At 68.6% G+C, this 55181-nt stretch carries 56 protein-coding genes (2 of these 56 only partly in view); 23 read left to right on the top strand and 33 right to left on the bottom strand.

From position 1 onward, the window contains the following. Positions 1-853, top strand: the 3' portion of a protein-coding gene (locus ASF27_RS02400) for an S-(hydroxymethyl)glutathione dehydrogenase/class III alcohol dehydrogenase (RefSeq protein ID WP_056166932.1). It extends 284 nt beyond the left edge of the window; only the last 853 of its 1137 coding nucleotides appear in the window; its start codon lies beyond the left edge, outside the window; its stop codon occupies positions 851-853. A 76-nt stretch (positions 854-929) separates the two neighbouring features. Then, a complete protein-coding gene (fghA, locus tag ASF27_RS02405; RefSeq protein WP_056357449.1) occupies positions 930-1763 on the top strand; it encodes an S-formylglutathione hydrolase in 834 nt (277 codons plus the stop codon). Positions 1764-1805: 42 nt separating this feature from the next. Here fghA and ASF27_RS02410 read toward each other — a convergent pair whose 3' ends face one another. The 6 genes from ASF27_RS02410 to flhA all read right to left on the bottom strand — a co-directional run bounded on the left by ASF27_RS02410 (position 1806) and on the right by flhA (position 6502). Next, a complete protein-coding gene (locus ASF27_RS02410) occupies positions 1806-2252 on the bottom strand; it encodes a hypothetical protein (protein WP_056303012.1) in 447 nt (148 codons plus the stop codon). Positions 2253-2279: 27 nt separating this feature from the next. Further along, positions 2280-2609, bottom strand: a complete 330-nt coding sequence (locus tag ASF27_RS02415; protein ID WP_056166399.1) for a hypothetical protein — start codon at positions 2607-2609, stop codon at positions 2280-2282. Between the two features lie 11 nt (positions 2610-2620). Next, the gene (locus ASF27_RS02420; RefSeq protein WP_082478754.1) at positions 2621-3127 is read right to left on the bottom strand and encodes a rod-binding protein; all 507 of its coding nucleotides are present in this window, start codon (positions 3125-3127) and stop codon (positions 2621-2623) included. 115 nt (positions 3128-3242) lie between these two features. Beyond that, positions 3243-3644, bottom strand: a complete 402-nt coding sequence (locus ASF27_RS02425) for a hypothetical protein (RefSeq protein ID WP_056357451.1) — start codon at positions 3642-3644, stop codon at positions 3243-3245. Between the two features lie 3 nt (positions 3645-3647). Continuing rightward, on the bottom strand, positions 3648-4403 hold the full coding sequence (gene fliR / locus ASF27_RS02430; protein ID WP_056166392.1) for a flagellar biosynthesis protein FliR: 756 nt from the start codon (positions 4401-4403) through the stop codon (positions 3648-3650). 11 nt (positions 4404-4414) lie between these two features. Next, a complete protein-coding gene (flhA, locus tag ASF27_RS02435; RefSeq protein ID WP_056166391.1) occupies positions 4415-6502 on the bottom strand; it encodes a flagellar biosynthesis protein FlhA in 2088 nt (695 codons plus the stop codon). A 162-nt stretch (positions 6503-6664) separates the two neighbouring features. Between flhA and ASF27_RS02440 the strand changes: the two genes are divergently transcribed. Together ASF27_RS02440 and ASF27_RS02445 are read left to right on the top strand one after the other, a co-directional pair. Further along, a complete protein-coding gene (locus ASF27_RS02440) occupies positions 6665-6952 on the top strand; it encodes an MTH1187 family thiamine-binding protein (protein ID WP_056166388.1) in 288 nt (95 codons plus the stop codon). Between the two features lie 174 nt (positions 6953-7126). After that, on the top strand, positions 7127-7426 hold the full coding sequence (locus ASF27_RS02445; protein ID WP_056263352.1) for a hypothetical protein: 300 nt from the start codon (positions 7127-7129) through the stop codon (positions 7424-7426). A gap of 61 nt (positions 7427-7487) precedes the next feature. Here the strand turns inward: ASF27_RS02445 and ASF27_RS02450 are convergent, their stop codons facing one another. The 11 genes from ASF27_RS02450 to ASF27_RS02500 all read right to left on the bottom strand — a co-directional run bounded on the left by ASF27_RS02450 (position 7488) and on the right by ASF27_RS02500 (position 17072). After that, complete coding sequence (locus ASF27_RS02450) at positions 7488-7754, bottom strand: flagellar biosynthetic protein FliQ (RefSeq protein ID WP_056166382.1); 267 nt, start codon at positions 7752-7754, stop codon at positions 7488-7490. A gap of 97 nt (positions 7755-7851) precedes the next feature. Then, positions 7852-8271: a flagellar hook assembly protein FlgD gene (gene flgD, locus ASF27_RS02455; protein WP_056166380.1), complete on the bottom strand. Its 420-nt coding sequence runs from the start codon at positions 8269-8271 to the stop codon at positions 7852-7854. 28 nt (positions 8272-8299) lie between these two features. Next, on the bottom strand, positions 8300-8761 hold the full coding sequence (gene flbT / locus ASF27_RS02460; RefSeq protein ID WP_056263347.1) for a flagellar biosynthesis repressor FlbT: 462 nt from the start codon (positions 8759-8761) through the stop codon (positions 8300-8302). Between the two features lie 8 nt (positions 8762-8769). Continuing rightward, positions 8770-9117 (bottom strand): flagellar biosynthesis regulator FlaF, encoded by a 348-nt coding sequence (flaF, locus tag ASF27_RS02465; protein WP_056166375.1) that lies wholly within the window; start codon positions 9115-9117, stop codon positions 8770-8772. Positions 9118-9220: 103 nt separating this feature from the next. Continuing rightward, positions 9221-10243 carry a flagellar hook-associated family protein gene (locus tag ASF27_RS02470; RefSeq protein ID WP_056357453.1) on the bottom strand — a complete coding sequence of 341 codons (1023 nt, stop codon included), beginning with the start codon at positions 10241-10243 and terminating at the stop codon, positions 9221-9223. Positions 10244-10248: 5 nt separating this feature from the next. Beyond that, positions 10249-11709: a flagellar hook-associated protein FlgK gene (gene flgK / locus ASF27_RS02475; RefSeq protein ID WP_056357457.1), complete on the bottom strand. Its 1461-nt coding sequence runs from the start codon at positions 11707-11709 to the stop codon at positions 10249-10251. Between the two features lie 108 nt (positions 11710-11817). Continuing rightward, the gene (locus ASF27_RS02480; RefSeq protein ID WP_056357459.1) at positions 11818-13044 is read right to left on the bottom strand and encodes a flagellar hook protein FlgE; all 1227 of its coding nucleotides are present in this window, start codon (positions 13042-13044) and stop codon (positions 11818-11820) included. Positions 13045-13129: 85 nt separating this feature from the next. Further along, the gene (gene fliI / locus ASF27_RS02485) at positions 13130-14485 is read right to left on the bottom strand and encodes a flagellar protein export ATPase FliI (RefSeq protein ID WP_056357859.1); all 1356 of its coding nucleotides are present in this window, start codon (positions 14483-14485) and stop codon (positions 13130-13132) included. A 4-nt stretch (positions 14486-14489) separates the two neighbouring features. Further along, a complete protein-coding gene (gene flgF / locus ASF27_RS02490; protein WP_056166361.1) occupies positions 14490-15215 on the bottom strand; it encodes a flagellar basal-body rod protein FlgF in 726 nt (241 codons plus the stop codon). Between the two features lie 3 nt (positions 15216-15218). Next, complete coding sequence (locus ASF27_RS02495; protein WP_056166358.1) at positions 15219-16433, bottom strand: DUF1217 domain-containing protein; 1215 nt, start codon at positions 16431-16433, stop codon at positions 15219-15221. A 96-nt stretch (positions 16434-16529) separates the two neighbouring features. Further along, complete coding sequence (locus ASF27_RS02500; protein WP_244480904.1) at positions 16530-17072, bottom strand: hypothetical protein; 543 nt, start codon at positions 17070-17072, stop codon at positions 16530-16532. Between the two features lie 151 nt (positions 17073-17223). Here ASF27_RS02500 and ASF27_RS02505 point away from each other — a divergent pair, with 151 nt between their 5' ends. Further along, the gene (locus ASF27_RS02505; RefSeq protein WP_056263332.1) at positions 17224-17529 is read left to right on the top strand and encodes a PilZ domain-containing protein; all 306 of its coding nucleotides are present in this window, start codon (positions 17224-17226) and stop codon (positions 17527-17529) included. 413 nt (positions 17530-17942) lie between these two features. After that, positions 17943-19262: a flagellin gene (locus tag ASF27_RS02510; RefSeq protein ID WP_056357462.1), complete on the top strand. Its 1320-nt coding sequence runs from the start codon at positions 17943-17945 to the stop codon at positions 19260-19262. A 109-nt stretch (positions 19263-19371) separates the two neighbouring features. On the opposite strand, the gene ASF27_RS02515 is transcribed toward ASF27_RS02510, so the two are convergent. Beyond that, complete coding sequence (locus tag ASF27_RS02515) at positions 19372-20052, bottom strand: response regulator transcription factor (protein ID WP_056166348.1); 681 nt, start codon at positions 20050-20052, stop codon at positions 19372-19374. Between the two features lie 337 nt (positions 20053-20389). Between ASF27_RS02515 and ASF27_RS02520 the strand changes: the two genes are divergently transcribed. The 4 genes from ASF27_RS02520 to ASF27_RS02540 all read left to right on the top strand — a co-directional run bounded on the left by ASF27_RS02520 (position 20390) and on the right by ASF27_RS02540 (position 26747). Then, the gene (locus tag ASF27_RS02520; protein ID WP_056357465.1) at positions 20390-20839 is read left to right on the top strand and encodes a tellurite resistance TerB family protein; all 450 of its coding nucleotides are present in this window, start codon (positions 20390-20392) and stop codon (positions 20837-20839) included. A gap of 293 nt (positions 20840-21132) precedes the next feature. Beyond that, positions 21133-23109 carry a CoA-transferase gene (locus ASF27_RS02525; RefSeq protein ID WP_056166344.1) on the top strand — a complete coding sequence of 659 codons (1977 nt, stop codon included), beginning with the start codon at positions 21133-21135 and terminating at the stop codon, positions 23107-23109. A 189-nt stretch (positions 23110-23298) separates the two neighbouring features. Then, positions 23299-24219: a bestrophin family protein gene (locus ASF27_RS02530; protein ID WP_056357468.1), complete on the top strand. Its 921-nt coding sequence runs from the start codon at positions 23299-23301 to the stop codon at positions 24217-24219. 1061 nt (positions 24220-25280) lie between these two features. Next, positions 25281-26747 (top strand): methyl-accepting chemotaxis protein, encoded by a 1467-nt coding sequence (locus ASF27_RS02540; protein ID WP_056357471.1) that lies wholly within the window; start codon positions 25281-25283, stop codon positions 26745-26747. A 511-nt stretch (positions 26748-27258) separates the two neighbouring features. Here the strand turns inward: ASF27_RS02540 and ASF27_RS02545 are convergent. Together ASF27_RS02545 and ASF27_RS02550 are read right to left on the bottom strand one after the other, a co-directional pair. Beyond that, positions 27259-28368, bottom strand: a complete 1110-nt coding sequence (locus tag ASF27_RS02545) for an asparaginase (protein ID WP_056357475.1) — start codon at positions 28366-28368, stop codon at positions 27259-27261. Between the two features lie 186 nt (positions 28369-28554). Next, complete coding sequence (locus ASF27_RS02550) at positions 28555-28914, bottom strand: hypothetical protein (protein WP_056166328.1); 360 nt, start codon at positions 28912-28914, stop codon at positions 28555-28557. Positions 28915-29013: 99 nt separating this feature from the next. Between ASF27_RS02550 and ASF27_RS02555 the strand changes: the two genes are divergently transcribed. The 3 genes from ASF27_RS02555 to ASF27_RS02565 all read left to right on the top strand — a co-directional run bounded on the left by ASF27_RS02555 (position 29014) and on the right by ASF27_RS02565 (position 31957). Next, complete coding sequence (locus tag ASF27_RS02555) at positions 29014-29964, top strand: LysR family transcriptional regulator (protein WP_056166326.1); 951 nt, start codon at positions 29014-29016, stop codon at positions 29962-29964. A gap of 24 nt (positions 29965-29988) precedes the next feature. Next, positions 29989-30177 (top strand): hypothetical protein, encoded by a 189-nt coding sequence (locus tag ASF27_RS02560; protein WP_056166324.1) that lies wholly within the window; start codon positions 29989-29991, stop codon positions 30175-30177. A gap of 124 nt (positions 30178-30301) precedes the next feature. Further along, the gene (locus tag ASF27_RS02565; RefSeq protein ID WP_056357478.1) at positions 30302-31957 is read left to right on the top strand and encodes an acyl-CoA synthetase; all 1656 of its coding nucleotides are present in this window, start codon (positions 30302-30304) and stop codon (positions 31955-31957) included. Between the two features lie 103 nt (positions 31958-32060). On the opposite strand, the gene ASF27_RS02570 is transcribed toward ASF27_RS02565, so the two are convergent. The 7 genes from ASF27_RS02570 to ASF27_RS02600 form a co-directional block, all read right to left on the bottom strand. Then, a complete protein-coding gene (locus ASF27_RS02570) occupies positions 32061-32330 on the bottom strand; it encodes a hypothetical protein (protein ID WP_056303039.1) in 270 nt (89 codons plus the stop codon). A gap of 133 nt (positions 32331-32463) precedes the next feature. After that, positions 32464-34284 carry a translational GTPase TypA gene (typA, locus tag ASF27_RS02575; RefSeq protein ID WP_056166316.1) on the bottom strand — a complete coding sequence of 607 codons (1821 nt, stop codon included), beginning with the start codon at positions 34282-34284 and terminating at the stop codon, positions 32464-32466. A gap of 186 nt (positions 34285-34470) precedes the next feature. Next, on the bottom strand, positions 34471-35862 hold the full coding sequence (locus ASF27_RS02580) for a hypothetical protein (protein WP_056357482.1): 1392 nt from the start codon (positions 35860-35862) through the stop codon (positions 34471-34473). Positions 35863-36024: 162 nt separating this feature from the next. Further along, on the bottom strand, positions 36025-37317 hold the full coding sequence (locus ASF27_RS02585; RefSeq protein ID WP_056357485.1) for an ArgE/DapE family deacylase: 1293 nt from the start codon (positions 37315-37317) through the stop codon (positions 36025-36027). Between the two features lie 82 nt (positions 37318-37399). Then, positions 37400-37738 (bottom strand): DUF3325 domain-containing protein, encoded by a 339-nt coding sequence (locus ASF27_RS02590; RefSeq protein WP_056166302.1) that lies wholly within the window; start codon positions 37736-37738, stop codon positions 37400-37402. Beyond that, positions 37735-39255 carry a PepSY-associated TM helix domain-containing protein gene (locus ASF27_RS02595; protein WP_056357488.1) on the bottom strand — a complete coding sequence of 507 codons (1521 nt, stop codon included), beginning with the start codon at positions 39253-39255 and terminating at the stop codon, positions 37735-37737. Before ASF27_RS02595 ends, ASF27_RS02590 begins: the two co-directional genes overlap by 4 nt. Beyond that, entirely contained in the window at positions 39252-39587 is a 336-nt protein-coding gene (locus tag ASF27_RS02600) for a hypothetical protein (protein WP_056166297.1), read from the bottom strand. The genes ASF27_RS02595 and ASF27_RS02600 overlap by 4 nt, the downstream gene beginning before the upstream one ends. Before the next feature lie 454 nt (positions 39588-40041). On the opposite strand from ASF27_RS02600, the gene minC (ASF27_RS02605) reads away from it, so the two are divergent. The 4 genes from minC (ASF27_RS02605) to minE all read left to right on the top strand — a co-directional run bounded on the left by minC (ASF27_RS02605) (position 40042) and on the right by minE (position 42676). Then, complete coding sequence (gene minC / locus ASF27_RS02605) at positions 40042-40701, top strand: septum site-determining protein MinC (protein WP_056166294.1); 660 nt, start codon at positions 40042-40044, stop codon at positions 40699-40701. Between the two features lie 180 nt (positions 40702-40881). Then, positions 40882-41583 carry a septum site-determining protein MinC gene (gene minC, locus ASF27_RS02610; protein ID WP_056263311.1) on the top strand — a complete coding sequence of 234 codons (702 nt, stop codon included), beginning with the start codon at positions 40882-40884 and terminating at the stop codon, positions 41581-41583. Positions 41584-41597: 14 nt separating this feature from the next. After that, complete coding sequence (gene minD / locus ASF27_RS02615; RefSeq protein WP_056166289.1) at positions 41598-42413, top strand: septum site-determining protein MinD; 816 nt, start codon at positions 41598-41600, stop codon at positions 42411-42413. Then, positions 42410-42676 (top strand): cell division topological specificity factor MinE, encoded by a 267-nt coding sequence (gene minE / locus ASF27_RS02620; RefSeq protein WP_056087796.1) that lies wholly within the window; start codon positions 42410-42412, stop codon positions 42674-42676. The genes minD and minE overlap by 4 nt, the downstream gene beginning before the upstream one ends. A 79-nt stretch (positions 42677-42755) precedes the next feature. Here the strand turns inward: minE and ASF27_RS02625 are convergent, their stop codons facing one another. Continuing rightward, positions 42756-44006, bottom strand: a complete 1251-nt coding sequence (locus ASF27_RS02625) for a nucleoside transporter C-terminal domain-containing protein (RefSeq protein ID WP_056263309.1) — start codon at positions 44004-44006, stop codon at positions 42756-42758. A gap of 144 nt (positions 44007-44150) precedes the next feature. On the opposite strand from ASF27_RS02625, the gene ASF27_RS02630 reads away from it, so the two are divergent. Further along, positions 44151-44279: a hypothetical protein gene (locus ASF27_RS02630; protein ID WP_056087800.1), complete on the top strand. Its 129-nt coding sequence runs from the start codon at positions 44151-44153 to the stop codon at positions 44277-44279. A 194-nt stretch (positions 44280-44473) separates the two neighbouring features. On the opposite strand, the gene ASF27_RS02635 is transcribed toward ASF27_RS02630, so the two are convergent. Both ASF27_RS02635 and ASF27_RS02640 read right to left on the bottom strand, forming a co-directional pair. Continuing rightward, a complete protein-coding gene (locus tag ASF27_RS02635; RefSeq protein ID WP_056166280.1) occupies positions 44474-46099 on the bottom strand; it encodes an ABC-F family ATP-binding cassette domain-containing protein in 1626 nt (541 codons plus the stop codon). 176 nt (positions 46100-46275) lie between these two features. After that, entirely contained in the window at positions 46276-47460 is a 1185-nt protein-coding gene (locus ASF27_RS02640) for a patatin-like phospholipase family protein (RefSeq protein ID WP_056263307.1), read from the bottom strand. A 413-nt stretch (positions 47461-47873) separates the two neighbouring features. Here ASF27_RS02640 and ASF27_RS02645 point away from each other — a divergent pair, with 413 nt between their 5' ends. Continuing rightward, positions 47874-49007, top strand: a complete 1134-nt coding sequence (locus ASF27_RS02645) for a histidine kinase dimerization/phosphoacceptor domain -containing protein (protein ID WP_056166277.1) — start codon at positions 47874-47876, stop codon at positions 49005-49007. Further along, entirely contained in the window at positions 49004-49453 is a 450-nt protein-coding gene (locus ASF27_RS02650) for a response regulator (protein WP_056166270.1), read from the top strand. Before ASF27_RS02645 ends, ASF27_RS02650 begins: the two co-directional genes overlap by 4 nt. Before the next feature lie 18 nt (positions 49454-49471). Here ASF27_RS02650 and ASF27_RS02655 read toward each other — a convergent pair whose 3' ends face one another. Beyond that, a complete protein-coding gene (locus ASF27_RS02655; protein ID WP_056357864.1) occupies positions 49472-51352 on the bottom strand; it encodes an ABC transporter ATP-binding protein in 1881 nt (626 codons plus the stop codon). Positions 51353-51587: 235 nt separating this feature from the next. On the opposite strand from ASF27_RS02655, the gene ASF27_RS02660 reads away from it, so the two are divergent. The 3 genes from ASF27_RS02660 to ASF27_RS02670 all read left to right on the top strand — a co-directional run bounded on the left by ASF27_RS02660 (position 51588) and on the right by ASF27_RS02670 (position 53281). Next, positions 51588-52157: a helix-hairpin-helix domain-containing protein gene (locus ASF27_RS02660; protein WP_056357490.1), complete on the top strand. Its 570-nt coding sequence runs from the start codon at positions 51588-51590 to the stop codon at positions 52155-52157. Positions 52158-52242: 85 nt separating this feature from the next. Then, a complete protein-coding gene (locus ASF27_RS02665; protein WP_056166264.1) occupies positions 52243-52458 on the top strand; it encodes a hypothetical protein in 216 nt (71 codons plus the stop codon). Between the two features lie 7 nt (positions 52459-52465). Further along, on the top strand, positions 52466-53281 hold the full coding sequence (locus ASF27_RS02670; RefSeq protein ID WP_056263302.1) for a metallophosphoesterase: 816 nt from the start codon (positions 52466-52468) through the stop codon (positions 53279-53281). 16 nt (positions 53282-53297) lie between these two features. On the opposite strand, the gene ASF27_RS02675 is transcribed toward ASF27_RS02670, so the two are convergent. Further along, a complete protein-coding gene (locus ASF27_RS02675; RefSeq protein ID WP_056166260.1) occupies positions 53298-53903 on the bottom strand; it encodes a GNAT family N-acetyltransferase in 606 nt (201 codons plus the stop codon). Then, positions 53903-55181, bottom strand: partial view of an Orn/Lys/Arg decarboxylase N-terminal domain-containing protein gene (locus tag ASF27_RS02680; RefSeq protein WP_056357494.1) — the 3' portion only. 1064 nt of this gene lie beyond the right edge of the window; the window shows 1279 of its 2343 coding nt (coding positions 1065-2343); the start codon falls outside the window, past its right edge — the gene reads right to left on this strand; it ends in the stop codon at positions 53903-53905. The genes ASF27_RS02675 and ASF27_RS02680 overlap by 1 nt, the downstream gene beginning before the upstream one ends.

Raw genomic sequence — 55181 nt, forward strand, 5'->3', positions numbered from 1 at the left:
TAAGTCCTGCCTGTCGCAGCGCACCAACCTCTGCACCGCGATCCGCGCGACGCAGGGCCAGGGCGTGATGCCGGACGGCACCTCGCGCTTCTCCTGCGTCTCCACCGGCGGCAGCCCGGGCGGCTCGAACTCCGTGTTCCACTACATGGGCTGCTCGACCTTCTCGAACTTCACGGTCCTCCCCGCCATCGCCCTGGCGAAGATCCGCGAAGACGCCCCCTTCGACAAGATCTGCTACATCGGCTGCGGCGTCACCACCGGCATCGGCGCGGTGATCTACACCGCCAAGGTCTGGCCCGGCGCCAACGTGGTGGTGTTCGGCCTCGGCGGCATCGGCCTCAACGTACTCCAGGCCGCCCGGATGGTCGGTGCCGACAAGATTATCGGCGTCGACATCAATCCGGACAAGCAGGAGATGGCCCGCAAGTTCGGCATGACCCACTTCATCAATCCGAAGGAGGTCGGCAACGATCACGTCGTCGCGGCGATCCTCGACGCCACGGGCGGCGGCGCCGATTTCTCGTTCGACTGCACCGGCAACGTCAACGTCATGCGCCAGGCCCTCGAATGCTGCCACCGCGGCTGGGGCGAGTCGATCGTCATCGGCGTGGCGGAGGCCGGCAAGGAGATCTCGACCCGTCCGTTCCAGCTCGTCACCGGCCGCGTCTGGAAGGGCTCGGCCTTCGGCGGCGCGCGCGGCCGCACCGATGTGCCGAAGATCGTCGACTGGTACATGGAGGGCAAGATCAACATCGACGATCTGATCACCCACACCATGCCGCTCGAAGACATCAACCACGGCTTCGACCTCATGCACGAGGGCAAGTCGATCCGGTCGGTGGTGGTATACTAAGACGGATCTTGGCTGACACTGCCTCCCTCCCCCTTTGTGGGGAGGGAAAATCCATGCCCCCAGCAGGAGAGCACACATGGAAACCATCTCGAAGGCCCGCGCCCACGGCGGCACGCAGGGCGTCTACAAGCACGATGCGACGACCACCGGCTGTCCGATGACCTTCGCGGTGTTCGTGCCGCCCCAGGCCGAGAACGGTCCGGTGCCGGTGCTGTGGTACCTGTCGGGCCTCACCTGCACCCACGCCAACGTCATGGACAAGGGCGAGTACCGCAAGGCGGCGGCCGAGCACGGCGTGATCATCGTGGCGCCCGACACCAGCCCGCGCGGGCCCGGCATCCCCGACGAGGACGGCAACTGGCAGTTCGGCTCCGGCGCCGGGTTCTACGTTGACGCCACCGAGGCGCCCTACGCCACGAACTACCGGATGTGGAGCTACGTCACCGAGGAGCTGCCCGCCCTCATCGCCAAGGAATTCCCCGCCGACATGACCCGCCAGGGCATCTTCGGCCACTCCATGGGCGGCCACGGGGCGCTGACCATCGCGTTGACCTATCCCGACCGCTTCAAGTCCTGCTCGGCTTTCGCCCCGATCGCCCAGCCCTCCACGGCCGGATGGTCGAAGCCGGCCTTCGAGAAGTACCTCGGAACCGACACCGCCGCATGGCGCGCCCACGACGCCACGGCACTGATCGAGGACGGCCACCGCTTCCCGGAGTTCCTGGTCGATCAGGGTACGGCCGACAGCTTCCTCGACGACGGCCTTCGCCCCTGGCTGCTCGACGAGGCCTGCAAGACGGCCGGGATCGCCCTGACCCTCAACATGCGCGAGGGCTACGATCACTCGTACTACTTCATCTCGACCTTCATGGCCGATCACATCGCCTGGGCCGCCGCCCGCCTGAAGTAGTTTTTGGTCTCTCCGGCCTCCAGGGCCGGGGAGACCTTCGCGTCACGAGCGGACTTCGCGCTTGGCGACGAAGTTGAACTCCTCGACGAGAACATCCTTCACCACGTCGGCGCCGAGTCGCGCGTTGACCGCCTTGCGGACCTCCGCGAGGCGCTGGGTGACGTTGTAACGCGACAGGCGTTTGAAATCGATCTGCGGGTCGGCGTAGATCTGCCGGAAGGTCTCGTCGACCACGAAGGCGTTGGGTGGCACCGGAAGAGTGTGCATCAACCGCGCATCGGCAGTGAAGACAAGAACCGCGACGATGTAACCCTGCACCTTGCCGTCCGCCACCATGGGAACATTGATCGGCGGCAGCTTCTGGTACTGTAGACCCTCGAGATACGGCTCCTCCTTCTTGGCGAACAGACCGCTGCCCCAGGTCACCGCCCCGTAGCAGGACAGGATGGTGACGGCGCAGATCCACAGGCCGGTGAAGAGGATTTTCATGCGCTCACACCTGGTGCCGATAGGGGATCAACGGCGCAGGTGGCCGGAATAGGTGCCGTCGGATTCCGAATCCCGGATCGCCTGGGTGACGATCTCCGAGATCTCCTCGACGGCGCGCAGGTGCTGGCCGACGACGCCCTGGTTGCGGTTCAACGCCCGGCTCAGGCGCGCGAGCTGGTCGGCGACCTCGGGCGCGATTTGGTCCGGGTCGAGGCCCCGGGTCAGGCGGGTGAGTTCGAGGAGGCTCTGACTCTTGCGCAGGTTCACCGCTTCCTGATCGAACGGACGGTGGGTCAGGAGCGCTTCCGTCTCGGCCGCGACGACGGCTTCGAGCCGCTTCAGGGATGCGATCAGCATGGTCGGTCCTTTCACGCGCCCGTCGCTTGATCGACCGAGCCGGCCGGGCGGATCTTGTCCGGGGCGGTCTTGTCCAGCGACGTCTTCTCCAGGGGACGCGCGGCCTCCAGCATCTTGGCGATGCCGAGGCCGCCGGCCTTGGCGACCTGGGTGCCGATCTGATCGGCGAGCATCGACTTCCAGATGCCGCCGGCATTGCCCTTGCCGAACACCGAAGCGGCCTTCGACGGCATCATGGTCTCGACGAACTGGCGCAGGACGAAGGCCTCGAACTGCTTGTAGGGATCGCCGATCTTGCCCGCGCCCGAGATCACGTTGTCGGTCTGGAGTGCCGTGAGGGTCGAGCGCGCGTCGAGGGGCATGTGCACGGACGTGCCGGCCATGCGGTACGCGTCGTTGAAGGCGGCCGGATCGGTGGCGCCCGGCGCAGACAGCTTGGCCGTCGCCTCCTGGTAGCGCGCCGGATCGGCGGCCCGGGCCACGTCGAGAACGATATCGGTGGGAGTGGAGATGCTCATGGCTGCCGCGACGCTTCGAAGGGAATGGCCCGTCGGCGATAGGGGATAGGCCCCGTGGCTTTCGGGAGGCTTGCGTGGGAAAGGCTTGCGTCGGAAAGATGTGCGTCGGGAATGCTCACGAGGCGCCGCCACGGGCGGCCAGCAGGTCGAGCTGTTCCAGCATGTCGGCCCGTTCGCGCTCGCGGGCGCGGGTTTCGGCCAGCGCCTCGACCTGGCGCCCGACGCGCTTCTCGGCGAGGCCCCGCTCCCGCACGAGCCCGGCCCGATGGGTGGCGGTGGCGTCGAGTTGCGTCGCCTCCCCGGCCAGGGCCCTGAGCCGGCGCGCGGCGGCATCGAGGAACAGGCCGTGCATGGTCTCGCCGGCAAGCGTCGTGAGCATCGCCGCGCGGTCGGCCTCGACGCGGGCGAGGTCGCGCCGGGTCGCGGCGAGGTCGCGCTCGGCGATCCCCCGCATCTGCTCCTGCACGGTGAGGAGCCGGCGCGCGCGCTCCAGGCGCTGGCGGGTGGTGACGGCCATGCCCTAACCCCGTCGCAGGTAGTCGACGTAACCCATGAGGAACTGCGTCATGAACTCGTTCGAGAGGTAGTAGAGCAGCAGCAATCCGCCGAACATGATGAACGGCGTCGCGATGAAGTAGACCGGGATCTGCGGCACCAGCTTGTTGATGAAGCCGGCGGTCAGGTTCACCGCCACGGCGTAGACGATGAACGGCGCGGTGATGCGCAACGCCAGCACGAAGGCGGTGCCGATCTGATCGACGATCCGCACCAGGGCGGCCTGGGTGCCGATGCCCTCGCCCGGCGGGATGCGAGCGTAGGAATCGACCAATCCGCGAAACAGCTCCCAATGCAGGTCTGCGGCGAACAGCAGGGCGGTGGCCGCCATCATGATCAGGGCCTCGACCGCCGGTACCGGATCGGTCCCCTCGGCCACGGAGCCCGGCATGCCGCCGAACCCCACCATGGTGGCGGCGGCATTCATCGCCGTTTCCAGCACCGTGAAGAAGATCCGTCCGAGAAAGCCGATCACGAGCCCCGTCATGGTCTCGCTGGCGATCCAGGCCAGGGTGGTGGCCGGGTCCTGTGCCGCCAGCCGGCCCTGGAACAGCGGCTGGATCAGGGGCGTCATGGCCAGCGACGCCGTGAGGGCGATGAGCAGGCGGACCTGCCCGGGCACGCGCGGGCTGGAGAAGCCCGGCACCACGAGGAGGCACCCGCCGACCCGGCAGAAGATCAGGAAGGCGGCCAGAATGCCCTCGGGTGCCCCGGCGACCACGCGCAGTGGCCTTACGAGATCGTCCCGAGGGACCGGATCTCCACCCCCCGGGCGATCTCGAGGTGCGAGAGCACGGCGAGCGTCGGGTAGAGCCGCTCGATGATCATCCGCACGTAGGGGCGGGCATCCGGCGCGGTGACGAGGGCGAAGCTGCGGGTCTCGCGCATGTGCTTGCGGATCGCCTCACCGGCTTCCGTGCCGAACTGCTCGACGAGGCGCGGATCGATGTCGAACTCGACGACCTCGCCCTTGGCGTCGCGCTTGAGGCTCTGGTGGAACGAGAGGTCCCAGGCGCTGCCGAGCCGCAGCACCGCGAGCGTCCCGTTCTCGGCGAGATCGCCGCAGATCTGCTGGGCGATGCGCATGCGCACGTGCTCGGCGATCTGTTCGGCGCGGCGGGCGTGCGGCGTGATCTCGGCGACCGCCTCGAGAATGAGGTGGAGGTTGCGGATCGAGACCCGCTCGGAGAGCAGGAGCTTCAGCACCGCCTGGAGGCCCGAATACGAGATCTGCGACGGGCAGATCTCGTCGAGGAGACGCTTGTACTCGGGGTCGAGGCGGTCGAGGAGGCCGCGCATGTCCTTGTAGGACAGGAGCTGGGGCAGATTGTTGCGGATGACCTCGGACAGGTGGGTGAGGAGCACGGACGCGCCGTCGATGGGCTCGAAGCCGCCGCGCCGTACTTCGGCCCCGTAGGAATCGAGCACCCAGCGGGCCTTCATGCCGAAGGCCGGCTCACGGACTTCGTCGCTCGGCACATCCGGGACGGGTCCGTCGCCGACGACGACGAGGAGTTGGCCTGGGCGGATCTCCTGGGTCGCCGCCACGGTGCCGTGGATGAGGATCTGGTAGGATTTCGGAGCCAGCGCGATGCTGTCCGTGAGCTTGATGTCGGGGACGACGAAGCCGTACTGGCGGGCGAACTTGCGGCGCATCTTCGCGACCCGATGCGACAGCTCGGATTGCGAGGTGGCGAACTGGGCCGAGATCTGGCGCCCGAGGCAGAGCTCGATCTCGGGGGTCTTGAGCGATTCCTTGACGGACAGGGATTCCCGGGCGGCGAGCTGCTTCTGGTCCTCGACGGCGAGTGTCCGGGCATCGACCACGGCCTTCTGCGCGGCGATCTTCTTCGGGATGGCGTAGGCGGTGAACGCCATCAGCCCCGACAGGACCATGAACGGCAGGAAGGGCAGGCCCGGCACCAGGGCGAACAGGAACATCAGGGCGGCGGCGACGGCGAGCGCGCGCGGATAGGCGCCGAGCTGGCCCATCACCGCCTGCTCGGCGGTGCCCCGGGTCCCGCCCTTCGAGACGAGGAGGCCCGCCGCCAGCGAGACGATCAGGGCCGGGATCTGCGAGACGAGCCCGTCGCCGACCGAGAGCTTGGTGAACACGTCGGCCGCCTGGCCCAGCGGCATGCCGTGGCGGGTGGTGCCGATGATGATGCCGCCGAAGACGTTGACCGCGATGGTGATGAGCGAGGCGATGGCCTCGCCGCGCACGAACTTCGACGCGCCGTCCATGGAGCCGAAGAACGCGCTCTCCTCCTCGAGTTCGCGGCGGCGCCCCTGCGCCTCCTTGTCGTCGATGAGGCCGGCGTTGAGATCGGCGTCGATGGCCATCTGCTTGCCGGGGATGGCGTCGAGGGTGAAGCGCGCCCCGACCTCGGCGATGCGGGTGGCACCCTTGGTGATGACGAGGAAGTTCACCGTGATCAGGATGAGGAACACCACGATGCCGATGACGAAGTCGCCGCTCATCACGAACTGCGAGAAGCCCTGGATGACGTGACCGGCGGCCGAGACCCCGTGCTGGCCGTTGGCCAGGATCAGTCGCGTGGTGGCGATGCCGAGCGCGAGGCGCAGCAGGGTCGCGATGAGCAGCACCGTGGGGAAGGCCGAGAATTCGAGCGGCTTCTTGATCCAGAGGGCCACCATCAGGATCAGCACCGACAGGGCGATGGAGAAGGCGAGCCCGATGTCGAGGAGGATCGCCGGCACCGGCAGGAACAGGATCGCCAGGATGGCGATGATCCCGGCGGCAAAGCCGATATCCCGCTGGGACTTGCGCTCGATGACGATCGCGTCGCTTGCCGCCATGGCGGATGCCTACCCCGTGAATGAACGGGGCCTTGTCGCGGTTCAAGCTTGCGTGGGGATGGGGGCGTGCCGCTTCATCGCCCCGGGCACGGCCGGCCGTGATAGAAGAGCGCCTCGCCCGAAGGTCGGGCGCACGGGAGACAAGCCCATGAAAGTCGTCACATGAAGGTCGTGGCGGATCTGTGCATCGTTCCCATGGGGGTCGGCCCGTCGGTCTCGCCCTACGTGCGGGAAATCAAGGCGATCATCGACGCCAGCCCGCTCACCGCCGAGATGCATGCCAACGGCACCAACATCGAGGGCGAACTGAGCGAGATCTGCGCACTCGCCGAAGCCTGCGAGGCCCGCCTCGCCGAACTCGGTGTCGACCGCGTGTTCTTCACGATGACGTTCTCGTCGCGCCGGGACAAGGTGCAGGCCATGGCCGACAAGCTGAAGGCCGTGTCGTAGGAACGCCGTGCCGCAGGAAAGCGAAGCACGCGTTCCGCCTCCTCCCGAGCGCTTTGTGCTGGGGCTTCCCCCACTCGGCGCGGCCGGATGGCTCTCCGATCAATTGAGGCCTCGCGCTTGCAGCGGGCGCTCCGTGGCACCACCTCGGCCGCAGGGTCACAATTGAGGATTGGAATGGCGCGCTTCATCGCGATCGAAAAGGCGACGGGACAGGTCTACGGCGACACGGCTCGGTTTGGTCAGGCCGGCGATGTCGATTCGCCCGTCGACGCGGTCTGTCTGTTCGACCGCCAATTCCGGCGGGCTCCCCGCGGCTTCGGTCACGTCGGTCCCGCGAGCAAGTCCGCGAGCTACGACGTCTACAAGATCGAGAAGTCCGATCCGGATCGCGCCACGGCGAACGACACCGAGGCCCATACCCTCGTGCATGAACACGGGTCGTGGGTGGTCGCCCTGGTGACCTACAATTCCTGACGCCGGACCGGCATTCGCCCAGCGGCCCGCGAAGACCGCCGGGGGGCACCGGCGACGCCCGTCAGAACCCCGTGACGATGCGCCCGTAGGTGGCCTCGGCGAAGGTCGAGATCTGGCCGCCGATGAACGACGAGGTGATGAGGAGCACGAGCAGGATCACCACGATCTTCGGCACGAAGGTCAGGGTGACCTCCTGGATCTGTGTGAGCGCCTGCAGTAGCGCGATGGCGATGCCGATGAGCATCGCCGCGCCGATCGCCGGGCCGGCGCCGACGATCACCGTCCAGATCGCGGCGCGCACGAGTTCGAGGGCATCGACCTCGTTCATCCGCTGACCTTTCTCGCGTGGTAATCCCTGATGGGTCGCTGCCGCGTCCCGCCCGTTGTCGGTCCTACACGGATTTCACCCGTGGGGTGAGTGGACCTCACTGCGAGAGCGAGATGCCCTCGGCGAGCAGGACGTCCTTGCCGTTGGTGAGGCGGGCGAGCGCGCCTTCGCTCGTGATCTTCACGGACTGGACCTCGCCGGTGGTGTTGCCGTCGGCGGACGTGATGGTGCGGCCGATGATCTGGTCCGCCTGCGAGAGGAAGCTCGAGGACAGCAGGGAATCGAGCTTGGAGTTGGTCTTCGTCGCCTGCTCGACCTGCGAGAACGTGGCGAGCTCACCGACATAGGCGGTGGAATCCATCGGCTTCGTCGGATCCTGGTTCTTGAGCTGCGCCATGAGCAGGGTCAGGAACGTGTCCGCGTTCATCGAGGCAGCGACGCCGCTCGCGGATTTGGCCGCGGTGGCGGCCGTGGCCGTCTGTGTGGGGGGGGTGCTGGTGCTGCTTCCGACGGCCATGACGAGCGGGTCTCCGGGGTGAGGGCCTTCAGGCCGTGCGGGGAAGAGATGGCGCGCGGCCGGGGCCGCGCGCGGGTGGGGCGGAGAGCTCAGGCCCGGCGATGCCGGTGGCTTCGGCGAGCAGGGCCGCCTCCGCCCTGTACAGGCCGCGGATCAGCTTGAGCGCCTCGATGAGACGGTCGGCCTCGACGCAGGCGCCCGCCGCCGCGAGACCGTCGCGGATGTCCGGCTCGGTCACGGCCGCGAGGATGCCGGCCTGGAGCGTCCGGTAGAGGTCGCGTGCGCGCGCGGCGTTGGCGGGCTCCATCACCATGGTCTGGGCCGCGAAGTAGAGCTGGCGCAGGGGCGTCGTCGCCTCTTCGGGCTGGAGCACGTGGGTCTCCAGCAGGAACGTCGCATCGTTGAGAAGTTCGAGGGAGACCTTGCGGTCAACGCGCAGGACGGCGCCGTTGATGAAGACCCGCTCGCCGGCGCGCAGGGACAGGCGCATGCCGGATCTCACCGCAGGCCGTTGCGGATCGAGGCGTTGACCTCGATCAGCGCGGAGAAGCCATGGGTGGGCGTGCTGAGGACGGCATTGGACTCGCGCATGCTCCACAGGCCGAGGGACACGAGGTCGGCGCGCAGGGCCTCGGGCAGGGCGTTCTCGGGGCTGGTGAGGTCGTCGATGAGGACCGCCCAGAGTTTCTGGATGAACTCGGCCGCCGCCGTCCGGTCGGCCACGGCCGCCGCCGGATGATCGGCGATGCGCATGAGATCGAGCGCCCGGTCGAAGGCGGCGCGCTCGCGTTCGCGGCCGATCTCGGGGGCGTCTTCCAGAATCTCGGCGTAGGAAAACTGGTACATGGCAATCCGCCTCGTTGTGTCCGGGCCCGCCGCGCCGCTGTCGCGTTTCGGGGCTGTCGTGTCCCGCGCACCGGCCAGGCCGCCGCGCCGGGAAAGGGTCGCCTCAGAGGTAGGAGACCAGGCTCAGCTGACGCAGCTGGGCGGTTAGGGAGTAGGAAATCTGCATCTGGGTCGTCAGCTGGTCGATCCGCGTCTTGGTCTCGGCGGTATCGATCCCCTCCATCGCCTGCACCTGTTTGTCGAGGAGCGCCTTCTGCGCATCGAGACGGGTGTTCGCATCGGAGATCCGCGCCTGCGCGCGACCGAGATTGGCCTGGATCGACACCAGCCCCTTGCTCGCCTCGCCGAGTAGGCCCGCGACCCGATCGGTCGCGACGGCCTGCACGTCGGCCGGCAGGCGCGACAGGTCGAGGCCCGACGCGACGACGTAGGCCATGGCGAGCCGGCGGATGGCGGGCGCATTGGCCGTCGCGGACGTCTCCACGGTCTCGCTGAGGGAGATGCGGCTGTCGAGGGTGGTATCCGACGCCTTCGACCAGTTGGCCTTCCAGGCGCCGTTGCCGAACAGGGTGTCGAGGGGGCCGCCCTCCGCGAGGAAGGCCTCCATCCCTGCGGCACTCATGGACGTGCCGCCCGCAAGGGTGAAGGCCGCATCGACGGCCGACTTCGCCGCCGATCCGGCTCCGTAGGCAGTCATGGGCGACGCCCCCGTGTTGGTCCCCCCGAAGACGGATTGGCCGTCGGCGGCGGTGTTCAGCACGGCGGTCAGCGCCGCGAGCTGGCTCGCGGCCATGTCCTTCACCACGGCCGCGCGGTCCGCCACCGGTACGCCGATGAGGGTCTTGAGGGTCGAATCCGCGGCCGCCTGGATCTGCTGGAGCGCCGCCTGGGTCGTGCTCAGGCGCAGGGTCGCCCCGGCATTGCCGTCCTGCAGCGCCTGAAGCTCCGATTTCTGCTGGCGCAGTCCGAGGGCCAGGCCGGTCCGGCTGCCGAGTTCGAGGCCGACATCGGCGTAACGGCCCGTGGCGAGCTCCTTGGTGCCCTGTGCGATCTCCGTCTGCATTCGCTGGGCGCCGGTGCGCGGTGCGTTCCAGAGACTCAAGGTCGAGGTGGCATTCATCCGCATGGCGATTATCGCACCGCATCCATCAGGGTCTTGAGAAGGTCGTTCACCAGGGTCAGCAGTTTGGCCGAGGCGGTGTAGGACCGTTCGAGTTCGAGCGCCCTCGCCGTCTCGTCTTCGGTGTTCACCCCCACCGCGTTGGACAGGGCGTCGCTCGTGCGCGCCAGCAGGGTCGATTCGTAATCGGCCACGGACGCGGCCGACTTGCGCTGGCCTTCGAGCCAACCGGCCGACCCCGTGGCGAAGGACAGCAGGCTGTCGCTGGTGCGCAGGCCGGTGGCGGCATCGAAGGTGCGGTCGGCGCCGAGCGCGGACACCAGGCCGCGCAGGCGGTCGGCATAAGCGGCGGCACCGGTGTTGCTGCGGTAGTCGGCCCCGTTCATCCCGCCGTCGCGGAGGGTGTCGAGGGCGCTGCCGGCCATGCGGGGATCGACGGCGGCATTGATGCGGATCTTGGCGGCGAGCCCCGTCTCGGCGACGGGCAACCGGGCCGGGACCCCCGCGGATCCGTCCGTGAACAGGCCCATCAGGGCGGCCGGTCCCGTGCCGTTCGTGCGGGGTTCGGCGAAGGCGGTGACGAGCCCGCCCGCGAGGGCGTCGAGCTGAGTCTCGTAACGCACGGCGACGTCGTCGCGCAGGGTGGCGAGGCCGACGATCCGGCCCGAGCGGGCGGGCATCGGCGAGGCGGCCCCGGTGACGGGTACGCCATCGATCATGACGGCCTTGCCCGTCGAACCGGCACTGAACGCAGCGGTCGGTTCGAAGGTCACCTTGCGTGCGCCGCGCTCGAACAGGGGCACGCCGCTGTCGGTGTAGATCGCCACGTCGTTGCCCGCGCGGACGGCCGTGGTGATGCCGATCTCCTCGGAGAGCTGGGTGAGGATGCGGTCGCGGTCGTCGAGGGCATCGGTGACGTCGGCGCCGATGGCGGTGCCGCGGGTGACGGTCTGATTCGCCGCCTCGTAGGAGACGAGCAGATCGTTGATCCGCACCACGGAGGTCGCCATGGCCGTATCGGCCTGCTGGCGCACGGTCTGGACGGCCGCGGCGGCCGTGTTGAGGCTCCCGGCGAGATCGCGGGCGGCCTCGACGGCGTTGCGTGCCAACTCGACGGAATCAGGCTTGTTGGCCGCCGCCTGCAGGGCGGCGTTGAGAGCACCGAGGCGGGCGGCCGGCGACGTTGTCGAATCGGTGTCGCCGATGGTCTGGCTCAGGGTCTGGAGACCATCGAGCACGGCTTGGCTGCCGGCGGCCTCGGAGGTCGCGAGCATCTTGCGGCCGAACAGGGCCGCGTCGGCGGCCCGCAGGACGTTGACGGCGCTTCCGCCCCCCGCCGTGACAACCGTCGCGATCCGGCGCGCATAGTACGGATCGTTCGCCCCGGCGGTGTTGCGCGCGGTGACGGCGATCTGCGCGGCGGAGGCCGCCAGGGAAGTGCGGGCGCTGTTGAGCGCCAGGGAGAGGCCCATCGTGGGGTTCCTGAGGGAGCGGGCGTGTCGGAGGCGATGCGGACGGAGAGGCCGGGACGTCCAGGGATCGGCGCGGGGCCGGCCGCCGCGATGGTGCCGGCCGACGCGTCAGCGCTTGAGGTTCATCAAGGTCTCGAGGAGCTCGTTGCCGGTCATGAACACCTTCGAGTTCGCCGTGTAGACGCTCTGGGATTCGATCATGGCCGTGAGTTCGGACGAGACGTCGACGTTGGACTGCTCCAGGGCGCTCGACTTGATGGAACCGAGCCCGGAAAGGCCGGCGAAGCCGATCTGGAGGTCGCCGGAGGTGCTGGTGGGCAGGTAGATGTTGCCGGCGCGGGGCTCGAGGTTGTCGGGGCTCGCGACGTTGGCCAGCGGCACCTTGAAGGCGAGCATGCGGCTGCCGTCCTCGTAGAGGGCATAGACGGAGCCGTCCGAGGCGAGGTCCGAGCCGGTCACCGCCGAGGGCGCCTTACCGTCGGCCGTGCCCTTGAGGTCGTAGCTGCCCGCGAGCTGCGTGATGCTGCTCATGTCGAGGGCGATCTTGCGCCCGTCGGCGAAGGTGAGGTCGGTCTTGGCGGCGGCCGCCGAAGCCGTCGCGATCTTGCCGGTGTCGGGATCGAAGGTCAGGGTCGTGGTGCCGATGGCGGTGGTGGAACCGGGGGCGTAGATCTCCGCCTTCCACTCGTTGGCCGTGGCGGTCTTGCCGAGCGCGATATCGACCGTGACCTTGTTGCCGAGCTGGTCGTAGGTCACCATCGAGGTCTTCTTGGTGTAGACCGTCGAGGACAGGGTGCCGGTGAGCGCGTCCGTGCCGGCCGGCAGGTTGCCGCCGATGGAGGCCGTCTTCGAGGCGGTCGCCTTCATCCCGAGGGTCGAGACGTTCACCGGGACCATGCCGGCGGTGCTGTTGAGGGCCGGCGTCGCCTCGCCGTTCTCGCCCACCGCGTAACCCATGAGGGTGAAGCCGCCGGAATTGACGAGGTTTCCCGTCGGTCCGTCCTCGACGAAGTTGCCCGAGCGGGTCAGCGACGTGGCGTTGTTGCTGTCGCGAACCACGAAGAAGCCGTTGCCCTGGATGGCGAGATCGGTCTTCGAGGTGGTGAAGGAGACGGGGCCCTGCGCCGAGACCGAGCGGCGGATCACCGTCTCGACGGCGCCGGAATTGTAATCGCCGGTGCTGCTGGAATCGAGGATGAGGGACGAGAACTCGGTGCCGGTGCGCTTGTAGCCCGTGGTGCCGGCGTTCTGGATGTTCTCGGCCACCGTCGAGATGCGGCTCGACTGCGCGTTCATGCCGGAGACGCCGGTGCGCAGGACGCTGATGAGACTCATGGGATGACCTCGGTGAAACGGCGGGCCGTGCTGGACGGCACTAAAGGCAGGATGGCTTGCGCGGGGCTGGTCGCGTCCTTGGGCGTCAGCTCCGCAGGGATTGGGCGAGTTCGAGGAAGGCGTCCGCGCTCGGGGCCATGCCGGGCTCCTGGCGCAGGGCCTCGTAGATGCGCGGCACGAGGAGGATGGCCTGATCGAGTTCGGCGTCCTCGCCGGCGCGGTAGCCGCCCATGAGCCTGAGGTCGCGGGTCTCCTCGAACCGCGCCATCATCGCCTTGAGGCGACGCACGAGTTCGCGTTGCTCGGGCGTCCACACGGCGGTGGCGAGGCGCGAGATCGAGCCGAGGAGATCGACGGCCGGGTAGCGGCCCTGCTCGGCGATGGCCCGGTCGAGGACCACGTGACCGTCGAGGGTGCCGCGGATCGAGTCGGCGACGGGGTCGTTGTGGTCGTCGCCGTCCACCAGCACGGAGAAGATGCCGGTGATGGAGCCGGAACCGTCGCGGCCGGGGCCGGCCCGTTCGAGGAGGCGCGGCAAGTCCGAGAAGACGCTCGGCGGGTAGCCCCGGGCCACCGCCGGCTCGCCCGCCGCCAGGGCGACGTCGCGGGCCGCATGGGCGTAGCGGGTCACGGAATCGACGATGAGCAGCACGGAGTCGCCGGCATCGCGAAATGCCTCGGCGATGGCCATGGCGACCTTGGGCGCCTGGCGCCGCATCATCGGGCTCTCGTCGCCGGTGGAGACGACCACCACGGCCTTGTCGAGGTTGCCTGCCATCGGGCCTTCGAGGAACTCGCGCACCTCGCGGCCGCGCTCGCCCACCAGGGCGACGACGACGCTGTCGAAGCCGGTGGCGCCGGCGAGCATCGCGAGCAGCGTGGATTTGCCGACGCCCGAGCCCGCGAAGATGCCGATGCGCTGCCCGAGGCACAGGGGGGTGAACAGATCGAGGGCCCGCACGCCGGTGCGAAGCGGCGCCTCGACCCGGCCGCGCGCCATGGCGGGCGGCGGAGCAGCGTCGATGGGCACCGCGCGCGGTCCCGGCACGAGCGTGCCACGCCCGTCGATGGGGCGCCCCAGCGCGTCGACGACCCGGCCCTTCCAGCCCGCATGGGGCCGCAGGGTCGGATCGCCGAGGCGATAGGCCGGCGTGCCGATCCCCGCCTCGATGCGCGCCTCGAACGGCTTCAGGGTGACGCCGCCGGCATCGATGCGGACCACCTCGCCGACCTGCTCGCGGCCGCCGACCCGGAAACCCATCCGGTCGCCGAGCTTGAGGAAGGGGGCGACGCCGCCGACCCGGGCGGCAGTCGCGGTGACTTCCTGGATCGGACCGGCGACCCGGACCAGGGGCAGGGCCTCGCGCCCGGAGGCGAGGGCGGCGGCAAGCCGGTCGATGACGTCCGGACCGGCAGCGGCTTCGGTGGGTTCGCCCTGCATCACCTCAGCCCTGCGGGCTCAGGGAACGGATGGAACCCTGGAACGAGGATTCGGTCTCGGCGGTGAGGTTGGCCGCGCTCTCGAAGGCGCGCTGGATGGTGATGAGCTTCGTCATCTCGAGGATCGGGTTGACGTTCGAACCCTCGACGAAGCCCTGGACCATGCCGGTGCGGGTAAAATCCTGGACGGGCCGGGCCGGAAGGCTCGAAGCCACGCCGTTCGATTCCGCCCGCCGCAGGGTGCCCTTGGGGTCGAGGGTGAACAGGCCGATGGAGCCGACCTGGTTCACGCCCTGCGAGACGCTGCCGTCGCGGCCGATGGTCGGCGGTCCCTGCTGGGGATCGAGGAGGATCGGGCCGCCGCCCGCGTCGAGGACCGGCAGGCCGCTGACGTTGCGCAGGCGCCCCGTGGCGTCCATCGTCAGGCGGCCATCGCGGGTATAGACCGGCCCGCTCGCGCCGCCGACGCTGAGCCAGGCATCGCCCTGGATCGCCACGTCGAGGGGGGAATCGGTCTTGGTCACCGGGCCGGACTTGGTCTGGAGGTAGGTGTCGCCCGAGGAGGCGAAGGCGATCGCGCCCTTGCTCGCCTGGGCGAGGAGGGCCGAGAACTTGGTGTCCTCGGCGCGGTAGCCGGAGGTCGCGAGGTTGGCCACGTTGTTGGCCACCGCATTCATGCGCTTCTCGACGGCGATCTGGCCCGAGAGCGCGACGTAGAGGGCGTTCTGCATGGCTCAGGCGTTCCCGAACAGCGCGAGGATCGGATCGGAAGCGGTGTTGTTCTGCGCATCCCAGATCGCGGTGAAGCGCTTGATGAACTGATCGAGCTTCTGTGGGTCCCGGAAGCTCGCGAGATCGACCTTGCTCTCGATGAGTTCGGCCTGCCGGGCGAGGGCCTCGGACGAGGTTCCGCCGGCGGGCAGGCCGAGCACGGTCTTGACCACCTGAGACAGGGCCGAGTCGCCGAGGATCGCGTAGCCGCTGGTGGCGCCCCCCGCCATGCGGGCGAAGTAGAGGGCGAGGCGCACGCCGGTGTCCTCGGCGCCGGCATCGCTCTCAAGGGTCTGGCGCAGGTAGGCCTCGGTGACACTCTTGGCTTTCGCGTCCATGGGCAGATCGGTGCCGAAGCCGATGTCCAGAGGGGTCTGCCCGGCCCCCGACGGGGCGACGTTGCGGATCGCGAGCGTCCGGTTGGTGCCGCCGGCCTCGTAGAGGGTGTCGGCCGCGAGGCCGGTGCCGCCCGCGACGCCATCCGCGCCCAGGTTGGCGTAGGCCGTGGTCTCGAAGAACAGGTTCCTGCGGACACCGATGCCCGCCTGAACCTTGCCCGCGAGGTTGCCGTCCCCCGAGGCGGCGATCTGCCCGTTGATGGCGGCGGCGATCTCCTCGGCCGTGACCTGGGACAGGTTCTGGACGACGGACGCCAGGGTCTTGTTCGACAGGACGATGGTGGCCGACTTCGTCGTCGCGGCATCGACACGGGTGGAGAGCTGGAACGAGACCGCGTTGGTGCCGGAAAAGTCGAAGGTTCCGGACAGGTCGAGGGCACCGTTCAGCTGTGCGGTGCCGGCGGCGGTTGGGCCCGCTTCGGTGATCGTACCCGCGCGGCCGGTGGCGGAGGCCCCTTGTGCGAAGTCGAAGGCGCGCGCGAAGGCGACGTAGCGGTCGTCGGCGAGGCGGTTGGCGAAGCTCGCCCGCGTGTCCGTTCCCTCGGTGAGGACCTTGCGCATGAACGCCTTGGCGTAGGTCATGTCCTCGAGGCCGAACGCCTTCATGGCGTAGGAGTAGAGGCGGCGGTCGCCGAGAAAGGCGTCGATGGAGGTCACGCTGCCGATGTTGGCCTGGAAATACGCCGTCTCGCGCGCGACCTCGGGCGCTGCGGCCTTGCGGGCCAGGGAGGCCGTCAGGTCCTTGGTGATCAGGGTGTAGTTGGTGAAGGTGCTCAGCACGCGAAGGTCTCCCGGTCGGCGGCCCGGGGCGCGCGCACGAGGATAGGGGCGGCGCGGGCGATCATCGTTTGATCCGGCCTGGATGAGGGGCGGGGGTCAGAGCCGTGTCGGCCCGATGATGGTCTCGGAGGTGACGACGACCCAGCCGGCCCCCGTCGGCTGGATCGAGATGACCCGGCCGGCGCCGGGCAGGACAGCGCCCGGCACGATCTGTCTCAGGCCGTTCGGACCTTCGACCCAGGCCCCGTCGCCGGAGACCCGGCGCAGGACGTAGCCGCGCGCCGCGGCGCCGGGGCCGGCCCGGTCCGCGGGGTCGGAACGGCCGAGTTCGGGGCCGGCGGCCCGGTCGGGCAGCGCGCCGGTGGTGGTCGGGTCGAGATCGAGGACGGCGGTCCGCACGGGGGCGACGGGCTTCTTCCAGGCGAAGGTGCCGATGGAGGCCGGGAGGAAGCGTTGCACGGCGTAGTCGTGGGTGCCGCTGGTGATGGTGTAGACGGCGAACCCGCTCGACGCCGCGGCGAGCACGAGGCAGACCCCGATGGCCGCCCGCTCGAACGCCGCGTCGCGGGCGCGCCGCAGGGCCTGGGCCCCGGCGAGCGGACGGCGATGGGCGGGCACGGGTGTGAGGCGAACGGGCATGGCGCCTGGAGCGAAGGAGTTCCTGAGCCCCGAACGTTGCGGGGATATGGTTTACGAAAGGTTAATCCGGCTGGCCTCCCCGGGCGCATGCGGCCGAGTCGTTAACGATGATGGGTGATAGCCGCAGCGAGCGGCGTGGGGGTCAGGGCGAATGACGGACGGACAGCGCGAGGCGGAGGGTCGGGCCGGGACCGTACGGCCGCGCTCGCCCCGACGCCACCGGGTGATGCAGCAGGGCCGGATCGTCCTCGGGCCGGACACGCTCCTGCCCTGCGTGGTGCGCGATCTTTCACCGGCGGGCGCCAAGATCGTGCTGTCGCGACCCATCCCCCTGCCGGACAGTTTCGATCTCGTCATCGCCGCCCACGACCTCAGGACGGTGTCGGTCCGCCTGCGCTGGCAGCGGGGCGAGGTCGCGGGCGTGCGGTTCGCACCGGCAGGCGATCCCGCCCCCTGAGACTGTTTTCCGGACGATCCATTCGGGGACCGTCTCAGGCAGCCCGCGCGGCGCCTGAGCGAAGCCCAAATCCGCATCGCGAAGCGATCGACCGGATTTGGTGTGAGACGGTGCATTCGGGCACAGGGCCGGGCCGGTGCGCTTAAGCGCTTGCTAACGCGCTCGCCTCACAATGCACCCATCGACAAACGGTTCTCCCCACGGAACCGGCACGAGTTCGATGCGAGTGCAGTGGATGAACCGACTTGGTTCATAGACATGATGTCGCCCCACTGGTCCGGCGAAAACCCGGAATGTAATGAATCGTGACTTGAGAACGAAGACCTTTATCTTCGGGCGCTTTTCACGACAGGTCGGCCGACTGCCGAATTACAGAAACTCCCGTAGAATTTCAGTCCCGGATCACACCCGCCATGACCAGCCTGCTGACCAACAACGCCGCGATGACGGCGCTGACGACCCTGAAGAGCATCAATTCGCAGCTCGACGTGACCAGCAACCGGGTTTCGACCGGTCAGCGCGTCTCCAACGCCGCCGACAACGCTGCCTATTGGTCGATCGCCACCACGGTCCGCACCGACAACCTCGCCCTCGGCGCTGTCAAGGATTCGCTGGGCCTCGGCTCCGCAGCGGTCGACACGGCCTATAACGGCCTTACCACCGTCCTGACCAATCTGCAGAACATCCGCACCAAGCTGCAGACCGCCCTCCAGCCCGGCGTCGATCGCTCCAAGGTACAGACCGAAATCGCCTCGCTCCAGAGCAACATGAAGGCGACGGCCGATTCCTCGACCCAGAGCGGCCAAAACTGGCTTTCGGTGAATTCTACGGGCCCCGGCTACAATGCGGGCACGCAGAAAGTGATCGCCGGCTTCTCGCGCGACACCACCGGCAACATCAATTTCTCGACCGTCAACATCGATGTTGCGAGCATTCAGCTCTACGATAAGGCCTTGGCCGGCTCGGCCGCGACCTCGGCACAGGTCACAGCCAGCACGGCAATTATCGGCACGCTGGACTTTAGCGGTGCCAACCAGAGCACCTTAACCGTTGATATCAACGGTGCCACCGCCGGCAGTGAAACGATTACCCTAAATGCGGCAAGCCTGACGGCGAGCGTCGCTGATCTGACCAAGGTTACGAAGGGAGAACTCCTCGACGCGATCAATAACTCGATCGCAGCAAATGCAGCCCTCAAGGCCGACGGAGTAAAGGCTTCGCTCGATCCGGAAGGGCGCCTTGTATTTACGAAGACAGCGGGTGCAGGCACCATTGATGTCAACATTGCTAACGCAACAAGCGCCCGAGACATCGGATTCGGCACCGCTATTACGAAGGTTTATAGCGGTGTTGGAACGGCGGCTGGCGCTGCGACCGGCGGCGGCATCTTGGACAAGGGCGGCACGGGCTCCTCGGTAGCGACGCTATCGATCGATGCCGCGACGAACGATGCCACCCTCCAAACCTACATCAACACTGTCGACAAGGCGATCGCCGCTATTACCACGGCAGGCACCAAGCTCGGTGCCAACAAGACGCAGCTCGACGGTCAGAAAAGCTTCATCGACAGCCTGATGAAGTCCAACGACCGCGCGATCGGCACCCTGGTCGATGCCGACATCGAGGAGGAGTCGACGAAGCTCAAGGCGCTTCAGACCCAGCAGCAGCTCGGTGTCCAGGCCCTCAGCATCGCCAACAGCGCCAGCCAGAACGTGCTCTCCCTGTTCCGGTAAGACCGGCCCCCGTCCCCGGACTCTGGTCCGGGGACGGCATCGCTCGAACGAAAAGCCGCGCTCCAGGATGGGAGCGCGGTTTTTTCGTTGCAATGTAAGGAGACGCGCCTCAGCCGACGAAGGTGTACCCCGCCAGGCGCTTGGCCTCGATGGGATCGTAGCCCAGGCGCATGCGCAGCTTCTTGCGCAGCTTGCTGATGTGGCCCTCGACGACGCTCTCCTCCACGTCGCTGCCGTGGTCGGCGTAGACGGCGTTGAAGATCTGGGCGCGGGTGAGCTGGCGGCCGCGGTTGCGCGCGAAATATTCGAGGATGTGCCGCTCGCGCCGGGGCAGCGTCAGGCTGGTGCCGTCGATCTCGGGATCGCGGCCGTCGGTGTGGATCTTGAGGCGGCCGGCCTTGTCCTGGGCCGCGCCCTGCCCCTCGCCCCGGCCCATCCGGCGGCGGATGGCTTCGGCACGGGCGAGGATCTCGCGGACATGGACCGGACGGCGCACCACGTCGTCGATGCCGGCGGTGAACAGGTCGAGGGTCTGCTCCAGGGAGCGGGTCTCGTTGAGGGCGATGATCGGGGCGTGCGACAGGCTGCGGATCGCCGCGGTGCTGCGGGTCCGGTTCGCGGATTCGCCGAGCACGAAACCCTGCACGGCGGCGAGGTCTCCGGCCGGGGCGGTGTCGAGCCAGGCCTGGAACGCGTCCGCCGCGAGGCTGTGGGCGGTGACGCCCTGGGCGCCGAAGCCCGCAACGGTCTCGCTCGCCACGCAGCTACGCTCATCGACCACGATGTACATGACGCCGTCTCGCTCCACGCATGCGGGTTCGCCCGGCCAAGCACAGCCGTGCACCCAATCTGCTTCGATTTCGGTTTGATCTTGAATCGCACTTCGCACGGCGTCGACGGACACTTGGATAACCCGGACGAAACCTGGACTATCCTCGACACATCCGCCGCGACGCGGCGCCGTTTGGTGGTATCGTTTTGTTAAGAAAATGGTTAATTTTTTGTTAAGTGGGGTGGCGCCCCGTCACCGTCCGGTCGTCTGTTGCGGTCGCGCCGCACCCGGTACCGCCAAGGCGTGACGCCAAGTCGAAACCAAGTCGAAACGCCAAACCGAAACAGGGAGCATCATGGGACTGATCCAGGACCTCGTCGGACGCTTGACGCAGAACGTCGCCGCCTATGTCGGCGACCGAGTGCTGATGGAGGCGGCGGTCTCGGCCGCCGCCAACGTCATCCTGGCCGACAGCGAGATCGACGAAGAGGAGGTCGAGACGGCACTCGCGGGCATGCGGGCCAACCCGATCCTCGAGAAGGGCTACGACACGCTGAAGCTCGAAGCCGAACTGTTCGAGGCCCTGGAGCGAGCGCGCACCCGGGCGGGCCGCGCGGAGAACCTCCAGCACGTCGCGGGGCTCGTCGGGCGCGAGGCGGGCCAGCGCGAGGCGGTGTTCCTCATTGCCGCCGATGTCGCCGATCAGGCCGGCATCAGCGCCGTCGAGCATCGAGCCCTGGCCGAGATCGCCGCGGCCCTGAGCGTGGACAAGGACCGGCTTCTCGGAGGCCAATCCGGCGCGTAATAATGTATAATCTTGGGACGACCAGCGACTTCGCCAGTCATGGCCAGCCGCGATACCCGTCCCGAGCCCCTCCAGGGCCTGGAAACAGGTCCCGGGGATAGTTCGGGCACAATGCATATGTGCAGCGCAACAGCGCTTAAACGCACCGCACCACGATCCGTGACACTCTTGCGAAGTCGAGGGGCGGCCTCTACGCTCGGCTCAGCCAACAAGACTTCCACGACACCGAAACCGGCACAATAGATCCTGCCGCCTGACATCGACAGTGGAGGCACGGGGAGGAGAACGGGGCAATGAAGAAAAATAAGGTCATCTCGGCGGAAGAGGCCATCGCGCTCATCCGGCAGAACGATGTCGTGACCACAACGGGCTTCGTTCAGAGCTGCATTCCGGAGGCGCTGCACGCCGCCCTGGAGAAGCGCTTCGTCGAGACCGGCGCCCCGCGCGACCTCACCCTGATCATGACCGCTGGTGCCGGCGACAGCAAAGGCCTCGGGACCGGGCGTCTCCACCACGAGGGCCTGCTCAAACGCGTCATCGCGGCGAATTTCGGCCGGATGCCGAAGGTCGCCAAGGCGGCCCAGGAGAACAAGATCACCGGCTACAACCTGCCCCAGGGCGTGATCTCGCAGCTCTACCGCGCCTGCGCCGCCGGCCAGCCGGGACTGTTCTCCAAGGTCGGCCTCCACACCTACGTCGATCCGCGGCACGGTGGCGGCCGCGTCAACACCCTGACGCAGGACGAGATCGTTAAGGTGGTGGACGTCGATGGCGAGGAGTGGCTGTTCTACACCGCCACCAAGATCGACGTCGCCTTCATCCGCGGCACCTCGGCCGATCCCGCCGGCAACATCTCCTTCGAGAAGGAGGCGCTCACCCTCGACTGCCTCGCCCAGGCCATGGCGGCGCGCAACAACGGCGGCATCGTCATCGCCCAGGTCGAGCGCATCGTCGACGACGGCTTCCTGCTGCCGAAGGACGTGCGGGTACCCGGCATCCTCGTCGACTGCGTGGTGTTGGCCGAGCCCGAGATGCACCGGATGAACTACGGCGTGCAGCACGATGCGGCGCTCGCCGGCCAGATCCGCGTGCCGGTGACCGGCATGAAGAAGATGGCGCTCGATGCCCGCAAGATCATCGCCCGGCGCGCCGCCTTCGAGCTGCCGCCCAACGGTGTGGTCAATCTCGGCGTCGGCGCGCCGGAGGGCATCTCGGCGGTGGCCAACGAGGAAAAGGTGACGCCCTACATCACCCTCACCACGGAAGCCGGGGCGGTGGGCGGCGTGCTGGCCAGCGGGTCGAGCTTCGGCGCGGCGACGAATGCCGACTGCGTCATCGACCAGAACCAGATGTTCGACTTCTACGACGGCGGCGGCCTCGACATGACCTGCCTCGGGCTGGCCGAGTGCGACCAGCACGGCAACGTCAACACGAGCATGTTCGGCGGCCGCCTCAACGGCTGCGGCGGCTTCATCAACATCTCGCAGAACGCCCGCTGCGTCGTCTTCGCCGGCACGTTCACGGTGGGCGGCCTGGAGACGGTGATCGAGGACGGCAAGCTGCGCATCGTCACCGAGGGGCGCGCGCAGAAGTTCCTGCCCCAGGTGGAGCAGATCACCTTCAGCGGCTCCTACGCGCAGATGCGTTCGCAGCCGGTGATCTACGTGACCGAGCGCTGCGTGTTCCAGCTCACCGACGAAGGCCTGGAACTCATCGAGGTGGCGCCGGGCATCGACATCGAGCGGGACATCCTGCCCCATATGGGCTTCACGCCCATCATCAAGCAGCCGGCGCTCATGGATGCGCGCCTGTTCCGCGACGAGCCGATGGAGCTCCTCGCCGATCTCCTGAACCTCAACTTGTCGGAGCGCGTCAGCTACGATTCCGAGCGCAACATCCTATTCGTCAACCTCGAGGGCTGGCATGCCCGCGTGAAGAGCGACATCGACGATCTGCGCAAGGTTCTGGTCGGCGCCTGCAAGAAGGCCGGCCAGCGGGTCAACTCCGTGGTCAACCACGACGGATTCCGCATCAACGAGAACCTCTACGACGACTACGCGAGCATGATCCAATACTTGGCGGCGAACTACTACGCGACCACCACCCGCTACGCCACGAGCGCCTTCCTGCGCCTCAAGATGGAAGAAGCCCTCAACCGGCGCGGGCTCGCCCCGCACGTGTTCGAGCGCAAGGAGGACGCCCACGCCTTCGTGGACGGCCTCGACAAGAAGGTCCGCCGCGCCTCCACCGCCATCGCGTCGGCGGCGTAAAAAACCTCCTCCCGCCTGCGGGAGAGGGTGCCTGCGGAGCGGGCGGGCCGGGACGAAGTCCCGCAAGAGGGGCGGCGCGACCTTTTCGCAGAGGCCAGCGCTCCCCTCTCCCGACCCGCTCACGCGGGCCACCCTCCCCCGCAGCGGGGGGGAGGGTTCTCGCGCTCGAACACCGAAGCATCCAAAAGAATGATCGTCCGCTCGCGTCCGGGTCTTCTGACGATCCTGTTCACCCTGCGCGGCTCGATCCTGCCGCAGGTGGCACCGAAGGTTCTGGGCATCACCGCCGTGGCGCTCGCCGTGGTGGCGGCGGAGATGCGGTGGCCCGCAGCCTTCCCCATCACCGCCGGGGTCGGGCCGTTCACTCTCATCGGGTTGGCCCTCTCGATCTTCCTGAGCTTTCGCAACGGCGCCTGCTACGATCGCTGGTGGGAGGCGCGCCGGGCCTGGGGCTCGCTCATCGTCGAGACGCGGGGGATCGCCCGCCAGCTGGCCGCACTCCTGCCCGAGCCGGAGCATCAGGACCTGCGGCGACGGGTCCTGCGGCGGATCTCGGGGTTCGCCCATGCCCTCCATGCCCAGGTGCGGGGCGGAAACGAGGTCGCGGCCGCGAGCCCCTGGCTTCCGCCCGGCGAGGCCGACACCCTCGTCCGGGGGCCGAGCGCGGCCGATGCTGTGCTGGTGCGCCTCACCGCCGATCTGGCCGACGCCTATCGAACCGGCGCCCTCACGGATGTGCTGTTCGGCCTCCTCGAACAGCGGATCGCCGCCCTCTCCCAGGCGCAGGTCGTGTGCGAGCGCATCCACGGTACGCCGTTGCCGTTCGCCTACACCCTGCTCCTGTACCGCACGGCGTGGCTCTATTGCCTGCTGCTGCCGTTCGGCCTCGCGGCCTCCCTCGGCTGGGCGACGCCGCTCGCCGTGGCCCTCGTCGCCTACACGTTCTTCGGCCTCGATGCCCTCGGCGACGAACTCGAGGAGCCGTTCGGCACGGAGCCCAACGATCTGCCGTTGGACGCGCTCCTCCACACCCTCGACGGCGTCGTCCTCGACGCGCTCGGCGAGCCGGCCCCTCCGGCGCTCAAGCCGGAGCGGTATTGGCTGACATGAGAGACCGACGTCGCCGTCGTCGGCAGAGGCAGGCTGCCCCTTCGATCGCCAGCCAGGAATAGCATTCCGCCCGTCCCCATTCGGCAGCCGCACCGCCGATGCAGGACTGAGGCCGCAGATTTGCCGTCGTGGCGCATTGGTCGACGGGGCGACGACCACAACCAAGCGGTTCACAGTGCGGCGATCGAATGCGACGCCTCGCTCGTCCGTGCAGGTCGTCGATTGCGAGATAGTTCAGCGGGTCGTGCAGGTATCCAGGGACGAACGGTACGACGAGTCCCGCTTCTTCGTATCAGCCAGACGTTTCTATCGCGCTGCGGAAACCGACGCGCGATGGCGGAAAGCACGATGAGAAACTCGCGAAATGGGAGACGGCACGCAGTGCGCATGATGCTAGGCGGCAAATACCGCGGCCTCGCGCCTGGTCCGGCCATAATTCGATATCGTCAGATTCCAAGTCTCGCAACAGGTACCGCAATACGATCAAGGCTCGATAAATTTCGGTTGTTATTTATTTCGAGGGCACCTGTAGGATAACCTCCGGTGGAATCGATCGCCGCAAAAACAAGACATCAAATGCAATGACTTAGTCTTGCATATATTCGTATTTACTAGAGATATAAACAAATACAATTCGAAAATAAAAACAATCCGTAACGGTTTTTTAGAACGTAGTCCCTACTAACACAGATCATATTCAATCGATCCGGTTTCGCCAGTGACACAAGTCACATCATCCAATCGCGCAGGGTTGCTCCTCCTCTGGGGCACGGCGCTCGCGATCCTGGTTCTCCCGGTCAGCGTCATGGCGGTCCCGACCTCGGACACCGTGGCTGTGATTGGTCCGCCTGGGCGCGACACAGCAGCCATCGTGGCACGGGCTGGAGGCACCATTCTGCGTCTCGGCGGCTGGGACAATGTCCTCGTGGTGCGGGCCGGGTCGACCGATTTTGTCGCTCGCCTCTACGCCTCCGGAGCTTGGCTCGTCATAGACGCCCAGTTTGCCACAGCCTGCACGCCATCCTCCCGAATCTGACCAGCGCAATGGACCCCGGCCCGCGATGACGAACCTGGATTCTCTCCGGCAAATTTTCGGCCGATATCTCATCACCCTCCTCTGGATGCATCTCCCGGTCATCGCATTCAGCGCCTGGGTCGCTGGAAATGCGCCGACGGTACCCCTCGTGGTCGCCGGCCTCCTGGCTGGACTCAGCACCTTGGTGTGGTGGAACTCGCCGACAGGCTTGGCCACCCGCCTGGTCTGCAGCCTATCGCTCGTTCAAATGGCCGCGATCCTGATCTCTGCGCTGACGGGGCATCTCTGGCAGATCGACCTGCACATGTACTTCTTCGTCTGCCTGGCAGTGCTGGTCGCGTGGTGCGACTGGACCGTTCTTGTCGTTTGCGCCGCCGCCATCGCCGGTCACCATCTCGCGGTGAACATCGCGATGCCGGCGCTGATCTTTCCCGGTGGAGCCAAGAACTCGGACACGGCACGCGTGGTACTCCATGCTGTCATGCTAATCTTCGAGACGTGCGTGCTGGCCTGGATCGCGCGCACCATCGCGACGGTGTTCGCCGCACAAGCTGCCGCCGAGGGCGCGATCCGGGAGCAAATGGAGCGGATGCGGGCACTGGAATCGGAGACCGTCCTGATGCGGGCCGGAGCGGATACGCAGCGCCGGGCCGCCATGCAGCAGACCGCCCACTACTTTGAATCCACGGTGAGCGGCATCCTGGGCCGGGTCACGCAAGCGGCGGCGGCGATGCAGGACACCGCCCGAGTCATGCGGGGGACGGCGGAGGGCACGACGGACCGGGCCATGTCCGTGGTCGGCGCCGCCGAGAGGGCCGCGCACAACGTCAGCCAAGTGGCCGGTGCCGCCGAGGAACTCGGCGCTTCCGTTCAGGAGATCGGTCGCCAGGTGGCGGAATCGGCGCGGGTGGCACAGGGCGCGGTGGGTCAAGCCAACGCCACCGGTCACCTGGTTCATGCTTTGAGTACGGGCGCAGCCCGGATCGGAGACGTCGTCGGAATGATTTCCGGCATTGCCGGCCAAACAAACCTCCTGGCCCTCAACGCAACCATCGAAGCGGCGCGCGCCGGGGAAGCCGGACGGGGCTTTGCGGTCGTGGCGGCAGAGGTCAAGGAGCTCGCCAACCAGACCGCCCGGGCGACCGAGGACATCACGCAGCAGATCAACGCGATTCAAGGCACGACCGGTGAGGCGGTGACGGCCATCGAGGCGATCGTTGCGCAGATCCGCACGATGAGCCGGACGGCGGACGCCATCGCTTCGGCGGTAGACCAGCAGGGATCGGCGACCCAGGAGATCATTCGCAATGTGGCTGAGGCAGCCACCGGTACCGGGGCAATCACGGCCGTCATCGGCGGCGTCGCCCACTCGGCCGGCGAGACCGGCGAGGCGGCGGCCCGGGCCCTCGCCTCGGCCTCGGAACTGGCGCAGGAAGCCAATCAACTCGGAGGCGAGGTCAACCGGTTCCTCCAAACCGTCAAGGCTGCCTGATTGTGAAGGCTGCCTGACGCGTCAGGGCGTGAGGGCGCGACGTGGCTTCTCCCGAGCCGTCGCCTAGCAAGGGCAATCCGGGTCGACGGCCTGCTGGACGCCGATCGGAATCCGCGAAAGCCCGATGCGGCTTCGGGTCGACCACTCAATCCGGCCGGTTCGCACCTGTGGAGTCGGTTCGCAGCACTGCTCGTGATGAACGAAGCGCGTGCCCTGGAACTAGCTGGAACAGGACGGAGCGCTTCGGACTTGCGAACCGAGCATCGCCCGAACCCTAGCTGAAGCATGGCAGAAGACGTCGAGTTGGTGCATTCGGATCGCGGACGGAGCGGCCCGTGGGGCGGGTTGCAAACCGCAAGGTCGATAGCGCCAAGCCTCATCCGGTTGGCATCTTAAAACAGGCGTCGTGAGACGGAAGACCCATATCCGCCTCCGAGATCTTCCGGGATCGGGGGGACGGGTGTCGAGCGGCACGTCCGCCGCCGTCCCTCGACCGCCGGTCATCCGCCACTCAGTACTCCCAGAAGATCCGCTGCAGCTCCTTCGTGTCCTGCGTTTTCGTCAGCGCCACCGCGGCCAGGATCTTGGCCTTCTGCGGGTTGAGGTCGTGGGCCACCACCCAGTCGTACTTGTCGTCGGGCTGCTCGGCGTTGCGCAGGACGAAGCCGTCGCCGACGCGCGACGAGCGGATGATCTGCACGCCCTTCGCGCGGAGGTCCTTCAGGGTGTCGACGAGGTACCCGGCGACCGAGCCGTTGCCGGTGCCGGCGTGGATGAGCGCCTTGGCGCCGCCCGCGACCGCCGAGGTGTAGGGCTCCGGGTGCATGTTGCCGGAGCCGTACACGATGGCGACTTCCGGCAGGCTGTCGATGCCGTCGATGTTGAACTCGGAGGTGGTGCCGTGCCGCTTCACCGGGGCGCGGAACCAGTAGGTCTTGCCCTCGACCACCATGCCCAGCGGTCCCCATTGGCTGAAGAAGGCGGAGGGCTTGATGTTGACACGCTTGGTGCTGTCGCGGCCGGCCTGGATCTCGTCGTTCATGGTCAGCAGCACGCCCTTGGCGCGCGCCTCCTTGGCGCTCGCCACCACGACGGCGTCGAGGAGGTTGAGGGCCCCGTCCGCCGAGATCGCCGTGGAGGGGCGCATGGAAGCCACCATCACGATGGGCTTGTCGGTCTTCACCACGAGGTCGAGGAAGTAGGCCGTCTCCTCCACCGTGTCGGTGCCGTGGGTGACGACCACCCCGTCGACGTCGTCGCGCTTGACCAGGGCCGAGATCTGCTTGGCGAGCTGGATGAGTTGGGCGTTGGTGAAGCTCTCGGAAGCGATCTGGAACGCCTGCTCGCCGCGCACGTCGGCCACGCCCGCGATGGCCGGCACGGCGGCGATGAGCTTGTCCACCGGCACCTTGGCGGCCTGGTAGGTGGCGCTGTTGGCCGCATCCGCCCCCGCCCCCGCGATGGTCCCGCCGGTGGCGACGATGACGACGCGTGGTTTTGCCGTCACAGCCGCCGGGGCGGTGGTGCCGGGCGCGGCCGGAGCCGGGCCTTCCAGGGCGGCGACGGGCAGGCTTCCCGCCATGAGGAGCGCCAGAAGGGTGGCCGGTGCGGTGCGTCGCATGAATCGGTCCTGGGTCGGTGACGGTGTTCCCGCTATTGTGGCCCGTGCAACCACCCGCGCCCAGGTGAAAAAGACAGCGATGGGCACCATTCGAGGTGCAGCACGCCCGACTTGTCACCGGATCGACGAAAAACTCTCCCGGCCGGGACGGGCCGGGAGAGCGAAGGGCGGCAACGGCGAGACCCTTCAGTCGAGGGCCGCCGCTTCCCGGGTCGGAGCCGGGCGCGGCCGGGACACGGCGACGGTGTCGCCGGTGCGGCTGATCTCGACGGCCTCGGCGGCCGCGCCGCGTTCCTGCGGCGTCGAGAGGGTCACGCTCTGGCCGGAGGCCAGGACGGTCTCGAAGCGGACGGCGCGGGCGGCATCCGTGCGGGCCAGGGTCACGACGACCCGGTAGCCCTTGGGCTCGGCGGTGTAATAGGCCACGCCGGCGAGTTCGCCGAGGTTGATGCTGCCGCCATCGAGCGGCTTGATGGTCTCGGCCGAAGCGGTGCCCGCGAGGGCGGCGGCGAGGGCGGCGGCGGCGGTGAAGATCCGGTACGTCATGGTGTCGGGTCTCGCGGTGTGGGCAAGGAGCGGTGTGCCGTTGCGTCTGGACCCGATATGCAGTGCGGTGCACCATGGATCAAACAGAACGCATCGATAATGACTATTGACCATGTCGATCTATCACGGATCGACCTCAACCTCCTGGTGGCCCTCGACGCCCTCCTGTCCGAGCGCGGCGTCACCCGTGCGGCCGCACGCATCGGCATCGGCCAATCCGCCATGAGCTCTTCGCTGGCGCGCCTAAGGGTGCTGTTCGGTGACGAACTCCTGACCCGGGCGCCCGAGGGGATGCGCCCGACGCCGCGCGCCCTGGCGCTCGCCGAGCCCGTCCGCACCCTGCTGCGGCAGGTGCAGTCCCTGGTCCGGCGCGACGCGGTGTTCGACCCGCGCACGGTCACGCGCACCTTCACCATCGGCCTGCCCGACAGCGCGGAGGTGCTGCTCGGGCCGCGGCTGCTCGCCTACCTGAGGGCGGAGGCGCCCGGGATCAGCCTGCTGCTGCGCTCCATCGACCGCATCCGCATCCTGCAGGAGCTCGACGCCGACCGGGTCGACCTCGGCATCGGCTTCTTCACGGAGGGACAGACGCATCACAAGCGCCGCCTGCTCTACCGCGACAACTACCTCTGCATGTTCAACGCCGACCTCGTCGGCATCACGCCCCCGATCTCGCTCGCCGATTACGTCCGCTTCCCCCACGTCCTCACCAGCCTCAAGGAGACCGCCCACGGGGTGGTGGACGACGCCCTGGCGAAACTCGGGATGAGCCGGACCCTGGCGGTGACGACGCCGCGCTTCCTCGCCGTGCCGTTCCTCGTGCGCAGCGCCCCGGTGATCACCACCATGCACGCGCGCCTCGCCACCTTCTTCGCCGGGGCACTCGGGCTCAGCGTCAGCCCGGCCCCCGTGGAGCTGGAGGATGTGGCGATCTCGATGCTGTGGCACGCCTCCTACGACGACGACCCGGCCCATCGCTGGCTGCGCGCCACCATCCTTCGCCTCGCCGAGGCCGAGGCGCCGGGCACCGCCTTCGGTGCGGCGCGTTAGGAGCGAACACCGAGGAGGACGCCCATGGCCGACGATCACGACGACACGTCTCAGGATGCCGCGAAAGACACCCGGAAGGGCCCTCAGGGTAAGCCCGCCAACGCGGCCCCGGACGCCGTGATGGACCCCAACGAGAAGACCGACGGCAAGCCCGGCGCGGGTCCCCAGGGCGGCGGCACGCCGGACGACGAGACCGATCCCGGCGGCGGCTGACGCGCCCTTTGCGGGGCGTCCCTTGCCGGCCGGGGCCCCCTGTCGACCGAAGGACCTTTGCCGGCCGGGGGCCACTTGTCGGCCGAAGGCCGACCGGTACGGTATCCCGAAAGGGAGACACGCCATGAACGCCTCCGATTCGGCCCCGGCCGCCGGACCCTCGATCTATGACCGGGATCTGTACAAGAACCCGGCCAACCATCAGCCGCTCACGCCCCTGAGCTACCTCGATCGCGCGGCGCGGGTGTTTCCCGACCACGTCGCGGTGATCCATGGGCCCCTGCGCCGGACCTACGCCGACCTCTACGCGCGCAGCCGACGCCTCGCCGCGGCCCTGGCCGCACGCGGCATCGGCCGGGGCGACACCGTGGCGGTGCTGCTCGCCAACACGCCCGAGATGATCGAGTGCCATTACGGGGTGCCGATGACCGGCGCCGTGCTCAACACCCTGAACACCCGCCTCGACGCCGCCGGCCTCGCCTTCTGCCTCGATCACGGCGAAGCGAAGATCCTCGTCATCGACCGGGAGTTCTCCACGGTGGTCGCGTGCGCCCTGGCGCAGGCGACGGTGAAACCCCTCGTCATCGATGTCGACGATCCGGTGTTCACCGGCAACGGCTCGGCCGTCGGCAGCCTCGGTTACGAGGCGCTTCTGGCCGAGGGCGATCCGGCGGCGGATTGGGCGATGCCGGCGGACGAGTGGGACGCGATCGCGCTGAACTACACTTCCGGCACCACGGGCGACCCCAAGGGGGTGGTCTATCACCATCGCGGCGCGGCCCTGCTGTCGCTCGGCAACGTCATCACCGGCAACCTCGGGCAGCATCCGGTCTATCTCTGGACCCTGCCGATGTTTCACTGCAACGGCTGGTGCTTCCCCTGGACCCTCTCGGTGGTGGCCGGCACCCATGTCTGCCTCAGGCAGGTGCGGGCCGGGGCGCTCTACGCGGCGATCGCCGAGCACGGCGTCACCCATCTGTGCGGCGCGCCCATCGTCATGCAGCTCCTCCTCGGAGCCTCCGACGGCGAGCGCCGCCCCCTCCCCCACCGGGTCGCCTTCCTCACCGCCGCCGCGCCCCCGCCCCAGGCGGTGCTGGCCGCCATGGGGGCGGCCGGCTTCGACGTGACCCACCTCTACGGGCTGACGGAGACCTACGGACCGGCGGTGGTGAACGCCTGGCACCGGGACTGGGACGCCCTCGATGCCGATGCGCGGGCCGAGAAGATGGCGCGCCAGGGCGTGCGCTACCCCGTGCTCGAAGGGTTCGACATCCGCGATCCCGAAACCTGCGAGTCCGTACCGGCCGACGGGACGACCATGGGCGAGGCGATGTTCCGCGGCAACGTGGTGATGCGCGGCTACCTCAAGAACCCGTCCGCCACCGAGGCCGCTTTCAAGGGCGGCTGGTTCCGCTCGGGCGACCTCGGGGTGAAGCACCCCGACGGCTACATCCAGCTCAAGGACCGCGCGAAGGACATCATCATCTCGGGCGGCGAGAACATCTCCTCCATCGAGATCGAGGACGCCCTGTTCCGCCACCCGGCGATCGCCTCCGCCGCCGTGGTCGCCCGGCCGGACCCGAAATGGGGCGAGACCCCCATGGCCTTCGTCGAACTCAAACCCGGCGCTACCCTCGAGGCCGACGCCCTCATCGCCTGGTGCCGCGAGCGGCTGGCCGGCTACAAGCTGCCGCGCCACATCGTGTTCGGGGACTTGCCCAAGACCGCGACGGGCAAGGTGCAGAAGTATCTTTTGCGGGAGCGGGCGAAGGCCGAATGACATGGTCGCCGCCGGATGAGTTCGGTGACGTGGTGAAACGGGTGTCCCCACACCTTCCAGGCGGGGGAGCCGGTCGCGCTCGCGCGATCTGAAGTCGATCTCATCACGACCCCGCCGGACTTTTCGATCCGCAATGGCGCCCATTCAGACTGCGGCGATAACGGTGATGCGATTGCCAGAGGCCCAGCCCAGCACTCCCTAGAAGGGCTAGGATCAGAACGGGCGAAAAGATCCAGATCATGAACGCGGCCTTCTCCCCGTCGCCCGTCGCAAGCCAGCGAATGCCGAGACTGAACGCCAGGAGGCCAGCGGCGAAGGTACCGATCGCGGTCAGGGCGCCGACGAGCAGCGCCGACAGCTTGGGGTGGTTCACTTCGAAACCTCCGCTGCGGCGTTTCGATGTCGCCCGGACATCGGCACACCCGATGTGGTCCGCGCGCGAGTTTCGCAAAAAAGAAAAGGCCGGGCAAATGCCCGGCCTTTTCCCAGTCCAATGGTGCGGCGCGTTACGCGGCGCCACCCGAGCGCTCGAAGCGCTTGCGCTCGTTGGGGTCGAGGTAGGTCTTGCGCAGGCGGATCGACTTCGGCGTGACTTCCATCAACTCGTCGTCCTGAATCCAGGCGAGCGAGCGCTCCAGGGTCATGCGGATCGGCGGGGTCAGGCGCACGGCCTCGTCCTTCGAGGTGGTGCGGATGTTGGTGAGCTTCTTGCCCTTGAGCACGTTCACCTCGAGGTCGTTCTCGCGGTTGTGCTCGCCGATGATCATGCCCTGATAGACCTTGGCGCCGGGCTCGATCATCATCGGGCCGCGATCCTCCAGGTTCCACATGGCGTAGGCCACGGCCTCGCCCTTGTCGTTGGAGATCAGCACGCCGTTGCGGCGGCCCATCATCTCGCCCTTGTAAGGCTCGTAGGCCTTGAACAGGCGGTTCATGATCGCGGTGCCGCGCGTGTCGGTCATGAGCTCGCCCTGGTAGCCGATGAGGCCACGGGTGGGCGCGTGGAACACGAGGCGCAGGCGGGAACCACCCGACGGCCGCATCTCGATCATCTCGGCCTTGCGCTCGGACATCTTCTGCACGACGACGCCGGAATACTCCTCGTCGACGTCGATCACGACCTCCTCGACGGGCTCCAGCACGCCGCCGTCCTCGTCCTTCGACAGCACCACGCGGGGACGCGACACGGCGATCTCGAAGCCCTCGCGGCGCATGGTCTCGATGAGGATGGCGAGCTGCAATTCGCCGCGACCCGAGACGTAGAACGAATCCTTGTCCTCGGCCTCCTCGATCTTGAGCGTGACGTTGCCCTCGGCCTCCTTGAACAGGCGGTCGCGGATCATGCGGCTCGTGACCTTGTCGCCCTCGGTGCCGGCGAGGGGCGAATCGTTGACGATGAAGGACATGGTGACGGTGGGCGGATCGATCGGCTGGGCCTGGATCGGGGTCTCGACCTGCGGATCGCAGAACGTGTCGGCGACGGTGCCCTTCACGAGGCCCGCGATGGAGACGATGTCGCCCGCCTCACCGATCTCGATGGGCGAACGCTCGAGGCCGCGAAACGCCAGGATCTTCGAGACGCGGCCGGTCTCCACGAGCTTGCCCGTGCGGTCCATGACCTTGATGGCCTGGTTCGGCTTGACCGTGCCGGACGCGATGCGGCCGGTGATGATGCGGCCGAGGAACGGGTTGGCCTCGAGCAGGGTGCCGAGCATCCGGAACGCGCCTTCCTCGACCTTGGCCTGGGGCACGTGGGCGAGCACGAGGTCGAACAGGGGCGCGAGGCCGTCCTCCTGCGAACCGTCGGGCGAGGTCGCCATCCAGCCGGCGCGGCCCGAGCCGTACAGGATCGGGAAGTCGAGCTGGTCGTCGGTGGCATCGAGGGCCGCGAAGAGGTCGAACACCTCGTTCACCACCTCTGTGATGCGGGCGTCGGGGCGGTCGACCTTGTTGATCGCCACGATCGGCTTCAGGCCGATCTTGAGGGCCTTGCCGACCACGAACTTGGTCTGGGGCATCGGGCCTTCGGCGGCATCCACCAGCACGATCACGCCGTCGACCATGGAGAGGATGCGCTCGACCTCACCGCCGAAGTCAGCGTGGCCGGGGGTGTCGACGACGTTGACGCGGGTGTCCTTCCAGACGACCGAGGTCGCCTTGGCCAGGATCGTGATGCCGCGCTCCTTCTCGAGGTCGTTGGAATCCATGGCGCGCTCTTCGACGCGCTGGTTCTCGCGGAACGAGCCCGACTGCGACAGCAGCTTGTCGACGAGCGTCGTCTTGCCGTGGTCGACGTGGGCGATGATGGCGATGTTGCGAAGCTTCATAGGGTATCCGGAAGCGAGAAGAGCCCGTCACGCGACGGGCCGCAGGAATGCGGCCGGCTGCGCCGGGTCACGGGATCGAGCTATCGCGTCGCAATAGAAGGTGTCGGGCGTTCCGGCAAGGGGGCGGAGCTCCGAGCCTGGGCATGGTGGCTCCCCGCCGGACGCGGAGCCGGGCTCGGGGCAGGCTCACCGCGCCTCCACCGGCCGCACGGACCACGTGCCCCAGTAGACCGGCCGGCCGAAGACCGAGGACGGACCCGGTTCGTCGTAGCCCGGGGCGAGACGGTCGAGCCAAGTGATGAAGCCGGCCTTCGCCGGATAGCTCCCCGGGGTGTCGAGGTTGCCGTAGCGGTCGGTCATCCAGAAATGCTGCGCTCGTCCGTAGCGGCCGCTGCCGTCGCCGCCCGAACGCAGGCCGAGATAGGCCGGGGAGCGCATGATCGCCACGGGCTCGGAATACCACGTCAGGCCGGCGAGCGATCCGATGGCGAGGTCGGCCGTGTACTGGACGCAGAGGTCCGCCACCGGGCCGTCCATGGTGTTGGCCGGCCGGTTGCAGCTGTAGGCCACGGCCCATCGGTCCATGCCCTTGGCCTTGGCCACGCGCACCAGGGCCGGGCCCGGCAGGGGCTCGGCGACGAGGCGGGCCGACGACCACGGCCGGTCGACCGTCAGGTCCCGGCTCGTGCGCAGGTAGAGGCCGAGGCGGCGCCGGGCGATGGGAGCGTCGCAATCGGAGGGCAGCACGTCGGTGTAGAAGTAGTGGTAGACCCGATCGACCACGCTGATGGAGCCGACGAGGTCGTTCCGGTCGAAGCCCTCGCCCGGGCAATGGCCGACGACGGGCGCGCCGGTCTCGTCGAGCACGGCGCTGGGGGCGGGCGCGGCGCCGCCGCGCCGGGATCGGCGCCGCTTGCCGCCCTCCGGGGTGAACGGCACCCAGGCGACCCCGTCCTCGGCTCGCCCACGGATGTCGAAGCGCTCGAAATCCGCGGTGCGGGCCTGCATCAGGGCATGGCGATTTCCGCTCGGACTCGGGACGGTGGTGAGGAGGAAGACGTAGGAGTAGTCGTCCCCGCTCCAATCGCGTCCGGCCACCACCATGGGATGGCGCGCGGCGATCCCCTCGGGCGCCGCCTCGACGATGGCCGGAGCCTGCTCGCGTGCGCGCCGGCGGCTCCGCTGCTCGCGGTGAACCACGCGGGCCAGCTCCCACAGGCGCGCCTCCGTCGGCGGCATGACCGTGGCGAGTTGCTCGGGCATCGCGCCCGACCGGACGGCTCCGCCATCGAGGGGGCTGACGACGCGGCGCGCCGGGCAGGTTTCGCCCCCGCGCCGTCCACCCATGGGCGCCTCGGCCTGGTAGATGGCTTGAAGCCGCCCGGTGCGTCCGGCGGTGCGGACGATCTGCACGTTCGAGGCCGATTCGCAGGCCCGGGGCGCGAAGAACACGCCCTCGGCCTCGCCGCCCCGGCAGATCTCCAGGGCGCCCCCGGCGGTGGGGAAGCAGGCCGGGTCGGGGGCCTGGGCCGCACCCGGCGTCGCTAGGGGCAGGAGCCCGATGGCGAGAGGGAACAAGCGCGTCGCGCGGCGTACCAGACGGGGGATGAAGCGGAACTGTGTCACGGGCGAGAGTGGTAGCGTGCGCGCGGGACCGGCAAAAGGGGTCCGATCGGACGCAGACCCACCCGTCCACATGGCGTCGCGGACGGGGCCGTCACCCGGCGGCGGTCGGCCGGATCAGTCCGCCGCAATCGCCTCGACGCCGCACCATTCGGCGACGAACAGCGCGATCGCCGTGGTGACGCGCCGGACGGAGGCGAGGCTCACGCGCTCGTCGCAGCCGTGAATATCGTGGCTGATGGGGCCGTAGCACAGGGCCGGCACCCGGTCGTAGAGGGCGTGGACCCGGGTATCGAGGTAGCTCGGGGACATGAAGCTTTGGAGCGGCTCGCCCGTGGCACCCGCGTGCGCTGCGGCCAGCACCGCCTCGGCCTCCGAGCCCGGTTCGAGGACGTAGCCTTCGGCGAAGAAGCCGTCGAAGGTGACGACGGGCGGGGCGGCGGCGAGGAACGAGTCGGTGCGGGCGAACGCCGCCACCGCGTCCGCGACGGCACGGGCGGCGTCCGCCGCCGCCACGCCCGGATACAGGCCGATGCGGCAGGCGATCCGGCACCAGGCCGGCACCGAGGAAGCCCAGTCGCCGCCCTCGATCCGCCCGACATTGAGGTTGATGGCGTCCGCCGCGCCGTCGAAATGGGGCCGGCCAGCCTTGTCGGCGTTCCAGCGTGCCTCCAGGGCGCGCAGGGCTCCGACGACCCGGTAGGCGGCATCGATGGCGTTGGCGCCGGCGCCCATCGCGCGCACGTGGGTCGGGCGGCCCTGCACCGCCACGGTGAACCACAGCACGCCGATATTGGCGCGCACGAGCTTCTCGTCCTCGGGTTCGGGAATCAGCACGGCGTCGGCGCGGTATCCCGCCAAGTGGGTCATCAGGGCGCCGTTGCCGGTGGATTCCTCCTCGACCACGGATTGCAGGATGACCGGTGCGGCGGGCTGGAGGCCGATGCGGCGCAGGGCATCGAGGGCGAACAGGTTGGCGGCGTGACCGGCCTTCATGTCGGCGGCGCCGCGCCCGTACAGCCAGTCGCCGTCGATGACCGGATCGAACGGCGCGTGAGTCCACAGATCGGCGGGGCCGGTCGGCACCACGTCGACATGGGCCTGGAGGATGAGGGAGCGGCCGACGGGGTCGCGGGGCCGATGCGTCGCGATCACCAGGGGCGCGCGCGACTGCGCCTCCGTCACCCGTCCGGCGCCCGGATGGGCCGCCAGCGCCGGTCCGTCGAGGGCGACGCGCTCCGGCGCGTAGCCGCGCGCCGCATAGGCATCGAACACGAAATCCTGGATCGCGCCCTCATGGCCCCGGACGGACCCGAACCTGACCAGGGCCTGGGTGTGGGCGACCTGCTCGGGGAATCCCGCCGCGACGGAGGCGGCGATGCGCGCGGTGAGGGCGGGGTCGAGGGGCATCGGCACTCCTGTCGGATCGGCCGACGATAGGACGCCCCGGCGCCTCGGGCGAGGCAGGACGCTTCAGGTGAGGCAGGACACTTCAGGTAAGGAAAGCCGCGGCGGCGGCGAGCGGCAGGGCGGCCAGGGCCGCCGGGCGGATCCAGCGCGGCCGGTACGAGACCAGGCCGACGAGGATCAGCGCCGCCCCCGTGAGCGACCCGATCCACTGCACCGGTCCGAAATTCCAGTCCGCCGTGATCACGGCGGCGGCGAAGGAGGCGGCGATCCCGCACCAGCCGGTCCAGCGCAGGGCCCGCGCCCGTGCCCGCGAAGGGGCGCCGTGGAAGATCGCCCGGTGGTGGCGGTCCATGGCGAGGCAGAGGGCGGCGAGCCCCGCGAAGCTGAGGGCGAGATTGAGGGCGACGGAGGACGGGGTCATGCGCGAGCCAGGGATTCGGGGGCGGTGGCCGGGCGGGTGCGGGCCGGACCGCGATACCGCGAGACCTTGCGGGCGCCCCAGGCCAGGGCGAGGCCGATGGCGATCATCGCGGCGTCGAACCCGATGAAGTCGAAGCCTCGGTCCGTGGTGAGGGCGCTCACGAGGGGGATCGCGAGGAACAGGAGGGCGGCGGCCGTGCCCATCTCACGCCAGGTCCGGTCGTGGGGGCGCAGGAGACCGACGACGGCAGCGAGCCCCCAGGCACCGAAAAACACCCCGCCCTCCCAGGTAGCGCGCGCCTCCAGGGCCACGGGCAGGAGCCGGTTGGCGAGGAAGAACGCCGCGATTCCGATGGGTAGGCCCAGGATGGTACCGAGGTTGAGGCCGCGCACGAAGCGCAGGCCGAAGTCCGGCGCGGTGCCGGGTTTCGGCGCTCGCGCCACCGCCCACAGGACGAGGCCCGTGGCGATGGTGGCCGAACCCATGAGGCCGCACAGGAAGAACAGCACCCGCAGGGCGGGCCCGGCGAAATGCGCCTCGTGCAGGCCGAGGAAACTCGTGAAGACGTGGGCGACGGGCTTCAAGGTCCCGAGGCGCGCGATCACCGCGCCCGAGACCGCCTCGAACACTACCTGCGGGTGGCGGTGAGCGAGGCCCTTGGGCTCTTCGAAGACAGCCGCCACCGTAGAGGCGGCGTCGCCCGGATTGTTGACGATGACCATTTCGAGGGGTTCGGACACCTCCGCCTGCGCCCGCGCCATGAGGGGTGCCAGGGGCAGGGCCTCGGCGGGGCGCCCGGCGGCGGCGCGCCAGGCCGGGGTCTGCCCGGTCTCCACGAAGAACCGCATGGCGTCGCCCTTGTAGGCGGAGGCGACGCCCCAGGGCATGAGGGTGAACGCCAGGGTGACGATGCCCGTGTAGGTGATCATGAGGTGGAACGGCAGGGCGAGCACACCCGTGACGTTGTGGGCGTCGAGCCAGCCGCGCTGGGCCGATCGGTCCCGCCGGAAGGTGAAGAAGTCCGCGAAGATCCGCCGGTGGGTGACGATGCCGGAGACCAGGGCGACGAGCAGCACCATGGCGCTGGCCCCGACGATCCAGCGCCCGATCTCGGGCATCATCTGCAGTTCGTAGTGGAAGCGGTAGAGAAAATCGCCGGCCTGCGTCGCCCGCGCCGTGGTCGGCGCGCCGGTCTCGGCGTCCAGGGTCGCCTGCTGGATCGGCGCCTCGAAGCTGTCGAGCCAGTACACCCCGATGAGGGGCCGATCCTCCTGCGGCACGGACACGAACCACGACAAGGCCTTCGGCGCGTGGACCTTGAGGTAGGCTGCGCCGCGCTCGGCCGCGATTCCCGGCTCGACGGCGGCGGCCCGCAGCTCGGGGCGCATCCACAGGGAGATGTCGGTCCGGTAGTAGGTCGCCGTGCCGGTCACGAAGACGGCGAACATCACCCAGCCGGTCACGAGACCGGCCCAGGTGTGCAGCCACGCCATGGATTGGCGGAACCCCTGCTTCATGCCGGCGACGCCGTATCCACGAGGGCGAGGGCGAGCCACAGGCCGCCGCCCAGCAGGATGCCCGGAATGGCGAGGCCGAGGGCGGCCCGGACGAGGGTCCGGGCGGCGAACACCCAGACCACGGCGCCGACCATGACGGCGAAGCTGAGCAGGGTCGCCGTCGCCACGGCCTCGGAGCGGACCATGGGGAGCACGAGGGACAGGAACGCGGTGGACAGCGCCGCAATGGCGTAACCGCCGAAGGTGGCGAGCACGACGCGGCCGGCGACGGCGGCACGCACACGCCAGCCAAGGCCTCGACCGGGGTTTCGCAGGGCGGTTTCGTCCGGCATCGGCGGCACTTTCGATCGGCGGTCGCACGGACGGCAAGGCCGGGACCATCGCCCCGAGGCTACGCACCGCCGTCTCAGATTGGATGCGCTCCGCTATACCGATCTCCCACTTACGCGGGCAATCGGTATGTTATGGAACCATTCCAAAGTTGCTTTGCTGAATATCGGTGTCCTTGCCGAAACCTCCCGCAGCCCTCCTTCTGACCGAGAGCGCAGCCGTGGAATAAGCCGTTTCAAATCGTGTTGACGGTCCGAATGGAGGTCCACTCGGAGACTCGCTCCGGGTTAACATGTCGGCCGAGAACCACTTCGCCGGCCAAGAACCATTTCGGGGCTTCCGTTCACAACGGGCCGCGGCCCCTCCCCTCGGAAGAGAGATGTCGTGTCCGCAAGTTCCGCCGTCAGTCCGTCGAACCCCGCCCGCCCCCCGATCCGCTTTCGCGGCCGTTCGTTCATGGCCCTCGTCCTCGCGCCGGTGCCGCCGGTGGCCGAATGGCTGGAGGAACTCGACGCCCTCGCCCGGCGCTCGCCGGCCTTCTTCGTCGGGCGGCCGGTGATCCTCGAAATTTCGGGCGCCGGCCTCGACCGGGAGGGATTGCGGGCCCTCGTGGCGGACCTCTCCGGCCGCAACGTCACCGTGATGGGCATCGAGGGCGCGGCGCACGGTCTCCTCGGCGACGGCCTGCCGCCGCCCCTGGCCGGCGGACGCCCCGTGGAGGAGGTTGCGGCTCCGGAGGCCGAGGCGCCCGAGGCCCGGATGTCGGTGGCCTCGTCACCGGCGCCGGCCCGCTCCCTGATCCTCGACGCGCCCGTGCGCTCCGGCCAGACGGTGCTGCATCTCGACGGCGACATCACCGTGATGGGCTCCGTGGCGTCCGGCGCCGAGATCATCGCGGGCGGCTCGCTTCACGTCTACGGCGCCCTGCGGGGGCGGGCCATCGCGGGGGCGGCGGGGAACCCGGAGGCGCGCATCACCTGCCGCAAGTTCGAGCCCGAACTCATCGCCATCGACGGCCTCTACCGCACGGCCGACGACCTCGGGCCCGTCCAGCGCGGCCTGCCTGCGCAGGTGCGGCTCGAGGGCGACACCATCAAGGTGGCGGCTCTCGACTGAGCGAGCCTCGGCCCGGCGCCCCGCTTCGGCCCAGCCTGTTTCCTTCACCGGGCCCGTCCTGTGCTCCGGGGATCACGGTATCCCGGGACAGGGGCAATCTTTAATCCTTTGAACACGGCTCGTTAACGAAGCGGTAACCATACCGGGCATCAATGGTCTGGTAAGGAATCGCGAGACGCCGTGACCAGCGCCCCCACTCCCCGCCGATCCGTTGAGCTTCGTGGCCGTGCCTTCAAGGCGCTCGTCCTGGCCCCGGAGCTGCCGCTTCCCGATTGGTTCGCCGATCTGGACGAGGCCCTGAAGCGCTCGCCGACGCTGTTCGACGGGCGCGCCCTGATCCTCGACGTCGCGGCACTCGCGCCGGACGCCCCCGGCCTCGACCGGCTGCTTGCCGATCTCGGCAGCCGCCGCATCCGCATCCTCGGCATCGAGGGCTCGGAACTTCCCCTAGTCGGTCCGGGGCGCCCGCCCTGGCTCGGCGCGGGCCGCGGGGTCTCGACCGTCGAGATCCCGACCGTGCCGGAGGAGCCGCCGGCGCCTCCGGAGCCGGCCACGACTTCGCTGACCATCGAAGGGTCCGTGCGGTCGGGCCAGTCCATCGTCCACCCCACCGGTGACGTCACCGTGATGGGCTCGGTCTCCTCGGGGGCCGAGATCCTCGCCGGCGGGTCCATCCACGTCTACGGCGCCCTGCGGGGGCGCGCCATCGCCGGCGCCGCCCGCAACCCCCGCGCCCGCATCTGCTGCCGCAAGTTCGAGCCCGAACTCCTCGGCATCGACCGCCTCGTCCGCACGGCTGAGGACATGGGCACCCACCTGCGCGGCCAGGCCGTGCAGATCTGGCTCGATGGCGGCGCCATCAAATTCGCATCCTTGGATTGAGGGAGACAGCTCGTATGGCCAAGATTCTGGTCGTGACATCAGGCAAGGGCGGCGTCGGCAAGACGACGACGACGGCGGCCCTCGGTGCGGCGCTCGCGCAGGCGGGCCAGAGCGTGGCGGTGGTCGATTTCGACGTCGGCCTGCGCAACCTCGACCTCGTGATGGGCGCCGAGCGCCGCGTGGTCTACGACCTCATCAACGTGGTCAACGGCGACGCCAAGCTCAACCAGGCCCTCATCCGCGACAAGCGCCTGGAGAACCTCTCCCTGCTGCCCGCCTCGCAGACCCGCGACAAGGACGCGCTCACGGACGAGGGCGTCGCCCGCGTCATGAACGAGCTGCGCGAAAAGTTCGACTGGGTGATCTGCGATTCGCCTGCCGGCATCGAGCGCGGCGCGACGCTGGCCATGCGCCACGCCGATCTCGCCGTGGTGGTGACCAATCCGGAAGTCTCCTCGGTGCGCGATTCGGATCGGATCATCGGGCTCCTCGATTCGAAGACCCTCAAGGCCGAGCGCGGCGAGACCATGGAGAAGCACCTCATCCTCACCCGCTACGACGCCGCCCGGGCCGACCGGGGCGACATGCTCAAGATCGACGACGTGCTCGAGATCCTCTCGATCCCGCTGCTGGCCATCATCCCCGAGAGCATGGAAGTCCTGCGCGCCTCCAACGTCGGCTGCCCGGTGACCCTCAACAACCCGCTCTGCGCCCCGTCGCGGGCCTACATCGACGCGGTCCGCCGCCTCAAGGGCGATACGGTGCCGATGGCGATTCCGTCGGACAAGAAGTCCCTTCTCAACAAGCTGTTCACCCGGAGGGCGGCATGAGCCTTCGCAAGATGTTCAACCGGCGGGGGTCCGCGCCGGTGGCGCGGGACCGCCTGCAGCTCATCCTCGCGCATGAGCGCGGGAATGCCGGCGGCTCCGACCTCGTGATGATTCTTCGCGAGGAAATCCTCGCGGTGATCGCCAAGCACGTCATCGTCGAACAGGACAAGGTCCAGATCCGCCTGGACCGGGGCAAGGACGTCTCGACCCTCGGCGTCGACATCGAACTGCCCGTCCCCCTGGTGGCCCGCAAGGCGGCTTGAGCCAGGCTCGACAATTCGAAGCGCGCGCGGGGTGCAGCCCTCCGCGCGCGCTTCGCATTTCAGACGGAAATTTCGCGTTTCACCCTCCGATGAACAGGCCCGCCAGGGCCGCGCTCGTGAGGTTGGACAGGGTCCCGGCCAGGATCGCCCGCAGGCCGAACCGGGCGATCTCGGGACGACGCTCGGGCGCCAGGCTCGACAGGCTCGCGAGTTGGATCGCCACCGAGGTGAGGTTGGCGAACCCGCACAGGGCAAAGCACAGGATCGCGCCCGTGCGGGGATCGAGGCTGCCGTCCTTGAGGACGGGCGAGATCCGGGCGTAAGCCAGGAACTCGTTGAAGGCGATCTTCTGGCCGAGCGCACCTCCGACGAAACCGGCCTCGCTCCAGGGCACCCCCAGAAGCCAGGCCAGGGGCGCGAAGGCGGCGCCGAGCACGCCTTCCAGGCTGAGGCCGGGCCATCCGAACACGCCGCCGGCCCAGCCGGCGAAGCCGTTCAGCAGGGCGATGAGGCCCGTGAACGCGATGAGCATCGCCCCCACGGACACCGCCACCCCCAGCCCCTTCTGGGTGCCGTCGGCCGCCGCCTCGATGACGTTGACGGCCCGGGTCTCGCCGAAGGTGACGTGGGTGGAGACGATGCGGGTCGGCTCCGTCGTCGGCACCAGGATCTTGGCGTAGAGCAGGCCGCCCGGAATCGCCATGACGCTCGCCGCCAAGAGGTACTCCATGGGTACGCCGAGCGCCGCGTAGCCGGCCAGGATGGTACCGGCGGTCGAGGCCGCCCCGCTCGACATCACGGCGAAGAGTTCGGCCGAGGTCAGCGCCATGAGGAAGGGCCGCAGCGCGATGGCGATCTCGCTCTGGCCGATGGCGATGGTGATGACGGCAGAGAACGTCTCGATGGGCGAGGTGCCGAGCACGCGCCGCAGCACCGACCCGACGGCACGGGCCGCCGCCTGCATAACGCCGAAATGGTACAGGACCGCGATGAGGGCGGAGACGTAGAGGATCTGCGGCAGGATGCGTAAGGCGAGGATGAAGCCGCTGCCGCCGAACAGTTCGAACATCCTGGGTTCGACGAGGCCGCCGAACAGGAACGCGGTGCCGCGGTCGCCATAGCCGAGCACGGTCTGGACGAAGCCGGCCGCCGCCGCGAGCCCGGCCCGTCCCCAGGGCACGAACAGCACGAGGGCCCCGAGCGTCACCTGAAGGGCGAGGGCCGAGAGCACCACCCGGGGGCGGATCGCCCGGCGGTCGGTCGAGAACAGGATCCCGACGACGAGGAGAAAGGCCAGGCTCGCGCCGGCGTGGAGCAGCTTGTCGGTCATCCGGCCTCGCGTGTTTCGGCCTTCGCCAGCAAGGCCGATGCCGTCACGGCGCGCGTCCCATGGGAACAGGTATCGGGACCTGCGTGTTGATGGGTCAAGCTGCGCCGTTATCGCCGGCGCTCCCCTCGACACCCGGAGCCAGCCATGAGCCTCATCGGACGCCTCGTCACCAAGATCCTCGGCAACGAGGACCGCCCCGTGGTGCGCGACGAGCGCAACTACGAGTCGAGCAGCCCGATCGGACGCCTCGTCACCAAGCTGCTGCGCAAGTAGGAATTTTAAAGCGCCGCCGTCCCTCGGGATGGCGGCGTTTCAGTGTTCCCCTCCCGCCTCCTCATCCTGAGGCGTTGGAGCAAAGCGGAGGCCTCGAAGAAGGGTTCCAGAAGGCGCCGCGTTCCCTACAGCCCTCCTTCGAGGCCGCTTCGCGGCACCTCAGGATGAAGTTCGCGGTCGAAGAAGCGTCCGTTTCACGCCGCCCGGCGCTTGCCCTTCTTCTCCCGCCCCTGCCCCGGCGCGCGCTGGCCCGCGCGGGTGCGGTCGAGAACGAACTTCGCGTAATCGTCCATATCCCCGGCGAACGGCGTTACGGTGTTGTCCGCCGCCAGCCACAGGCGGTCCGCCACGAGCTCCATCAGCGAGCGATCGTGGGTGATGAGGATCACCGCCCCGCCGTAATCGTTGAGCGCATCGAGGAGCGCCCGGCGGCTGTCGATGTCGAGGTGGTTGGTCGGCTCGTCGAGGATGAGCAGGTGCGGCGCCTGCATGGCCACGAGGTTCAGGAGCAGGCGCGCCCGCTCGCCGCCCGACAGGGCGTCCACGGTGGTCTCCTGCTTGTCGAAGGGAAGCCCGAAGCTCGCCAGCTTGGCGCGGCGGGCGGATTCACTGTCGTCGGGTCGCTCGCGGCGGATGATGGCGAGCGGCGTGTCCTTCGGATCGAGGGCCTCGATCTGGTGCTGATGGAACCAGCCGACCTGCACGCGCCCCTCGCGCACCATCCGGCCGTCGCGGACGGACAAGGCACCGGCCGCCATCTTGGCGAAGGTGGATTTGCCCGCCCCGTTGACGCCGAGCAGCCCGATGCGGTCGTCGACGTCGAGGGTTAGGTTGAGGTCGCGCAGGATCGGCGCGTCGTCGCCGTAGCCGATGCTGGCGCCGGTGAGGTGCATGAGGGGCGGCGCCAGGGGCCGCTTCGGCGACGGCAGGTGGAACGGGGCCACGTGCTCCTCGATGGTGGTGGCGATGGGCTCCATCTTGGCCAGACGCTTCATCCGCGACTGCGCCTGTGCGGCCTTGGAGGCCGAGGCCTTGAAGCGATCGACGAAGCTCTGCAGGTGGGCGCGCTCGGCCTCCTGCTTCACCTTGGTCGAGGCCTGGAGGCGGGCCTTCTCCGCCCGGCGCTTCTCGAAGTCGTCGTAGCCGCCCGTGTAGAGCTCGAGCTTCTCGCCGGCCACGTGCAGGATGGCGTCGACGGAATTGTTCAAGAGTTCGCGGTCGTGGCTGATGATGAGCGCCGAGTGCGGATAGCGCTTCAGCCGCGCCTCCAGCCACAGGGCACCTTCGAGATCGAGGTAGTTGGTCGGCTCATCGAGGAGCAGCATGTCCGGCTCGGCGAACAGTGCGGCGGCGAGGGCCACCCGCATGCGCCAGCCGCCGGAGAACTCGGCCATAGGGCGTTCGAGGTCGGCCACGGAGAAGCCGAGGCCGGCCAGGATCTCACCGGCGCGCGCGGGCGCCCGGTCGGCGTCGATCTCGATGAGGCGGCCGTAGATCTCGCCCATGCGCTCGGGCTCGGCGGTCTCGAGCTCGGCGTTCAGGGCCTCGCGCTCCGTGTCAGCGGCGAGGATCGTGTCGATGAGGCTGATGGGCGTCGCCGGGTGCTCCTGGTCGACGCTCGCCACACGGGCGGTCTTCGGCAGCAGGATCGCGCCGCCGTCGGGCTGGAACTCGCCGAGGATGATCTTGAACAGGGTCGATTTGCCGACCCCGTTGCGTCCCACCAGCCCGACCTTGGAGCCCGGTGGGATGGCGACGCTCGCGCGGTCGAAGAAGCGCCGGCCCCAGGCGCTGAAGGTGAGGTCTTCGATCTGGATCATGCAGCCACGGTTCGCCGAAGGGGCGCGGGCTCACGAGCGACCCACGGGGAACCGGCTTCCTATCGCATTGCAGCATGAGACACGAGACCCACCCCCGCAGGGGTGGCCCTCGTTCTCGGCTCCGGAGACCCGGGCCGACCCCAACAGGGGTGGCCCTCGTGATGCGTGGTGCCGCCTCAGCGGGCTTCCGCGACGGTCTTCAGCAGGGGCGCGGTCGGCACGTTCTTGCGCCAGAACGTGCCGGTGCGCCCGGCCTGGAAGCCGCTCTCGTAGAGGCTGCGCATGTAGCCCGTGTCGAAGCCCCGGGCCGCGGTGGTGTTGGGCGCCGATTCGTCGATGTAGGTGAGGTTGAAGCCGATGCCGTTGGACCTGGTGAAGGCGTAGGTCGTGGCCATGGTGGCCCGGCTGCGGGCACGGCTCGCCGTGGTGAACGAGCGTTCGACGATGGACAGGGTGTTGTTCTGCGCGAGGTCGAATTCCGGCTCCAGACGACCGTTGATGATCACGTAGATGTCGGATTTCGCGCCGGCCTTGAAGCGCCCGTCGCGCAGCAGGAACGATTGCGGCAGGGTGAACACCGGCGTCACCACCGAGCCGTCCACATGCATTTCCTGGAACGCACGGCCTTCGGCCTGCACGTCGAGGAGCTGGGGCGGGAACACCGCCGGGATGCTGGCGGAGGCCGTGAGCACGTCCGAGAACAGGTCGAGGGCGGTGGGTCCGCCATTGGTCGCGATGGCGCCCATGTTCCAGATCACGGCGCGCTGGGAATCAAGGTTGGTGGTCACCACGAGGAGGCGGCGGCCCTTGGCGTGCTGGGTGGCGATGGCGGCGAGGAGGTCCGGCGTCACGTAACGGCGGACGAGGTCGCGCAGTCGCCCGTCGCCGAACAGGCCGGAGCCGAACAGAACGTTGGCGACGCTCGGCGACTGAACCAGGGTGGAGGCGACGCCGCTCGTGTAGATATCCTTGAGGACCGCGTCGTATTCGGGGCCGACGAAGGCGAAGGGTGCGATGAGCGCTCCGGTGGAGACACCCGAGACGAGGGAGAATTCCGGGCGCTTGCCGGATTCCGTCCAGCCGTTGAGAATTCCGGCGCCGTAGGCCCCGTCGCCACCGCCGCCCGACAGGGCGAGATAGGCGAACGGCACCTTCTTGTTCTCGGGCCGGGCGGCCATCTCCGTGAAGGTCGTCTCGGACGCGTCCGCGTAGGCGCGCACGGACAGGTCCATGCCCGGCACCGTGGCGGCGGCGGCCTCGCTCGCCGTGTAGGAAACGCGGGGCGTGGAGCCGCAGGCGCCGAGCTGACCGGCCAGGAGAAGGGCGAGGACGCCGCGCGACCACCCGAGACGACGAGACATCGATATTTCCTAACCGCCCGATCCCACCGGATCTACGTAGCACGAGAACCAGCTTGGCCGTTGGGGTGTTCCGGCCCGTCTCGCTTCTCCGTCGAGGCGTGGTATCGGGGACACATCCGGTCGCCGGCGGCCTGAGGCGTGGTCGCCGCTTCAGGTTACTGGACGGATTGAACTTTCACCCGCGTCCCGAATTTAAAGCGGTGCACGGTCACGGTTACGAACCGGATCGGACTGGCGCCTCCACGAAAACCCGTCACGAAAACCCGTTCGGCGCCATCGCCCGAGGCGCAAACCCTGCGGCTCCGCGCGCCGGGACTTTCGGCAAGCGGGGACACCAAGCGGGTGCACAGCGAGAACGAGCGGCACGAACAGGATCGCCCGGGGGTCCCGGGCCTCCAGCAGAAGGCAGGACGATGGAACGGGACGACGCCTGGCACCTCACGGACGACCTGATGGTCGAGCACGGCAAGGGCGATCCCTTCGCCGCCGCCATTCGCGCGACGCGCATGGCGATGATCGTCACCGATCCGCGCCGGGGCGACAATCCCATCGTGTTCGTCAACGACGCCTTCCTCAGGCTCTCGGGTTATCGCCGAGACGAAATCATGGGCACCAACTGCCGATTCCTGCAGGGCGCCGACACCGATCCCAACGCCGTTCGCCAGATCCGCGAGGCCGTCGATGCGCGGCGCGACATCTCCATCGACATCCTGAACTACCGCAAGGACGGGACGACGTTCTGGAACGCCCTCTACATGAGCCCGGTCATCAACGAGGCGGGCGAACTGCTCTACTTCTTCGCCTCGCAGCTCGACATCACCGAACGCGTCGATGCCCAGAAGCGCATCCAGCACGAGAAGGAACATTTCGAGCGCGAGGTCGGCAAGCGGACACAGGATCTGACCGAGGCGCTGGCGGCGAAGACCATGCTGGTCCACGAGGTCGACCACCGCGTGAAGAACAATCTTCAGATGATCGCCTCGCTCCTGACCATGCAAACCCGTGCCATCGTCGATCCGGCGGCGCGCGAGGCGATGAAGACGATGCTGACCCGGATCGAAGCCCTCGGGACGGTACACAAGCGGCTGTACCAATCACAGGACGTGCGTCGCTTCGATGTGGCCGAATTCGCCCGCGAACTCGCCTCCGATCTCGTCCGCGGTTCGGGCCGGGCCGGCATCGGCCTGCATTTCGACCTCGAAGCGGTTGAGGTCCCGGTCGAGAAGGCGCCCCCCATCGCCCTGATCATGAACGAGCTCATCACCAACGCCCTGAAGCACGCTTTTCCGGGCGAAGCGCAGGGCTTGCTGTCCATCGTGGTGAAACCCGACGGCGATCATTTCATCGTCGGGATCTCCGACGACGGGGTCGGGATGCCGCGCGAAGTCCTGGGCAATCGTTCCTTCGGCAAACGCCTCATCGAAAGCTTGGCACGTCAGTTGAACGCGAGTATCGCTTGGCAGCCTGCCAATACCGGAGCGCGGCCCGGAACTTGGATCGACATCCGCCTGCCGCTCGAGACCGCCACCAGCAGGGAGACAGCGTGAGCGAACCCCTTCGGGTCCTGATCGCGGAAGACGAAGCCCTCGTCGCGATGCAGCTCGAATTTCTCCTCGAGGATTGCGGTCACGCGGTCGTCGGGACCGCCGACACGGCACAGGGCGCGATCCGCCTGGCGCGCGAAACCCAGCCCGACATCGTGTTCGTCGATCTGCAATTGCGCGGGGGCTCGTCCGGCCTCGATATCGTCCGGACCCTGCGGGACGAATCCGATGCCATGCTCGTGTTCGTCACCGCCAACGCCCGGCGCTTCTCCGAGGATTTCGAGGGAGCGGTCGGTGTGATCGCCAAACCCTTCAGCGAAGCGGTGATCCTCGATACCATCGCGTATCTGGAGGCCTGCGTGCGCAATCCGCCACCCACCATGGACGCGCCCCTGGGCCTGAACCTGGCCCCGGACTACCGGGCGCAGATGGACAGCCTGCGGGACTGACGCGGGCGCGGGACGGCGTCAGCGATAGCCGGCTGCCTGCAGCTCGAACAGTTCGGCGTATCGGCCGCCCGTGGCCTGCAGCTCGGCATGGGTGCCGGCTTCGAGGACCCGGCCACCATCCAGAACCAGGATGCGGTCGGCCATGCGGACCGTGGAGAAGCGGTGGGAAATGATCACCGCCGTGCGCCCGTGGCTGAGGTCGCGAAAACGCTGGAACACCTCGAACTCGGCCCGTGCGTCGAGGGCTGCCGTGGGCTCGTCGAGGATGAGGATCTCGGCCTCGCGCATGTAGGCGCGGCTGAGCGCGATCTTCTGCCACTGGCCGCCGGAGAGATCGACGCCTTCGGCGAACAGCTTGCCGAGCGGCTGGTCGTAGGCCAGCGGCAGGCGTGCGATCACGGCGTCGGCCAGACTGCGCCGCGCCGCACGGGCGATGCGCGCCTCGTCGGCGCGTGCCTCGATCCGGCCCACCGCGACGTTCTGGCCGGCGGTGAGGTTGAAGCGCACGAAATCCTGGAAGATCACGCCGATGCGGGCGCGCAGCGCGTCGAGATCGTAGTCCGGGAGAGGGCGTCCATCGAGGAGAACCCGGCCCTCGGTCGGGTCGTAGAGCCGGGTCAGCAGCTTGACGATGGTCGTCTTGCCGGCGCCGTTCTCGCCGACGAGCGCCAGGACCTCGCCGGCGCGAAGATGGAACCCGAGGTGGCGCACCGCCCAGAGATCCGTGCCCGGATAGCGGAAGCCCACATCCTCGAAGACGATTCCCTCGACCATACGGTTCGGGAGTGGAATCGGCGAGGCCGGCGAGCGGACGGACGGCACGAGGGCGAAGAACGCGAACAGGTCGTCGAGGTACTGTGCCCCGGAAGCGATCTGCGAGACCCCCTGCAGCAGGCCCTCGATGAGGGAGCGCAGGCGCTGGAACGATCCGGCCAGGAACGCGAGATCCCCGATGGAGAACTGTCCGGCCGCCGTACGCCAGACCAGGGTGGCATAGGCTGCGTAATAGGCGAGACTGCCGAGGGCCGCGAAGCCGCCGCCCCAGGCGGCGCGGCGCAGGGCCAGGTCCCGGTTGTCGGCGATGAGCTTTTCCGCGAGGGCACCGTAACGCTCGGCGATGTAGCCGTTGAGGCCGAACAGCTTCACTTCCTTGGCCGACTCGACACTGGCACCCAGCGTCCGCAGGTAATCGATCTGTCGCCGCTCCGGCGTGCGTGTCCAGGCGAGGCGGTAGCCCTGGCGGTTGAAGTACGTCTCGTTGAGGAAGGCCGGCACCAGGGCCAGGGCCACGAGGAGGATGAGCCAGGGCGCATAGGCCGCCAACCCGATGGCGAAGGCCGCGAGGGTGATGAGGTCCTGCCCCTGGCCGAAGAGCTGGAACAGCAGGTTCGAGCGGCCGGTGACCTGCCGGCGCGCCCGCTCCAGGCGGTCCTGCTGGGCCGCATCCTCGAACTGGGCGAGATCGAGGTCGGCGGCGTGGCGCATGAGCCGGAGGCTGGCGGCGTTGCCGTAGCGATCGGCGACAAGGCCGTCGACGAGGGTGCTGGCACGGCCCAGAAGATCGGACAGGATCGCCAGTCCGAATTCGAGGACGACGAGTCCGGCGAGGTGCCTCAAGGCCGGATCGGCCATCCAGGCGTCGATGCCGAGGCCGATGGGGTGCGGTCGGGCATGTTCGGCCACGATGGCGTCGAGGATGAGTTTCGCCACGTAGAGCATCGACACGGGCAGGCTCGCCCGGGCGAGCCGCAGGGCGAGGCTCGCCGGCAGCAGGCGCGGGCTCGCGGCGTAGACGAGGCGGGCGAGGGCCGGCAGATGGCGCAGGGCGCCGAAGCGCTCGGCGAGGGCACCGTCCGGCGGCGCGGTGGAGGGAGCGGGGTCGGGACGGGGTGCTGGCATCGGCGCGGACCATGGCGGGGCCGGGCCCATGCGTCGATCCCGGCCGGCGGTGCCGGGCTGTCGCAGGCCGTGGCGCCGGTGCCTTGAGAGATCGGACGATCCCCGTGCGATCGGACGGGTGGCAAAAGGAGCTTTTATCGACAGGAGATTGCCGCCCGTCGCGTCCGCGCCGGGGCATCGACCTGTAACCCATGATAAACGTGGGATCGTTTCTCGTATCCGAGGCCGCCACCGAATGCTCAGCGGTTCAGCCTTCCTGCGGGTCGTGGTCCTCCTGATCGTGGCGGCCGGGCTGGCTGGAATCGTCCAGCGCTACTGGTCGCCCGCGACCGTCGACTCCGATCCGGGGCCCGCGGCCGTGCCGGTGGATCCACCGCGCACCGTGCGCCGTGCCGACCCTGCGCCCGTTCCGGCAGCCCCCCCGGCGCCCGTCCAGCCGATACCGCAGGCCCCTGTCGCATCCGCCGCTCCGATGCCCCCTCCCCTCGCACCGACGCCCACGCCCCCGACGCCGCCCGTGCCCGCCAGATCCGCCCCATCCGCCCCCCTGACGTTCGAGCCCTCGATCGCCGCGGGCGAAGGGGAGGTCGCCAGCGCGTCCGACAATGCCGGCCCGCGCGCCATGGCCATCGCCGATCTCAACACCGCGAGCGTCGCCGAGCTCAACGGCCTCAAGGGCGGGGGCATGATCGGCCGCTCCATCGTGCAGAAGCGGCCCTACGCGTCCGTCGATCAGCTCCTGTCGAAGCGCGTCCTGAGCCGGGCGACCTACGAGCGGATCAAGGATCAGGTCACGGTGCGTTGAGGATGCGGGACGGGTAGCGTCGGGCGCGGCGGGTGCCTACACTGACACCGCGGCGACGCCAGCCGTATCGAGCCCAGGACCGACCATGTTTGCGCAAGCCGGTGGCGTGACCTTCCGCGAGGATCTCGGCGTCGAGGAGACCACCGAGACGGACAACATCGTCCGCTGGGACGGCGAGAAGCTCTACGTGGAGCACGACATCTACCACAACGGCCAGCTGGTTCACCGCAAGTACCGCAAGACCGTCACCGAGCCCGTGGCTCGCGCGCTCCAGGCGATCATCAACCGCGCCCAGCAATAAACCGGCGTTGCGGCGCCTCGCCCACATCTCGGACCTGCATTTCGGCCGAACGAACCCGGCCGTGGTCGAGGGGCTCATCACAGAACTCAACCGCGATCGTCCCGACCTCGTCATCGCGTCGGGGGATTTCACCATGCGTGCGCGCAAGGTGGAGTACGCGGCGGCCCGGGCCTTCCTGGCACGCCTCGACGCGCCGTGGATCGCCGTGCCGGGCAACCACGACATCTCGCCGTTCCACCTCGTGCAGCGCTTCCTCCGGCCGTTCGCGCGCTACCGCCGCTACATCGCGCCCAGCACGGAGCCGACCCATCTCGACGACGAGATCGGCATCGTCTGCCTCAACACAGTGCGGACCTGGGCGCCCGAGGCCGACTGGTCGCAGGGCAAGATCCGGCGGCGCCAGATCGTGCAGGCCGAGGCGCGGCTCGCCGCCATGCCGGCGCACGTGTTCCGGATTGTGGTGGGACATCACCCGTTCATGCCGCCGCCCTGGGACGAGGAAGCCCGCCTCGTCGGCCGCGCCGACCTGGCGCTCGCCGCGTTCCGGCGCCAGGGCGTCGGACTGACCCTCGCCGGCCACCTCCACCGGCACTACGCCCGGTTCGCCGAAGCCGACGCCTCGGGTGCTGCGAACGACACGGTGGACCGGGGCGTCATGCGGGGCCGACGCGGGCATCTGCTCGCGGTCCAAGCGGGTTCGGCCACCTCGACCCGCCTGCGCGGCTCCGAACCCAACGCCTACAACCGCATCGTCATCGCGGACGGCGCCGCCACCGTGACCGTGCGGCTGTGGCATGGCAGCGGTTGGCGGGACGCCGAGTAGGCTCCTCGGTGACCGGCTATTTGCCGATCCAGTCGTGGCCGGCCACCACCACCTCGACGGGACGCGTCCAGGTGCCGGGCTGGTCGGTGGCGCCGGAGCCCAGGGCGCACTGTACCATGACGCTGTCGCTCCAGCGGCCGTACTTGTAGCCCACCGCCGGCAGCAGCCCGACGCGCACGAACCCGCAGGCCTCGTGCAGGCGCAACGAGGCCTCGTTCTTCGCGTCGATGTAGCCGATCATCTGGCGGTAGCCGCCGGCCGCGCAGGCCTCGATGAGGGCCGGCAGCAGGCGCCGGCCGATGCCGGCGTGCAGGTGCTCGTGGTGGACGTAGATCGAGTGCTTGAGGGTGTAGCGGTAGGCCGGCCGCTTGCGGAACGGCACCGCGTAGGCGTAGCCGGCCACCACCCCGTCGCGGTCGGCGACGAGGTGCGGCAGGCGCTTCTTGCGCATGGCCTTGCGGCGCTTCTTGAGGTCGTCCGGATGGAGCGGATCCTCCTCGAAATCGCCGACATCGCCGACCCCGCGCCGGATGTGGTGGGCGTAGATGTCCACCATGTCCGCCACGTCGGCATCCGACGAGGGTCGGATGACGAGGTCGGGGTCGCCGGCCAGCGCCGGCATCAGCGGGTCTCGCGCATGACATACGTGTGGAACCGGATGGTGCCGTCCGGATCCACGTTGCGGAACACGCCCTGGATCTCGGCCTCGAACCCGGGGAACAGGTTCGCGGAGCGCTCGAACATCTTGAAATAGTCCAGCATGGGTTTCGCCCGCTCGTCCAATCGCTCGCCCGGCAGCACCGTGCCGATGCCCGGCGGGTAGACCAGAAGCAAGGTCGTCGCCACGCGCCCTTCCGCCTCCGCGATGGGCACGTAATCGACGTTGTTGCGGGTGAGCTGCTGCACCGCTTCCTTGGGCGTCATCACCATCTCGGGCAGGTGCCCCGGCTCGAACTGCTTGCGCTGGAGGGCGCTGGTGCCGGCCTCACGGTGGAAGGCGTGGAAATCGGCGCAGAGATCGCGCAGGCGCACGCCCTTGTAGCGGTTGGGCCGGCGCCGGACGAACTCGGGCATCGCCTCTTCGAGCGGCACGTTGTCGTCGTGCAGGCGCTTGAAGGCGACCAGGCCCGAGATCAGCGTGCCGGCCTTGGAGGATTCGACGCCCGGCGTCAGCAGGAAGAGCAGCGAGTTGAGGTCGTTCTTCTCCGGCACGATGCGGTTCTCACGCAGGTACTGGGCGACGATGGGCGCGGGCACGCCGTGCTCGGCGTATTCACCTGTACGCCGGTCGAAGCCCGGGGTGAGCACCGTGAGCTTGTTCGGGTCGGTCATGGCATAATCGGGCACCACGTGCGTGAAGCCGTGCCAGGCCGCGCCCGGAGTCAATTCCCAGTACTTGGCGTTGCTGGCGAGTTCGTCCGTGGAGATGCTCTCCCACGGCACCTTGCCATCCGGGCCCTTCACGGTGTCGGGCACGAAGGGGTCGAAGAACCAGCGGCGGAGGGGATCGCCCTCCTTCTCCTCGAACTCGCGGCGGATGGCCCGGACCTTCTTGCGCCACTCGATGCCGAGCCGAATGGTGTCGTCCCAGAGGACGACGCCGGAGCGGCCCTTCATCATCTGCGCGCCCACATCGAGGGAGGCGAACAGGGGATAGAACGGCGAGGTCGAGGCGTGGACGAGGAAGGTCTCGTTGAAGCGCCGGTGCTCGATGCGGCGGGTCTGGCCGCGGATGTGGCTGTCTTTGGTGTGGATCTGCGAGGCCTGGGAGAAGCTCGCCAGCTGCTTGTGGGTCGATTGCGTGGCGATGATGCCCGGTGAGGTCTCGTCCAGCCCCTTCAGGCCCATGGCGAAGCGCCCGGCGAAGAGCGGGTGGAACTTCATGAAGCCCGCCCAGGCC

Source organism: Methylobacterium sp. Leaf102, assembly GCF_001422425.1.
GTDB lineage: Bacteria > Pseudomonadota > Alphaproteobacteria > Rhizobiales > Beijerinckiaceae > Methylobacterium.

What these genes read in the sequence shown, in the direction of transcription:
- fghA (WP_056357449.1), top strand. Translation starts at nt 930, where the DNA reads ATGGAAACCATCTCGAAGGCCCGCGCCCACGGCGGCACGCAGGGCGTC.
- ASF27_RS02410 (WP_056303012.1), bottom strand. Translation starts at nt 2,252, where the DNA reads ATGAAAATCCTCTTCACCGGCCTGTGGATCTGCGCCGTCACCATCCTG.
- ASF27_RS02415 (WP_056166399.1), bottom strand. Translation starts at nt 2,609, where the DNA reads ATGCTGATCGCATCCCTGAAGCGGCTCGAAGCCGTCGTCGCGGCCGAG.
- ASF27_RS02420 (WP_082478754.1), bottom strand. Translation starts at nt 3,127, where the DNA reads ATGAGCATCTCCACTCCCACCGATATCGTTCTCGACGTGGCCCGGGCC.
- ASF27_RS02425 (WP_056357451.1), bottom strand. Translation starts at nt 3,644, where the DNA reads ATGGCCGTCACCACCCGCCAGCGCCTGGAGCGCGCGCGCCGGCTCCTC.
- flhA (WP_056166391.1), bottom strand. Translation starts at nt 6,502, where the DNA reads ATGGCGGCAAGCGACGCGATCGTCATCGAGCGCAAGTCCCAGCGGGAT.
- ASF27_RS02440 (WP_056166388.1), top strand. Translation starts at nt 6,665, where the DNA reads ATGAAGGTCGTGGCGGATCTGTGCATCGTTCCCATGGGGGTCGGCCCG.
- ASF27_RS02445 (WP_056263352.1), top strand. Translation starts at nt 7,127, where the DNA reads ATGGCGCGCTTCATCGCGATCGAAAAGGCGACGGGACAGGTCTACGGC.
- ASF27_RS02450 (WP_056166382.1), bottom strand. Translation starts at nt 7,754, where the DNA reads ATGAACGAGGTCGATGCCCTCGAACTCGTGCGCGCCGCGATCTGGACG.
- flgD (WP_056166380.1), bottom strand. Translation starts at nt 8,271, where the DNA reads ATGGCCGTCGGAAGCAGCACCAGCACCCCCCCCACACAGACGGCCACG.
- flbT (WP_056263347.1), bottom strand. Translation starts at nt 8,761, where the DNA reads ATGCGCCTGTCCCTGCGCGCCGGCGAGCGGGTCTTCATCAACGGCGCC.
- flaF (WP_056166375.1), bottom strand. Translation starts at nt 9,117, where the DNA reads ATGTACCAGTTTTCCTACGCCGAGATTCTGGAAGACGCCCCCGAGATC.
- ASF27_RS02470 (WP_056357453.1), bottom strand. Translation starts at nt 10,243, where the DNA reads ATGCGGATGAATGCCACCTCGACCTTGAGTCTCTGGAACGCACCGCGC.
- flgK (WP_056357457.1), bottom strand. Translation starts at nt 11,709, where the DNA reads ATGGGCCTCTCCCTGGCGCTCAACAGCGCCCGCACTTCCCTGGCGGCC.
- ASF27_RS02480 (WP_056357459.1), bottom strand. Translation starts at nt 13,044, where the DNA reads ATGAGTCTCATCAGCGTCCTGCGCACCGGCGTCTCCGGCATGAACGCG.
- fliI (WP_056357859.1), bottom strand. Translation starts at nt 14,485, where the DNA reads ATGCAGGGCGAACCCACCGAAGCCGCTGCCGGTCCGGACGTCATCGAC.
- flgF (WP_056166361.1), bottom strand. Translation starts at nt 15,215, where the DNA reads ATGCAGAACGCCCTCTACGTCGCGCTCTCGGGCCAGATCGCCGTCGAG.
- ASF27_RS02500 (WP_244480904.1), bottom strand. Translation starts at nt 17,072, where the DNA reads ATGCCCGTTCGCCTCACACCCGTGCCCGCCCATCGCCGTCCGCTCGCC.
- ASF27_RS02505 (WP_056263332.1), top strand. Translation starts at nt 17,224, where the DNA reads ATGACGGACGGACAGCGCGAGGCGGAGGGTCGGGCCGGGACCGTACGG.
- ASF27_RS02510 (WP_056357462.1), top strand. Translation starts at nt 17,943, where the DNA reads ATGACCAGCCTGCTGACCAACAACGCCGCGATGACGGCGCTGACGACC.
- ASF27_RS02515 (WP_056166348.1), bottom strand. Translation starts at nt 20,052, where the DNA reads ATGTACATCGTGGTCGATGAGCGTAGCTGCGTGGCGAGCGAGACCGTT.
- ASF27_RS02520 (WP_056357465.1), top strand. Translation starts at nt 20,390, where the DNA reads ATGGGACTGATCCAGGACCTCGTCGGACGCTTGACGCAGAACGTCGCC.
- ASF27_RS02525 (WP_056166344.1), top strand. Translation starts at nt 21,133, where the DNA reads ATGAAGAAAAATAAGGTCATCTCGGCGGAAGAGGCCATCGCGCTCATC.
- ASF27_RS02530 (WP_056357468.1), top strand. Translation starts at nt 23,299, where the DNA reads ATGATCGTCCGCTCGCGTCCGGGTCTTCTGACGATCCTGTTCACCCTG.
- ASF27_RS02540 (WP_056357471.1), top strand. Translation starts at nt 25,281, where the DNA reads ATGACGAACCTGGATTCTCTCCGGCAAATTTTCGGCCGATATCTCATC.
- ASF27_RS02545 (WP_056357475.1), bottom strand. Translation starts at nt 28,368, where the DNA reads ATGCGACGCACCGCACCGGCCACCCTTCTGGCGCTCCTCATGGCGGGA.
- ASF27_RS02550 (WP_056166328.1), bottom strand. Translation starts at nt 28,914, where the DNA reads ATGACGTACCGGATCTTCACCGCCGCCGCCGCCCTCGCCGCCGCCCTC.
- ASF27_RS02555 (WP_056166326.1), top strand. Translation starts at nt 29,014, where the DNA reads ATGACTATTGACCATGTCGATCTATCACGGATCGACCTCAACCTCCTG.
- ASF27_RS02560 (WP_056166324.1), top strand. Translation starts at nt 29,989, where the DNA reads ATGGCCGACGATCACGACGACACGTCTCAGGATGCCGCGAAAGACACC.
- ASF27_RS02565 (WP_056357478.1), top strand. Translation starts at nt 30,302, where the DNA reads ATGAACGCCTCCGATTCGGCCCCGGCCGCCGGACCCTCGATCTATGAC.
- typA (WP_056166316.1), bottom strand. Translation starts at nt 34,284, where the DNA reads ATGAAGCTTCGCAACATCGCCATCATCGCCCACGTCGACCACGGCAAG.
- ASF27_RS02585 (WP_056357485.1), bottom strand. Translation starts at nt 37,317, where the DNA reads ATGCCCCTCGACCCCGCCCTCACCGCGCGCATCGCCGCCTCCGTCGCG.
- ASF27_RS02590 (WP_056166302.1), bottom strand. Translation starts at nt 37,738, where the DNA reads ATGACCCCGTCCTCCGTCGCCCTCAATCTCGCCCTCAGCTTCGCGGGG.
- ASF27_RS02595 (WP_056357488.1), bottom strand. Translation starts at nt 39,255, where the DNA reads ATGAAGCAGGGGTTCCGCCAATCCATGGCGTGGCTGCACACCTGGGCC.
- ASF27_RS02600 (WP_056166297.1), bottom strand. Translation starts at nt 39,587, where the DNA reads ATGCCGGACGAAACCGCCCTGCGAAACCCCGGTCGAGGCCTTGGCTGG.
- minC (WP_056166294.1), top strand. Translation starts at nt 40,042, where the DNA reads ATGGCCCTCGTCCTCGCGCCGGTGCCGCCGGTGGCCGAATGGCTGGAG.
- minD (WP_056166289.1), top strand. Translation starts at nt 41,598, where the DNA reads ATGGCCAAGATTCTGGTCGTGACATCAGGCAAGGGCGGCGTCGGCAAG.
- minE (WP_056087796.1), top strand. Translation starts at nt 42,410, where the DNA reads ATGAGCCTTCGCAAGATGTTCAACCGGCGGGGGTCCGCGCCGGTGGCG.
- ASF27_RS02625 (WP_056263309.1), bottom strand. Translation starts at nt 44,006, where the DNA reads ATGACCGACAAGCTGCTCCACGCCGGCGCGAGCCTGGCCTTTCTCCTC.
- ASF27_RS02630 (WP_056087800.1), top strand. Translation starts at nt 44,151, where the DNA reads ATGAGCCTCATCGGACGCCTCGTCACCAAGATCCTCGGCAACGAGGAC.
- ASF27_RS02635 (WP_056166280.1), bottom strand. Translation starts at nt 46,099, where the DNA reads ATGATCCAGATCGAAGACCTCACCTTCAGCGCCTGGGGCCGGCGCTTC.
- ASF27_RS02640 (WP_056263307.1), bottom strand. Translation starts at nt 47,460, where the DNA reads ATGTCTCGTCGTCTCGGGTGGTCGCGCGGCGTCCTCGCCCTTCTCCTG.
- ASF27_RS02645 (WP_056166277.1), top strand. Translation starts at nt 47,874, where the DNA reads ATGGAACGGGACGACGCCTGGCACCTCACGGACGACCTGATGGTCGAG.
- ASF27_RS02655 (WP_056357864.1), bottom strand. Translation starts at nt 51,352, where the DNA reads ATGCCAGCACCCCGTCCCGACCCCGCTCCCTCCACCGCGCCGCCGGAC.
- ASF27_RS02660 (WP_056357490.1), top strand. Translation starts at nt 51,588, where the DNA reads ATGCTCAGCGGTTCAGCCTTCCTGCGGGTCGTGGTCCTCCTGATCGTG.
- ASF27_RS02665 (WP_056166264.1), top strand. Translation starts at nt 52,243, where the DNA reads ATGTTTGCGCAAGCCGGTGGCGTGACCTTCCGCGAGGATCTCGGCGTC.
- ASF27_RS02675 (WP_056166260.1), bottom strand. Translation starts at nt 53,903, where the DNA reads ATGCCGGCGCTGGCCGGCGACCCCGACCTCGTCATCCGACCCTCGTCG.